55 protein-coding genes and 1 pseudogene (2 of these 56 cut by a window edge) are annotated in these 55531 nt (G+C 71.5%); 38 read left to right on the top strand and 18 right to left on the bottom strand.

The genetic code is table 11. From position 1 onward, the window contains the following. The 4 genes in view from purM to JG616_RS05035 are tightly spaced (at most 10 nt apart) and all read left to right on the top strand, a layout consistent with a single transcriptional unit that may run on beyond the window. A protein-coding gene (purM, locus tag JG616_RS05050; protein WP_343224975.1) for a phosphoribosylformylglycinamidine cyclo-ligase crosses the window boundary here: on the top strand, positions 1 to 224 show its 3' portion. It extends 823 nt beyond the left edge of the window; the window shows 224 of its 1047 coding nt (coding positions 824-1047); its start codon lies off the left edge, out of view; it ends in the stop codon at positions 222 to 224. A gap of 5 nt (positions 225 to 229) precedes the next feature. After that, entirely contained in the window at positions 230 to 895 is a 666-nt protein-coding gene (gene purN, locus JG616_RS05045; RefSeq protein WP_199391856.1) for a phosphoribosylglycinamide formyltransferase, read from the top strand. Positions 896 to 905: 10 nt separating this feature from the next. Next, positions 906 to 1724, top strand: a complete 819-nt coding sequence (locus tag JG616_RS05040; RefSeq protein WP_199391855.1) for a DUF3108 domain-containing protein — start codon at positions 906 to 908, stop codon at positions 1722 to 1724. Continuing rightward, positions 1725 to 2441, top strand: coding sequence for a DUF3108 domain-containing protein (locus JG616_RS05035; RefSeq protein WP_199391854.1), 717 nt, complete (start codon positions 1725 to 1727; stop codon positions 2439 to 2441). It begins immediately after the preceding gene. A 31-nt stretch (positions 2442 to 2472) separates the two neighbouring features. On the opposite strand, the gene murA is transcribed toward JG616_RS05035, so the two are convergent. Beyond that, a complete protein-coding gene (murA, locus tag JG616_RS05030; protein WP_199360425.1) occupies positions 2473 to 3732 on the bottom strand; it encodes a UDP-N-acetylglucosamine 1-carboxyvinyltransferase in 1260 nt (419 codons plus the stop codon). Next, the gene (locus JG616_RS05025) at positions 3732 to 3968 is read right to left on the bottom strand and encodes a BolA/IbaG family iron-sulfur metabolism protein (RefSeq protein ID WP_199360423.1); all 237 of its coding nucleotides are present in this window, start codon (positions 3966 to 3968) and stop codon (positions 3732 to 3734) included. The genes murA and JG616_RS05025 overlap by 1 nt, the downstream gene beginning before the upstream one ends. A 126-nt stretch (positions 3969 to 4094) precedes the next feature. Here JG616_RS05025 and JG616_RS05020 point away from each other — a divergent pair, with 126 nt between their 5' ends. From JG616_RS05020 to mgtE, 15 genes are all read left to right on the top strand, one after another. Continuing rightward, positions 4095 to 5090 carry a KpsF/GutQ family sugar-phosphate isomerase gene (locus JG616_RS05020; RefSeq protein WP_199391853.1) on the top strand — a complete coding sequence of 332 codons (996 nt, stop codon included), beginning with the start codon at positions 4095 to 4097 and terminating at the stop codon, positions 5088 to 5090. Between the two features lie 10 nt (positions 5091 to 5100). Next, complete coding sequence (locus JG616_RS05015; RefSeq protein WP_199391852.1) at positions 5101 to 5655, top strand: phenylphosphate carboxylase subunit delta; 555 nt, start codon at positions 5101 to 5103, stop codon at positions 5653 to 5655. Then, positions 5652 to 6215, top strand: a complete 564-nt coding sequence (lptC, locus tag JG616_RS05010; RefSeq protein ID WP_199360417.1) for an LPS export ABC transporter periplasmic protein LptC — start codon at positions 5652 to 5654, stop codon at positions 6213 to 6215. The genes JG616_RS05015 and lptC overlap by 4 nt, the downstream gene beginning before the upstream one ends. Beyond that, on the top strand, positions 6196 to 6726 hold the full coding sequence (gene lptA / locus JG616_RS05005; RefSeq protein ID WP_199360415.1) for a lipopolysaccharide transport periplasmic protein LptA: 531 nt from the start codon (positions 6196 to 6198) through the stop codon (positions 6724 to 6726). Before lptC ends, lptA begins: the two co-directional genes overlap by 20 nt. Then, positions 6726 to 7445 (top strand): LPS export ABC transporter ATP-binding protein, encoded by a 720-nt coding sequence (lptB, locus tag JG616_RS05000; protein ID WP_199360413.1) that lies wholly within the window; start codon positions 6726 to 6728, stop codon positions 7443 to 7445. The genes lptA and lptB overlap by 1 nt, the downstream gene beginning before the upstream one ends. A 34-nt stretch (positions 7446 to 7479) precedes the next feature. Next, the gene (locus tag JG616_RS04995) at positions 7480 to 8907 is read left to right on the top strand and encodes an RNA polymerase factor sigma-54 (protein ID WP_199391851.1); all 1428 of its coding nucleotides are present in this window, start codon (positions 7480 to 7482) and stop codon (positions 8905 to 8907) included. A 108-nt stretch (positions 8908 to 9015) separates the two neighbouring features. Continuing rightward, the gene (gene raiA / locus JG616_RS04990) at positions 9016 to 9345 is read left to right on the top strand and encodes a ribosome-associated translation inhibitor RaiA (protein WP_199360408.1); all 330 of its coding nucleotides are present in this window, start codon (positions 9016 to 9018) and stop codon (positions 9343 to 9345) included. A 28-nt stretch (positions 9346 to 9373) separates the two neighbouring features. Further along, entirely contained in the window at positions 9374 to 9832 is a 459-nt protein-coding gene (locus JG616_RS04985) for a PTS sugar transporter subunit IIA (protein WP_199360406.1), read from the top strand. Further along, a complete protein-coding gene (hprK, locus tag JG616_RS04980; RefSeq protein ID WP_199360404.1) occupies positions 9829 to 10788 on the top strand; it encodes an HPr(Ser) kinase/phosphatase in 960 nt (319 codons plus the stop codon). The genes JG616_RS04985 and hprK overlap by 4 nt, the downstream gene beginning before the upstream one ends. Then, on the top strand, positions 10785 to 11708 hold the full coding sequence (gene rapZ / locus JG616_RS04975; RefSeq protein ID WP_199360402.1) for an RNase adapter RapZ: 924 nt from the start codon (positions 10785 to 10787) through the stop codon (positions 11706 to 11708). Before hprK ends, rapZ begins: the two co-directional genes overlap by 4 nt. Before the next feature lie 82 nt (positions 11709 to 11790). Then, positions 11791 to 12183, top strand: a complete 393-nt coding sequence (locus JG616_RS04970; protein WP_199391850.1) for a PTS fructose IIA subunit family protein — start codon at positions 11791 to 11793, stop codon at positions 12181 to 12183. 12 nt (positions 12184 to 12195) lie between these two features. Then, positions 12196 to 12465, top strand: coding sequence for an HPr family phosphocarrier protein (locus tag JG616_RS04965; RefSeq protein WP_199360397.1), 270 nt, complete (start codon positions 12196 to 12198; stop codon positions 12463 to 12465). Continuing rightward, positions 12465 to 14189 carry a phosphoenolpyruvate--protein phosphotransferase gene (gene ptsP / locus JG616_RS04960; RefSeq protein ID WP_199391849.1) on the top strand — a complete coding sequence of 575 codons (1725 nt, stop codon included), beginning with the start codon at positions 12465 to 12467 and terminating at the stop codon, positions 14187 to 14189. The genes JG616_RS04965 and ptsP overlap by 1 nt, the downstream gene beginning before the upstream one ends. Next, positions 14186 to 15118: a 2OG-Fe(II) oxygenase gene (locus JG616_RS04955; RefSeq protein WP_199391848.1), complete on the top strand. Its 933-nt coding sequence runs from the start codon at positions 14186 to 14188 to the stop codon at positions 15116 to 15118. The genes ptsP and JG616_RS04955 overlap by 4 nt, the downstream gene beginning before the upstream one ends. 104 nt (positions 15119 to 15222) lie before the next feature. Continuing rightward, positions 15223 to 16584, top strand: coding sequence for a magnesium transporter (gene mgtE / locus JG616_RS04950; RefSeq protein ID WP_199360391.1), 1362 nt, complete (start codon positions 15223 to 15225; stop codon positions 16582 to 16584). Between the two features lie 220 nt (positions 16585 to 16804). Here the strand turns inward: mgtE and JG616_RS04945 are convergent, their stop codons facing one another. The 3 genes from JG616_RS04945 to JG616_RS04935 are packed head-to-tail and all read right to left on the bottom strand — an operon-like array spanning position 16805 to position 18797. Continuing rightward, positions 16805 to 17746 (bottom strand): aspartate carbamoyltransferase catalytic subunit, encoded by a 942-nt coding sequence (locus JG616_RS04945; RefSeq protein ID WP_199391847.1) that lies wholly within the window; start codon positions 17744 to 17746, stop codon positions 16805 to 16807. Beyond that, a complete protein-coding gene (ruvX, locus tag JG616_RS04940; protein ID WP_199360387.1) occupies positions 17743 to 18231 on the bottom strand; it encodes a Holliday junction resolvase RuvX in 489 nt (162 codons plus the stop codon). The genes JG616_RS04945 and ruvX overlap by 4 nt, the downstream gene beginning before the upstream one ends. Next, on the bottom strand, positions 18231 to 18797 hold the full coding sequence (locus JG616_RS04935) for a YqgE/AlgH family protein (protein WP_199391846.1): 567 nt from the start codon (positions 18795 to 18797) through the stop codon (positions 18231 to 18233). Before JG616_RS04935 ends, ruvX begins: the two co-directional genes overlap by 1 nt. Before the next feature lie 79 nt (positions 18798 to 18876). Between JG616_RS04935 and JG616_RS04930 the strand changes: the two genes are divergently transcribed. After that, positions 18877 to 20676, top strand: coding sequence for a DUF4153 domain-containing protein (locus tag JG616_RS04930; protein ID WP_199391845.1), 1800 nt, complete (start codon positions 18877 to 18879; stop codon positions 20674 to 20676). A gap of 6 nt (positions 20677 to 20682) precedes the next feature. On the opposite strand, the gene JG616_RS04925 is transcribed toward JG616_RS04930, so the two are convergent. The 4 genes from JG616_RS04925 to JG616_RS04910 form a co-directional block, all read right to left on the bottom strand. After that, positions 20683 to 21144: a peptidylprolyl isomerase gene (locus JG616_RS04925; RefSeq protein WP_199391844.1), complete on the bottom strand. Its 462-nt coding sequence runs from the start codon at positions 21142 to 21144 to the stop codon at positions 20683 to 20685. 206 nt (positions 21145 to 21350) lie between these two features. Continuing rightward, the gene (locus tag JG616_RS04920) at positions 21351 to 21977 is read right to left on the bottom strand and encodes a superoxide dismutase (protein WP_199391843.1); all 627 of its coding nucleotides are present in this window, start codon (positions 21975 to 21977) and stop codon (positions 21351 to 21353) included. A gap of 115 nt (positions 21978 to 22092) precedes the next feature. Beyond that, positions 22093 to 23223 carry a PilT/PilU family type 4a pilus ATPase gene (locus JG616_RS04915; RefSeq protein ID WP_199360375.1) on the bottom strand — a complete coding sequence of 377 codons (1131 nt, stop codon included), beginning with the start codon at positions 23221 to 23223 and terminating at the stop codon, positions 22093 to 22095. Positions 23224 to 23235: 12 nt separating this feature from the next. After that, positions 23236 to 24273, bottom strand: coding sequence for a type IV pilus twitching motility protein PilT (locus JG616_RS04910; RefSeq protein ID WP_199391842.1), 1038 nt, complete (start codon positions 24271 to 24273; stop codon positions 23236 to 23238). Positions 24274 to 24407: 134 nt separating this feature from the next. Between JG616_RS04910 and JG616_RS04905 the strand changes: the two genes are divergently transcribed. Next, positions 24408 to 25106, top strand: coding sequence for a YggS family pyridoxal phosphate-dependent enzyme (locus JG616_RS04905; RefSeq protein ID WP_199391841.1), 699 nt, complete (start codon positions 24408 to 24410; stop codon positions 25104 to 25106). Positions 25107 to 25219: 113 nt separating this feature from the next. Then, positions 25220 to 26059, top strand: coding sequence for a pyrroline-5-carboxylate reductase (gene proC, locus JG616_RS04900; RefSeq protein WP_199391840.1), 840 nt, complete (start codon positions 25220 to 25222; stop codon positions 26057 to 26059). A gap of 21 nt (positions 26060 to 26080) precedes the next feature. Here the strand turns inward: proC and JG616_RS04895 are convergent, their stop codons facing one another. From JG616_RS04895 to pdxH, 3 genes and pseudogenes are all read right to left on the bottom strand, one after another. Beyond that, positions 26081 to 26476, bottom strand: coding sequence for a DoxX family protein (locus JG616_RS04895; RefSeq protein WP_199391839.1), 396 nt, complete (start codon positions 26474 to 26476; stop codon positions 26081 to 26083). 81 nt (positions 26477 to 26557) lie between these two features. Further along, positions 26558 to 27375: pseudogene (locus tag JG616_RS04890) on the bottom strand (ABC transporter substrate-binding protein). After that, positions 27372 to 27968: a pyridoxamine 5'-phosphate oxidase gene (gene pdxH / locus JG616_RS04885; RefSeq protein WP_199391838.1), complete on the bottom strand. Its 597-nt coding sequence runs from the start codon at positions 27966 to 27968 to the stop codon at positions 27372 to 27374. Before pdxH ends, JG616_RS04890 begins: the two are co-directional and overlap by 4 nt. A 65-nt stretch (positions 27969 to 28033) precedes the next feature. Here pdxH and JG616_RS04880 point away from each other — a divergent pair, with 65 nt between their 5' ends. Genes JG616_RS04880 through hemE form a run of 5 tightly spaced genes read left to right on the top strand, consistent with a single transcriptional unit; the run spans position 28034 to position 31964 of the window. Further along, the gene (locus tag JG616_RS04880; RefSeq protein ID WP_199391837.1) at positions 28034 to 28852 is read left to right on the top strand and encodes a kinase; all 819 of its coding nucleotides are present in this window, start codon (positions 28034 to 28036) and stop codon (positions 28850 to 28852) included. Positions 28853 to 28906: 54 nt separating this feature from the next. Then, the gene (locus JG616_RS04875; protein ID WP_199391836.1) at positions 28907 to 29470 is read left to right on the top strand and encodes a shikimate kinase; all 564 of its coding nucleotides are present in this window, start codon (positions 28907 to 28909) and stop codon (positions 29468 to 29470) included. Next, positions 29467 to 30558 carry a 3-dehydroquinate synthase gene (gene aroB, locus JG616_RS04870; protein WP_199391835.1) on the top strand — a complete coding sequence of 364 codons (1092 nt, stop codon included), beginning with the start codon at positions 29467 to 29469 and terminating at the stop codon, positions 30556 to 30558. The genes JG616_RS04875 and aroB overlap by 4 nt, the downstream gene beginning before the upstream one ends. Before the next feature lie 36 nt (positions 30559 to 30594). Continuing rightward, positions 30595 to 30852, top strand: a complete 258-nt coding sequence (locus JG616_RS04865) for a WGR domain-containing protein (RefSeq protein WP_199391834.1) — start codon at positions 30595 to 30597, stop codon at positions 30850 to 30852. Positions 30853 to 30890: 38 nt separating this feature from the next. Further along, positions 30891 to 31964 carry a uroporphyrinogen decarboxylase gene (gene hemE, locus JG616_RS04860; protein ID WP_199391833.1) on the top strand — a complete coding sequence of 358 codons (1074 nt, stop codon included), beginning with the start codon at positions 30891 to 30893 and terminating at the stop codon, positions 31962 to 31964. Between the two features lie 81 nt (positions 31965 to 32045). On the opposite strand, the gene JG616_RS04855 is transcribed toward hemE, so the two are convergent. Next, positions 32046 to 35600 carry a hybrid sensor histidine kinase/response regulator gene (locus JG616_RS04855; RefSeq protein WP_199391832.1) on the bottom strand — a complete coding sequence of 1185 codons (3555 nt, stop codon included), beginning with the start codon at positions 35598 to 35600 and terminating at the stop codon, positions 32046 to 32048. 149 nt (positions 35601 to 35749) lie between these two features. On the opposite strand from JG616_RS04855, the gene JG616_RS04850 reads away from it, so the two are divergent. Further along, a complete protein-coding gene (locus tag JG616_RS04850; RefSeq protein ID WP_235972876.1) occupies positions 35750 to 36436 on the top strand; it encodes a YceI family protein in 687 nt (228 codons plus the stop codon). Between the two features lie 8 nt (positions 36437 to 36444). Here JG616_RS04850 and JG616_RS04845 read toward each other — a convergent pair whose 3' ends face one another. Beyond that, a complete protein-coding gene (locus tag JG616_RS04845; RefSeq protein ID WP_199391831.1) occupies positions 36445 to 36666 on the bottom strand; it encodes a glutaredoxin family protein in 222 nt (73 codons plus the stop codon). A 90-nt stretch (positions 36667 to 36756) separates the two neighbouring features. Here JG616_RS04845 and JG616_RS04840 point away from each other — a divergent pair, with 90 nt between their 5' ends. The 6 genes from JG616_RS04840 (at position 36757) to JG616_RS04815 (ending at position 44796) form a co-directional block, all read left to right on the top strand. Next, complete coding sequence (locus JG616_RS04840) at positions 36757 to 38139, top strand: L-serine ammonia-lyase (protein WP_199391830.1); 1383 nt, start codon at positions 36757 to 36759, stop codon at positions 38137 to 38139. Positions 38140 to 38186: 47 nt separating this feature from the next. Continuing rightward, positions 38187 to 39287 carry a phytase gene (locus JG616_RS04835; protein WP_199391829.1) on the top strand — a complete coding sequence of 367 codons (1101 nt, stop codon included), beginning with the start codon at positions 38187 to 38189 and terminating at the stop codon, positions 39285 to 39287. 3 nt (positions 39288 to 39290) lie between these two features. Next, a complete protein-coding gene (locus tag JG616_RS04830; protein ID WP_235972875.1) occupies positions 39291 to 40175 on the top strand; it encodes a M23 family metallopeptidase in 885 nt (294 codons plus the stop codon). Positions 40176 to 40276: 101 nt separating this feature from the next. Continuing rightward, the gene (locus JG616_RS04825) at positions 40277 to 41881 is read left to right on the top strand and encodes a peptide chain release factor 3 (protein ID WP_199391828.1); all 1605 of its coding nucleotides are present in this window, start codon (positions 40277 to 40279) and stop codon (positions 41879 to 41881) included. Positions 41882 to 42117: 236 nt separating this feature from the next. Further along, positions 42118 to 42765, top strand: a complete 648-nt coding sequence (locus JG616_RS04820) for a hemolysin III family protein (RefSeq protein WP_199391827.1) — start codon at positions 42118 to 42120, stop codon at positions 42763 to 42765. 75 nt (positions 42766 to 42840) lie between these two features. Further along, entirely contained in the window at positions 42841 to 44796 is a 1956-nt protein-coding gene (locus JG616_RS04815; protein ID WP_199391826.1) for an AsmA family protein, read from the top strand. Between the two features lie 38 nt (positions 44797 to 44834). Here JG616_RS04815 and JG616_RS04810 read toward each other — a convergent pair whose 3' ends face one another. From JG616_RS04810 to mtgA, 3 genes are read right to left on the bottom strand one after another with little or no spacing between them, the layout of a single operon-like run. Continuing rightward, the gene (locus JG616_RS04810; protein WP_199360335.1) at positions 44835 to 45266 is read right to left on the bottom strand and encodes a CBS domain-containing protein; all 432 of its coding nucleotides are present in this window, start codon (positions 45264 to 45266) and stop codon (positions 44835 to 44837) included. Beyond that, positions 45226 to 46254: a glycosyltransferase family 2 protein gene (locus JG616_RS04805; protein WP_199360333.1), complete on the bottom strand. Its 1029-nt coding sequence runs from the start codon at positions 46252 to 46254 to the stop codon at positions 45226 to 45228. The genes JG616_RS04810 and JG616_RS04805 overlap by 41 nt, the downstream gene beginning before the upstream one ends. Positions 46255 to 46279: 25 nt before the next feature. Beyond that, positions 46280 to 47038: a monofunctional biosynthetic peptidoglycan transglycosylase gene (gene mtgA / locus JG616_RS04800; RefSeq protein ID WP_199360331.1), complete on the bottom strand. Its 759-nt coding sequence runs from the start codon at positions 47036 to 47038 to the stop codon at positions 46280 to 46282. Positions 47039 to 47112: 74 nt separating this feature from the next. Between mtgA and JG616_RS04795 the strand changes: the two genes are divergently transcribed. The 4 genes from JG616_RS04795 (at position 47113) to JG616_RS04780 (ending at position 53768) form a co-directional block, all read left to right on the top strand. Then, entirely contained in the window at positions 47113 to 48012 is a 900-nt protein-coding gene (locus JG616_RS04795; RefSeq protein ID WP_199391825.1) for an Hsp33 family molecular chaperone HslO, read from the top strand. A 97-nt stretch (positions 48013 to 48109) separates the two neighbouring features. Then, on the top strand, positions 48110 to 48964 hold the full coding sequence (locus JG616_RS04790; RefSeq protein WP_199391824.1) for a hypothetical protein: 855 nt from the start codon (positions 48110 to 48112) through the stop codon (positions 48962 to 48964). A gap of 172 nt (positions 48965 to 49136) precedes the next feature. Beyond that, complete coding sequence (locus JG616_RS04785) at positions 49137 to 51998, top strand: TonB-dependent receptor (protein WP_199391823.1); 2862 nt, start codon at positions 49137 to 49139, stop codon at positions 51996 to 51998. A gap of 183 nt (positions 51999 to 52181) precedes the next feature. Next, positions 52182 to 53768 (top strand): sulfotransferase, encoded by a 1587-nt coding sequence (locus JG616_RS04780; protein WP_199391822.1) that lies wholly within the window; start codon positions 52182 to 52184, stop codon positions 53766 to 53768. Positions 53769 to 53808: 40 nt separating this feature from the next. On the opposite strand, the gene JG616_RS04775 is transcribed toward JG616_RS04780, so the two are convergent. Further along, positions 53809 to 55531, bottom strand: the 3' portion of a protein-coding gene (locus tag JG616_RS04775) for a phosphoenolpyruvate carboxykinase (GTP) (protein ID WP_199391821.1). 62 nt of this gene lie beyond the right edge of the window; only the last 1723 of its 1785 coding nucleotides appear in the window; its start codon lies beyond the right edge, outside the window — the gene reads right to left on this strand; it ends in the stop codon at positions 53809 to 53811.

Raw genomic sequence — 55531 nt, 5'->3', positions numbered from 1 at the left:
CGTGGGCGCTGCCCGCGGTGTTCGACTGGCTGCAGCGCGAAGGCGCGGTGGCCCCCGAGGAAATGTGGCGCACCTTCAACTGCGGCCTCGGCTTCGTGCTGGTGGTCGACCCGGCGCGCGCCGGCGCTGTGGCCGCGGCACTGGACGCGCTTTCGCTCGCGCACCGGACGATCGGCACCGTGGTGCCCGCGCGCGACGCTGGCGCCCGCGTGCGCATCGGCTGATCGCCATGGCGGAGCGCACGCCGCGGCTGGCCGTGCTGGCCTCCGGCCGCGGCAGCAACCTGCAGGCGATGCTCGACGCGATCGCCGACGGCCGCCTGGACGCACGCGTGGCTGGCGTGTTCGGCGATCGTGCGAAAGCCCACGCGCTGCAGCGTGCGCGCGATGCCGGCATCGAGGCCGGGGCGCTGCGTCCGCGCGACTACGCCGGCCGCGACGAGTTCGACGCCGCGCTGTTCGCACGGGTGGCGGCGGTACAGCCGGACCTCGTGGTCTGCGCGGGCTATATGCGCCTGCTCGGCGCGGCGGCGCTGGCGCCCTGGGCGGGCCGCATCATCAACATCCACCCGTCCCTGTTGCCCGACTTCAAGGGCCTGGACACGCATGCGCGCGCGCTGGCCGCCGGCGTCGCTGAACACGGGGCCAGCGTCCATTACGTCACCGCCGACCTCGATGGGGGGCCGGTCATCGCCCAGGCGCGGGTGCCGGTGCACGACGGCGATGACGCGGAGGCGCTGGCGGCGCGCGTGCTCGACACCGAACATCCGCTGCTCGTGGGCAGCCTGCAGCTGCTCTGCGCCGGTCGCATCACCCTGCGCGACGATGCCGTCGAGCTCGACGGCAGGCCACTGGGCGCACCTCTTCAGCTGGCAGCCAACCGCCTGTTGTCATGATCCCGGCGGTATGAACACCGCCCCCCGCCTCCTGTCCACGGCGCTCGTTGCCGCGCTCACCGTCCTGCCCGCGCTGGCCGCCGGCGGGACGATGTCGGCCGTGCAGCAGCCGGCGCAAGCGGGCGGCAGCGTGCCCGGCGCCCCGGCGGCGGCTGCCAGCGAGGCCGCGGATCCGCAGCCCGTGCTGACACCGTTCGTCGCCACCTACGACGCATGGAACGGTGGAAAGCAGGCAGGCACCGCGACCATGCGGCTGGCACGCGAAGGCAGGCTGTGGCGGATCGACCTCGACGTCACCGGCAACCGGGGCCTGGCGCGCTGGGTCCGGCTGGACATCGACCAGGGCACCGTTTTCGACGAGGCCGGCGGCGACTACCGGCCGCTGCGCCAGGACACGCGCCGCAAGGCGCTGTTCATGGGCCGGCACATCGAGGGCGTGTACGACTGGACGTCCAGCGTCGCGCAGTGGAGCGGCGACCTCAAGGACGCACGCCGCCAGCCGGTCGCGCTGCGCGCAGGCGACAAGAGCGGACTGCTGATCAACCTTGCCATCGTGCGCGACGCCGCGCCGGGACGCGCGCTCCGCTATCGCTTCGTCGATGGTGGCCGCGTGCGCGACCACCAGTACGCCGTGGCCGACGCCACCGAGTACGTCGAGGTCGACGGCCTCTCGTACGACGCCATGCGTGTTTCACGGACCAATGGCGGCAATGATGAAACCATCTTCTGGGTGGCGCGTGGCGTGCCCACGCCCATCCGGATCCTGCAGCGCGAGAACGGCGAAGACGCCATCGACCTGCGCCTGGTCGCATACGAAGGAGCTCACTAGATGTTGGACACCACGTTGTTCCGCCGCCGCGTCGCGGCTACCGCCGCGATCGCCCTGCTCGCGCTGGCCTCCGCGCCGGCGCTTGCGATCAAGCCCTTCAGCGCCGACTACCAGGCGAACTACATGGGCATGCAGGCGACGGCGAAGATGAGCCTGGCCAGCGCCGGCAAGGACCGCTGGGAATACCGCATCGACATCGGCGGCATGGGCGCGGAGCTGGCCCAGAGCACGGTGTTCGAGGTCGAAGGCGACCAGTGGCGCCCGCTGAAGAGCGTGGACAGCCAGCGGGGCACGAGCGGGCTGGCCGCGATGCTGGTCAAGCGCAAGAGCGTCACCGCCGACTACGACTGGCAGCAGGGCGAAGCGCGCTGGACCGGTGACGTCAAGGAAGATCGCGCGGGTCCGGTCAAGCTGCGCACCGGCGACCTGGACGGCATGCTGATGAACCTCGTGCTGGTGCGGGACGTCGCCGCAGGCAAGCCGCTCGACTACCGCCTCGTGGAGGACGGGCGCGTCAAGCGCCAGCGCTTCCAGGTCGAAGGGACCGAACAGATCCAGGTCGGCGACAAGTCGCATGCCGCCACCCGCGTGGTGCGTCGCGACGGCAAGCGCGAAATCATCGCCTGGGTGGTGGATGGCCTGCCGGTGCCGGCGCGCGTGCTGCAGCGTCGCGACGGCAAGGACCACATCGACCTGAAGCTCACCGCGGTCAACTGACCGCGGTCGACCGCGGGCGACCGGCCCGCGGTCAGTCGATCCGGCTGATCCTGGCGCCGAGCCCGGACAGCTTGCGCTCGATGTGCTCGTAGCCGCGGTCGAGGTGGTAGATGCGGTCGATGACCGTCTCGCCCTCGGCCACCAGCCCGGCCAGGATCAGCGAGGCCGAGGCCCGCAGGTCGGTGGCCATGACCGGCGCGCCGCTCAGGCGCTCGACGCCGGTGACCGTTGCGCGGTGTCCCTCGATGTGGATGTCCGCACCCAGCCGCATCAGCTCGTTGACGTGCATGAAGCGGTTTTCGAAGATCGTCTCGTCGATGGTCGCCACGCCCTCGGCGATGCAGTTCATCGCCATGAACTGCGCCTGCATGTCGGTGGGGAACGCCGGATGCGGTGCGGTGCTGATGTCCACCGCGCGCGGACGGCGGCCACGCATGTCGACGGTGATGCGGTCGCCTTCGATGCCGATGTCGGCGCCAGCCGCGGTTAGCCGCTCGAGCACCGCGTCCATGGTGTCCGGACGCGCGTGGGTGATGGTCACGCGGCCACCGGTGATGGCGCCGGCCACCAGAAAGGTCCCGGCCTCGATGCGATCGGCCACCACCTCGTGGCGCGCGCCATGCAGCCGGTCGACGCCGTGCACGACGATGCGCGAACTGCCCGCGCCCTCGATGTCGGCGCCCATCGCCAGCAGGCAGTCGGCGAGGTCGACGATTTCCGGCTCGCGCGCGGCGTTGTCGATCACCGTGGTGCCCTGGGCCAGGGTCGCGGCCATCAGCACGTTCTCGGTCGCGCCCACGCTCACCATGTCGAAGACGACATGGCCGCCGCGCAGGCGACCCGCGCGGGCGTTGATGAAGCCGTGCTCGACGGTGATGCGCGCGCCGAGCGCCTCGAGCGCGCGGATGTGCAGGTCGACCGGGCGCGACCCGATCGCACAGCCACCCGGCAGCGCGACCTCGGCCGCACCGTGCCTGGCGACCAGCGGACCGAGCACCAGCACCGACGCGCGCATCGTGCGCACCAGTTCGTAGGGGGCGACGTGGCTGTCGACGCCGCGCGGATCGACGAGCACGTGGCTCCCGTCCGCGTCATGCGTGACCGCGGCACCGAGGCCGTCCAGCACCCGCGCCGTGGTCACCACGTCATGCAGGTGCGGGACGTTGCCGATCTCCACCGGCTCGTCGGCCAGCAGGGTCGCGCACAGGATGGGCAGGACGGCGTTCTTGGCGCCGGAGACGCGGACGTCGCCCTCGAGGGCCACGCCGCCAACCACCGCGATCTTCTGCATCAGGCGGGCCGGTGCTCGTCGGGGGTCAGGGTGCGCAGCGCGAGCGCGTGGATCTCGTTGCCCATCAGCGCGCCCAGGGTGGCGTAAACCATGCGGTGGCGCGCCAGCGGCAGCCGGCCGGCGAAGTCCGGGTGGACCACGACGGCCTCGAAGTGCACGCCGTCGTCGCCACGCACGTCGACCTCGGCGCCAGGCAGCCCCTGCTCGATGAGTTTACGGATGGTGTCTGCGTCCAAGGCGGCTCGTCCAGGTCATGAAGGGCACATGAGGCGGCCTCCCGGCCGCCCTGGAAAACCGGGGGAGCGGGGAGAAATCCGCGTAAGATGAACCGGTTAGCCTAACGGAAAAGGGTCCGGCCCGGTATGCCCGGAAGCAACGACCACCCCGCCAGCGCGCCCGACTTCGCGGCCAGCGGCCAGCGGGTCTTCGAGATCGAATGCCAGGGCCTGGCCGCCGTCGCGGCCCGCATCGACGGCGACTTCTCGCGCGCCTGCGCCCTGCTCCTGGCCTGCGGCGGCCGGGTGGTCTGCACCGGCATGGGCAAGTCCGGCCATGTCGCGCGCAAGATCGCCGCCACCCTCGCCTCCACCGGCACGCCGGCGTTCTACGTCCATCCGGGCGAGGCCGGGCACGGCGACCTGGGCATGGTCACCGACGCCGACGTGGTCCTCGCGCTCTCCTACTCGGGCGAATCCGACGAGGTGCTGCAGCTGCTCCCGGTGCTCAAGCGCCAGGGCAACGCGCTGGTGTCGATGACCGGCCGCCCCGGCTCCACGCTGGCGCGCGCGGCCGCCGTGCACCTCGACGTCAGCGTGCCGGCGGAGGCCTGCCCGCTGCACCTGGCACCGACCGCGAGCACCACGGCCTCGCTCGCCATGGGCGACGCGCTGGCGGTGGCCCTGCTCGAGGCGCGCGGCTTCACCGCCGACGACTTCGCGCGCTCGCACCCGGCCGGCGCGCTCGGACGCCGCCTGCTGCTGCACATCGCCGACGTCATGCACACCGGCGATGCCGTGCCGCGCGTGCCGGCCAGCGCGACCGTGAGCGAGGCCCTGGCCGAGATCAGCCGCAAGATGCTCGGCATGACCGCCGTCGTCGACGACGACGGCCGCCTGCTGGGCCTCTACACCGACGGCGACCTGCGCCGCAGCCTGGACGCGGGCATCGACGTGCGCACCGCGCCGATCGCCGACGTGATGACGCGCAGCCCGCGCACCATCGGCGCCGACGCGCTTGCGGTCGAGGCGGCGCAGCTGATGGAGGCGCACAAGATCGGCGGCCTCGTGGTCGTGGACGACGGGGGCCGCGTGGTTGGCGCCCTGAACATTCACGACCTGTTGCGCGCACGCGTGGTGTGATCCCGCGTTCATGCGCCCCGCCTACCCGCCCTCCCCGCCTCCCGAACTGCGCGCGCGCGCCGCGCGCATCCGCCTGGCCTGCTTCGACGTCGACGGCACCCTGACCGACGGGCGCCTGCATATCGCCAGCGACGGCACCGAGAGCAAGTCCTTCCATGTCCACGACGGCCTCGGCATCTCGCTGCTGCGCCGCGCCGGCATCGCGGTGGCCTTCATCACCGCGCGCAGCAGCGCGGCGGCCGAGATCCGCGCGCGCGACCTCGGCGTCGAGGTGCATACCGGCGTCAAGGACAAGCTCGCCTTCGTCGAAGGGCTGCGCACGCGCCTGGGCCTGGACGCCGACGCGGTGTCGTTCATGGGCGACGACCTGACCGACCTCGCGGTGCTTGCCGCCGCCGGCCTGGCCGCGGCGCCCGCCGATGCGCATCCTGCGATCCTGGCCAGCGTCCACTGGCAGTCGTCGCTTGGCGGCGGCGCGGGCGCGGCGCGCGAATTCTGCGACCTCGTGCTGGCGGCACGCGGCGACGCCGGCATCGCTGCCGACGCGGCCGGAGCAGGCCAGTGAACTGGCGCGGTGCGCTGATCCTGGTGTTGCTGGTGGCCGCCATCGCCAGCGGCTGGTCGGCCTGGCGCCAGGGCGCCGACGAGCCGGACGCCCTGGCCACCAGCGACCGCTCCGACTACGTGCTCGAGGACTTCGAACTGGTGTCGCTCGACAGCCGCGGGCAGGAAGCCTTCACCCTCCGCGCGCCCTGGCTGCAGCGCGACCCCGCCGATGAAACCCTGTCGCTGCGCGAACCCGTGTTCCTGCTGCCCGAGGAAGGCGGCGAGTACTACTGGGACCTGCGCGGCGACGCCGGCTGGATCAGCGCCGACAGCAGCGAGATGCGGCTCGACGGCAGCGTCGTCGCCGTCTCCGACCCGGCCGGCGGCCGGGCCATGCGCATGGAAACCGACGCCCTGCAGGTCTTCCCGGAGCAGCGTCGCGCACGCACCGATGCCGCCGTGACCATCACCCAGCCCGGCACTACAATGCAGGGCACGGGCATGGAAGCCGACCTGGCCGGCAAGCGCTTCCAGCTCACTTCCAAGGTCCAGACCCGCTATGTCCCCACGCGCCGCTAGCCTCACGACGCTCCTCGCCCTGGCCGCGGCCCTGGCCGCCCCGTCCGCGTGGGCGAAGTCGAGCGACCGCAACCAGCCGATGGACCTGACGTCCAACACCCAGGACTGCATGCTCGCCGACGACGGCGGCCCCTGCGTGTTCGCCGGCAACGTGCGCATCGTCCAGGGCACGCTCGACGTGCGCGCGGCCAAGGCCGACGTCCGCCGCGGCGGCGGCGACATCCAGCGCGTGATCCTCACCGGCGCGCCCGTGCGCCTGACCCAGGAGCTCGACGACGGCGGCTCGATCGACGCCAGCGCCAGCAACGTCGACTACGACCTGCAGACCGAGACCGTGGTCTTTACCGGCAATGCCGAGCTCAACCAGCCCGGCCGCGGCACCATGGCCGGCGGCCGCATCGTCTACAACATGGCCACCGGCCGCGTGCAGGGCGGCGGCCAGGACGGCCAGCAGATCCGCACCCGCATCCTGCCCAAGGGGGCCAGCACCGGCGGCCAGGGCGGCAACTGATGCTGGTCGCCGAGGGGCTGCGCAAGAGCTACCGGCAGCGCGAGGTCGTGCGCGAGTTCGGGCTGACCCTCGACGCCGGCGAGGTCGTCGGCCTGCTCGGCCCCAACGGCGCGGGCAAGACCACCTGCTTCTACATGATCGTCGGCCTGGTGCCGGCCGACGCCGGCCGCATCGTGCTCGACGGCCGCGACATCACCGGCGAGCCGATGTATCGCCGCGCGCGCCTCGGCGTCGGCTACCTGCCGCAGGAACCGTCGGTGTTCCGCAAGCTGAGCGTGGCCGACAACATCATGCTGGTGCTCGAGCTGCGCGAGGACCTGGACCGCAAGGGGCGCGAGACCGAACTCGCGTCGCTGATGGACGAGCTGCAGGTGGCGCACGTCGCCGGCCAGGCCGGTGCCAGCCTCTCCGGCGGCGAGCGCCGCCGGGTCGAGATCGCGCGCGCGCTGGCCGCGCGCCCGCGGCTGATCCTGCTCGACGAACCCTTCGCCGGCGTCGATCCGATCTCGGTCGGCGAGATCCAGCGCATCGTGCGCCACCTCAAGAACCGCGGCATCGGCGTGCTGATCACCGACCACAACGTGCGCGAGACCTTGGGCATTTGCGACCGCGCGTATATCCTCAGTGATGGTGGCGTGCTCGCGCAGGGGGCTCCGGACGCGCTGCTGGCCAATCCGGACGTGCGCCGGGTCTACCTCGGGGATTCCTTCCGGCTGTGAGCCGGGGGCACGTCCCCGTCGACAGGGGAACGTCGTGAAGCCTCGCCTTCAGACATCGCTGGGACAGCAACTGGTACTGACGCCACAGCTGCGCCAGGCCCTGCACATGCTCCAGCTGTCGATGCCCGAGCTCGAGGCCGAGATCAGCGACGCGGTCGAGAGCAACCCCCTGCTGGAGTGGGACGACTCGGCGCCGGTTCCGACGCCTGGCGATCCGCCGGGCACGGATGGCGAATCCGCGGAGACGCGACACGAGGAACGCACCGGGGCCCACGAGGACCCGTGGGACGACCACCGCGACGTGGCCTGGGCCGAGAGCGGGCGCGGCGGCGGCGAGGATCCCGATGGCGACGCGTCCGAACGCATCGCCCAGTCGGAAACCCTGCGCGACCACCTCACCTGGCAGCTCAACCTCAGCCATCTTTCCCCGCGCGAACTTGCCATCGGCGAAACGCTGGTCGATGCCATCGACGACGACGGCTACCTGCGCGAGCCGCTGGCGGCCATCGCCGAAGCGCTGGCGCCGGAACTGGACTGCAGCGAGGCCGAGATCGCGCTGGTCCTGCGCCGCGTCCAGGGCCTGGACCCGACCGGCGTCGGCGCGCGCGACCTCGGCGAGTGCCTGCTGCTGCAGCTCGACGCGCTGCCCGGCGACACGCCCGGGCGCGGCATCGCGCGGCGCGCGGTGTCGACGCTGATCGAACGGCTTGCGCGGCTGGGCGAAGCCGGAATGGCCGACGCGCTTGGCTGCAGCCTGGAAGACGCGGTCACCGCCCTGCACCTGATCCGCGGACTCGACCCGCGCCCCGGCGCACGCATCGGCGGCATGCCGCAGGACACCTACGTCGTGCCCGACTGCGTCATCACCCGCCAGGGCGGCATGTGGAAGGTGGCGCTGGCCGGCGGCCGCCATTCCAGCCTGACCATCCACCGCGGCTACGAGCAGATGCTGCAGCACGCGGCCGGGGCCGACGCCGGCTACCTGCGCGGCCGGCTGCAGGAGGCGCGCTGGCTGCTGAAGAACATCGAGGCGCGCGGCGAGACCCTGCTCAAGGTGGTGCACTGCCTGGTGCGCGAGCAGTCGGGCTTCCTCGAGTTCGGCGACAAGGCGCTGCGCCCGCTGACCCTGCGCGAGGTGGCTGCGCAGATCGGCATGCACGAGTCCACCGTCTCGCGCGCGGTGGCGCGCAAGTACGTGCACACGCCGCGCGGCACGATGCCGCTGCGCGCGTTCTTCGCCTCGGGCATCGACACCGGCGGCGGCGGCGAGGCCTCGAGCACCGCGATCCAGGACATGATCCGCCGCCTGGTCGAGGCCGAGGACCCGCGCAAGCCGCTGTCCGACGCGCGCCTGGCCGAACGCCTCAAGGACGGCGGCGTGCCGGTCGCGAGGCGCACCGTGGCGAAATACCGCGAAGCCCTGAACATCCCTTCATCGCACGACCGCGTGCGCATCGCCTGAGCACCGCCCCGCCGCTTCCCGGCCTCCGGGGGCTGGGTTAACCTGTCCGTGACAACCGCGACATCGCCATGGGCGATGCTGTGGACCCCACGAGAGAGGAGGTTTGCGATGCTCATCGAGACCCACGGCCAGCAGATGGATGTCACGCCCGCGCTGCGCGACTACGTCGAGACCAAGCTTGGCCGGCTTTCGCGGCTCTACGATCCGCCGCTGCAGGTCCGCACCCAGCTGAGCCTGGACAAGCCCGACCATGTCGCCGAGGCCACGCTCAGCGTGGGCGGCAAGACCCTGCACGCCGATGCGCGCGCGGTCGACATGTACGCGGCGATCGATCTCCTGGCCGACAAGCTCGACCGGATGCTGGTGAAGGAGAAGAAGAAGATGATCGACCAGCACCGCCGCGGCGGGAACCCGGTGCGCGACGGCGAGTTCGGCTGACCCGCGGCCGCGACGGAAGCACGACGTCATGCCGTATACCGACCTGCTCACGGCCGCGCGCATCGTGCAGGTCGTGGAGCCGGGCGGGCGCGACCAGGTGCTGGACGCGGCCGCCCGCCTGCTCAGCGGCGGCTCGCCGGACTGGACCCAGGCGATCGCCGACGGCCTGCGCGCACGCGAGGCCATCGGCAGCACCTCCATCGGCCGTGGGGTGGCCATCCCGCACTGCCATACCGCCGCCTGCCGCGTTCCGGTGGCGGCCTTCCTGCGGCTGGCCGCGCCGGTCGACTTCCGCGCCCACGACGGCCAGCCGGTCGACCTGGTGTTCGCGATGGCGGTGCCGCAGGGCCATGCGCAGCAGCACCTGGACACGCTGTCCGAGCTCGCCGGCCAGTTCGCCGACCCCGGCTTCCGCGACGCGGTCCGCGCCGCCCGCGACATCACCGCGCTGCGCGCGCTGCTGCTGCGCCTCGACGTGAGCGCATGAACGCCGCGATCACCGCCCGCGAACTCTACGAACAGCTGCGCGAGCGCCTCGCGCTGCGCTGGGTCGCCGGCCAGTCCGGTGCCGCCCGCCAGCTCGAGGCGGTCGATACCGTGGCCCGCCGGCCCTCGCTGGCCGGCTACCTCAACATCATCTATCCCAACAAGGTGCAGATCCTCGGGACCGAGGAGCTGGCCTGGCTGGACGGCCTGGAGCCGCGGCAGCGCTGGGAGACGCTGGAGAAGATCCTGCAGTTCGGGCCGCTGGCGCTGGTGGTGAGCAAAGGCCAGTCCTGCCCCGAGGACCTGATCGAGATGGCCGAGGAATCGGGCATCGCGCTGTGGTCCTCGCCGCGCCGCGGCCACGAGCTCTACAGCGTGCTGCAGTACCACCTGGCCGGCGCCCTCGCACGTCGCACCACCCTGCACGGGGTGTTCATGGAGATCTACTCCATCGGCGTGCTGATCACCGGCGAATCCGGCACCGGCAAGAGCGAGCTCGCGTTGGAGCTGGTGACCCGCGGACACCGGCTGGTCGCCGACGATGCGCCGGAGTTCGCGCAGATCGCGCCGGACGTGCTCGATGGCACCTGTCCCGAGCTGCTGCAGGACCTGCTCGAACTGCGCGGCCTCGGCGTGCTCAACATCCGCGAGATGTTCGGTGACACCGCGGTGAAGCGGAACAAGTACCTGCGCCTGATCGTGCACCTGGCGCGCCCCGAGGACAGCCGCGAATCGAGCGATGCCAGCGGCATGGTGCGGCTGACCGGCGACCTCGGCTCGCGGCGCGTGCTCGAACTCGACGTGCCGATGATCACCTTGCCGGTGATGCCCGGCCGCAACCTGGCGGTCCTGACCGAAGCCGCCACCCGCGTGCACATGCTGCGCGCCAAGGGCGTCGATCCCGCCGCGGCCTTTCTCGCGCGCCACTCGCACTTCCTCGAACGGGGCACGGCATGAGCACGCCCGCGAACACGGACGCGCCCGCGGACGCGACCGCGACCGCGACCGCCGCCAGTAATGCGCTGGTCATCGTCAGCGGCATGTCGGGCAGTGGCAAGACCGTCGCGCTCAACACCTTCGAGGACCTCGACTTCTACTGCGTCGACAACCTGCCGGCGGAGCTGCTGCCCGACTTCGTGCGCAGCGCCACCCATCCCGAGCGCGCCTCGCAGAAGCTCGCCGTGGGCATCGACGTGCGCAGCCGCGGCGACCTCGCCAACCTGCCCGAGTGGCTGTCGGCGGTGGGCGCCCTGGGCTTCGACCCGAAGCTGGTCTTCTTCGACACCGCCGACAACGTCCTGCTCAAGCGCTATGCCGACACCCGCCGCCGCCATCCGCTGACGCGGCTGGGCCTGGCGCTCTCGGACGCCATCGCGCTGGAGCGCCAGGTGCTGCGTCCGCTGCGCCAGCTGGCCGACGTCACCATCGACACCAGCGAGCTCAACGTCCACCAGCTGCGCCACCGGGTGCTGACCGAACTGGGCCTGGCGATGGACTCGTCGCTGTCGCTGCTGTTCGAATCCTTCGCCTACCGGCGCGGACTGCCGCCGGACGCGGACTTCGTGTTCGATGCGCGCGCCCTGCCCAATCCGCACTGGGACCCACGGCTGCGCCCGCTGTCGGGCCGCGACGGCCCCGTGCGCGACTACTTCGAAGCGCCCGAACAGGCCGACGTCGGCGAGTTCCTGCGCCAGGTGAACGCATTCCTCGATGCCTGGCTGCCGCGCATGGACTCGTCCACGCGCAGCTACGTGACCGTCGCCTTCGGCTGCACCGGCGGCCGCCACCGCTCGGTCTACCTCGCCGAAGCCGCGGCCGCCCACGCGCGCCGGCAGGGCTGGAACGAGGTCGCCACGCACCACCGCGAACTCGACTGAGAACTCGACTGAAGTCCGGAAACGTTGCCGCGCGCGCACGCGGTGCTTCCGGACCGTCATGCGGCTCTGTTAATTTGTCCCGATGGCCGTCGGAATCCTGCTCGTCACGCACCTGGGTATCGGCACCGCGCTCGCCGCGGTGGCGGGCCGGCTGCTGGGCACGCTGCCGCTCCGCGTCGAGGTGTTCGAGATGTCCTACGACGCCGACCCCGCCGCCGCCCTGCCCGCCGCCAGCGCCGCGCTGCGCCGCGCCGACGGCGGCGAAGGCGTGCTGGTGCTGACCGACCTCTATGGCGCCACGCCGGCGAACCTCGCCGCGCGCCTGGCGCAGCTCGGCACCCCGGTCCGGCGCGTGTCTGCGCTCAGCCTGCCGATGCTGCTGAGGGTCCTGAACTATCCCGAGCTTCCGCTCGACGCGCTGCCGGCGGTGGCTGCCGCTGGCGCGCGCAACGGAGTCCTGCACGATGACGCATGAGGCACGCCGGCCATGATCGAACGCGAACTCGTCGTCTCCAACCGGCTGGGCCTGCACGCGCGCGCCACCGCGAAGCTCGTGCAGCTGCTGTCGGGCCATGACGTCAACGCGACCCTGACCGCCAAGGGACGCGAGGTCAACGCCAAGAGCATCATGGGCGTGATGCTTCTGGCCGCCGGCGCCGGCACCGCGGTGACCCTGCGTGTCGAGGGCGCCGACGAGGCCGCGGCCGCCGAGGCCGTCAGCGCGCTGTTCGAGCGGCGATTCGACGAGGACAGCTGATGCGCCGGCAGTTCCCCGGCCACGGTGCCTCGCGGGGCAACGCGCTCGGGCGCGCGCGCGTGCGCCAGCCGCACGCGCTGGAGGTGGCCGAGGAGCGCATCGCGCCCGGGCAGGCCGCGGCCGAGGTCGCGCGCCTGCACGAGGCCATCGACATGGTGCGCGAGGAACTGCGCGACCTGCGCTCGCGCCTGCACGGCGCGCTGGCGCACGAGGTCGGCGAGTTCCTCGACCTGCACGCGCTGCTGCTTGACGACCCGGAACTTCTGCAGGGCCTCGACGGCCTTATCGCGAACGAGCTGCACGGCGCCGACTTCGCGCTGCGCGTGCAACGCGACCGCCTGGCGGCGGTGTTCGAAAGCATGGACGACCCCTACTTCCGCAGCCGCGTGGAGGACATCGACCACGTCATCGGCCGCATCCACTCGGCGCTGCACCGCCACGATGCGCAGGTCACCGGCGTGGCCGGCGAGATCCTGGTCTCGGACAGCCTGGCGCCGTCCGAGGTCGCACGCCTGCACGCGCGCGGCGTGCTCGGCATCGTGACCGCGGGCGGCAGCATGCTTTCGCATACCGCGATCCTGGCGCGCAGCCTGCACCTGCCGCTGGTGGTCGGTTCGCCGCAGGCGCTGTCGCTGGTCAACGACGGCGACGTGGTGATGATCGACGGTGCCACCGGCCTGGTGATCGTCGATCCGGACGCCGACGACCTGCGCGCGCACCGCGAGCGCGTGCGCGAGGGCAAGCGCGAGCGCCGCCAGCTGCACCGCCTGCGGCGCGAACCCTCGCGCACCCTCGACGGCGTCGACATCCGCCTGTACGCGAACGCCGAGACGCGAGAGGACGTCGCCGAGGCGCACGCGCTCGGCGCCGCGGGCGTCGGGCTGTACCGCACCGAGTTCCTGTTCCTGCAGCGCAACGAGCTGCCGTCGGAGGAGGAGCAGTTCGTCGCCTACCGCGACCTGGTGCTGGGCATGACCGGGCGCACTGCGACCATCCGCACGCTCGACGTCGGCGCCGACAAGTCCGACGGCAGCGGCCTGGCCCTGCCCTACGAGCCCAATCCCGCGCTCGGCGTGCGCGGCGTGCGCCTGGCGCTGCGCCGGCGCGACGTGTTCACCACCCAGCTGCGCGCGATCCTGCGCGCGTCCGGCTACGGGCCGATCCGCATCCTGCTGCCGATGGTGGCGCAGCGCGAGGAGGTGCTGGCGGCGCGCCGCCTGCTGCGCACGGTCGCCGCGCGCCTGCGCCGGGAAGGCCATGCGGTCGCCGAGGGCATCCCGCTCGGCGCGATGATCGAGGTCCCGGCCGCGGCGATCGCATTGCCGGCGATGATCGACCTGCTCGACTTCATGTCGATCGGCACCAACGACCTCGTGCAGTACCTGCTGGCCGCGGACCGCGGCAACGATGCCCTGGTCGACCTGCACAGCCCCCTGCATCCGGCGGTCGTGCTGCTGCTGCACCAGGTCATCGGCACCGCCCGCGCGCACGGCAAGCCGGTGGCGGTCTGCGGCGAGATGGCCGGCGATGCCGTGTTCACCCCGCTGCTGCTCGCGCTCGGGCTCGAGGAGTTCAGCCTGCATCCGGGCACGCTGCTCGAAGTGCGCCAGGCGGTGCGGGCGCAGGACCTGGCCGGCCTGCGCGCGCGCCTCACGGAACTGCTGCGCGCACGCGACCACGCCGGCATCGCCCGCTGGCTTGCCCGGAGCACCGGAGAACCATGAGCCGCACAGACGCCCTGCGCGACGTGGTCGCCCCGCACGTGGTGGCCGACGCGGATGCGATCCGCGTCGGGTTCATCGGCGCGCGCCCGTTCCGCCACTGCGTGGTCGAGGACTTCTTCGCGCCTGCGTTCGTGCACGACCTGCTCGCGCGCTTCCCGGGTTTCGATCGCGGCAACGCCCTCAACGAGGACGGCGTCGCCGGCGGGAAGTCGACGGTGGAGCGCATCCGCGGCCTTGGCGGCGCGTATGCGGCGCTCGACGCCTGCATCCAGACGCCGGCCTTCCTCGGCCTGATCGAACGGCTGACCGGCATCGACGGGCTGCTCTACGACCCCGACTACTTCGGCGGCGGCACGCACGACAACCGCGATGGCCAGGCGCTCGACACCCACATCGACTTCAACCACCACCCCGCCACCGGCTGGCATCGACGGCTGAACCTGATCGTCTACCTCAACCCGGAGTGGGACGCGGCCTGGGGCGGTGCGCTGGAACTGCGGCGCGACCCGCATGATCCGGAGAACGACGAGGTGGTCGCGATCGCGCCGGCGTACAACCGCTGCGTGATCTTCGAGACCACCGAGCACAGCTGGCACGGTTTTCCGACGATCCGGCTGCCCGCGGGCAGGGAGTCGCTCAGCCGCCGGTCGGTGGCCCTGTACTTCTACACGCGCGAGCGGCCCGCCGACGAAGCCGCACCCGCGCATTCGACGGTCTACGTCGACCGCCCGCTGCCGCCCCACCTCGCGGCCGGACACGAGCTGGACGCGTCCGACATGGCCACGCTGCACGAGCTGCTCGCGCGCCGCGACGGCCACGTGCGCCGCTTGTATGGCGAACTGCACGCGCTGCAGGCGCAGCTCGACGCGACGCCCGCCAGCCGCGTGCTCGGCGCGGCACGCCGCATGCTCGCGCGACTGCGCCGCTGAACGAGCGCACGGGCTGGGCAGCGCCGGGCGCGCGGGCGATAATGCGCGCATGAACGCCTGACCCTGTCGCGCATCCGTCGCGCGACGCGCCCACCGGAAGATCCATGGCCGAAGCCGTCCGCCACGACAAGACCGCGCGCCAGCTGCGACTGCTGTCGGATGCGCTCGACAGCGGCCGCCTGGGCCCCGTCCGCCGGCTGATCAACACGCTGGCGCCGGCCGAGATCGGCAACCTGCTGGAATCGCTGCCGCCCGACCGCCGGATGGTGGTCTGGGGCCTGGTCGATGCCGAGGACGACGGCGAGGTGCTGGTGCACGTCGGCGACGAGGTGCGCGAAAGCCTGATCGCCGACATGGATCCCGACGAGATCGTCGCCGCGGTCGAAGACCTCGACATCGACGACCTCGCCGACCTGGTCGAGGACCTGCCCGAGGCCGTCACCGGGCAGATCCTGCGCTCGATGGACCGCGAGAACCGCGAGCGCCTGGAGCAGGCGCTGTCCTATGAGGAAGACACCGCCGGCCGCCTGATGAACCCCGACGTGGTGACCGTGCGCGCGGACACCACGGTCGACGTGGTGCTGCGCTTCCTGCGCCTGCGCGGCGAGCTGCCCGAGAACACCGACCACCTGTACGTGGTCAACCGCCGCCACCAGCTGCTGGGCTGGGTCGCGCTGCAGAAGCTGGTCACCAGCGAACCGGGCGCCCCGGTCAACAAGCTGATCGACGACGAACTCACCGCGATCCACGCCGGCGAGTCGGCGGAGTCCGTCGCGCGGCAGTTCTCCGACCACGACTGGGTCTCCGCGCCCGTGGTCGACGAGGGCAACGTGCTGCTCGGCCGCATCACCATCGACGACGTGGTCGACATCATCCGCGAGCAGGCCGAGCACCAGGCGCTGGGCGCCGCCGGCCTGGACGAGGACGAGGACCTGTTCTCGCCGGTGAAGCGCGCCGTGCGCGGACGCATCGTCTGGCTGGGCGTGAACCTCGCCACGGCCTTCCTCGCCGCCGCGGTGATCGGGCGTTTCGAGGCGACGATCGAGCAGATCGTGGCGCTGGCGGTGCTGATGCCGATCGTGGCCGGCATCGGCGGCAATGCCGGCATGCAGGTGCTGACCCTGATGGTGCGCGGCCTGGCGCTGGGCCAGGTGGGCGCGAGCAACGCGCGCCTGCTGCTGTGGAAGGAAGTGCGCGTGGCGCTGATCAACGGCCTGCTGATCGGCGGCTTCGTCGGGCTGGTCGCCTTCGCCTGGTTCCGCGACTGGATGCTGGGCCTGGTGATCACCGCGGCGCTGGTGATCAACTTCGCCTCGGCCGCGCTCGCCGGCGTGCTGGTGCCGCTGGCGATGAAGCGCGCCGACGTCGATCCCGCGGTGGCCGGCGGCGTGGTGGTGACCGCGGTGACCGACGTGGTCGGCTTCTTCAGCTTCCTCGGCCTGGCCACCGTCATCCTGCTGCACTGAGGCCGCACCTTCCCTGCGGCAACCGCGGCGACTGCGGCGACTGCGGCGACTGCGGCAACTGCGGCAACGCTCGGGACTGCAGGAGCGGCTATAGCCGCGATCCGGGGCCGCGGTGCGTTCCCGAAATCCGTTCCTGCGGTCCATTCCCGGTGATCCGCGGCAATCGCAGCTGTGGCTGCTCCTGCAGGAGCCGTGAGCCTGCAGGCGGCGGGCGGCCGGGTCAGGCCAAGAGGGCTTCGAGCACCGCCATGCGCACGGCGACGCCGTTGGCGACCTGCCGCAGCACCAGCGACTGCGGGCCGTCGGCCACCTCGTCGCTGATCTCGACGCCGCGGTTCATCGGTCCCGGATGCAGCACCACGGCGTCCGGCGCGGCGCGGCGCAGGCGGGCCGCGGTCAGCCCGTAGTCGCGGTGGTAGGCCTCGAGCGACGGCACCAAGCCTTCCTCCATCCGCTCGCGCTGCAGGCGCAGCATGAACACCGCATCCACGCCGTCGAGCGCGGCGTCCAGGTCGCTGCCGACGCGGCAACCGGACAGCGTGGCGTCGTCGGGCAGCAGGCTCGCCGGACCGCAGGCGCGGACCTCGCCGATGCCCAGGGTGCGCAGCGCATGCAGCTCGGACCGCGCCACCCGCGAATGGCGGATGTCGCCGACCACCGCGACCTTCAGCCGCGCGAAATCCGCCCCCTTGGCCTGGCGCAGGCTCAGCACGTCGAGCAGGCCCTGCGTGGGGTGCGCGCTGCGGCCGTCGCCGGCGTTGATGACCGCCGTGCCCGGCTGCGCGGACGAGGCCAGCATGGCCGCGGCGCCGTCCTCGCGGTGGCGGACGATGAAGCCGCGCACGCCCATCGCCTCGATGTTGCGCAGCGTGTCGAGCGGGGTCTCGCCCTTGCTGGTCGACGAGGTGGACGCGTCGAAGGCCAGCACGTCGGCGCCGAGGCGCTGCGCGGCGCGCTGGAACGACAGCCGCGTGCGCGTCGACGGCTCGAAGAACAGGGTGCAGGTGGCGATGCCCGCGAGCGCCCCGCGCGGATCGGCGGCGCCCTGGCCGTCGAGGAAGGCCTGGGCGCGGTCGAGCAGGGCCACCAGCGTCGCGCGCGGCAGGCCTTCGAGGGTGAGCAGGTGGCGCAGGCGCCCGTCGTCGGTGGTCTGCAGGGTCATGCCGGGGCGTCCGGGGACGTGGAATCGGGATCGATGGCGACCGCGTCGCCGGGCGAGGCCAGCCAGCGTTCGACGATGATCGCGGCGGCCACGGCGTCGAGCGCGGCGGCGTCGCGGCGACGGCGCCGGCCCTCGGCACGGTCAACGGCGAAGCGCTGGGCCGCTTCGATCGAGCTGGAGCGCTCGTCCACCATCACCACCGGCAGGCGGTAACGCCGGCCCAGCTCGCGTGCGAAGGCCCGGGCGCGCGCGCGGATCGGCTGGTCGCCACCGTCGAGCGTCATCGGATCACCGACCACGCAGCCATCCGGCCCCCATTCCTTCAGCAGGCGCTCGACCGCCGGCCAGTCGACGTGGTCGGCGTGCACGTCGACCACGGCCAACGCACGCGCACCGTGGCCGAAGGCGCTGCCCACGGCCACGCCGATGCGGCGCGCGCCGACGTCGAACCCGAGCACGGTGCCGTCGGCGCGGATCGTGGCCATCAGGCGTGCCCGGCGTAGTCCGGCATGTGCGCCATGTCGACGCCGATGCGGCCGGCGGCGGCCTGCCAGCGTGCCTCCAGCGGCAGTGCGAACAGGATCTCCCCGTCGGACGGCACGGTCAGCCAACTGTTCTCACCCAGTTCGGCCTCGAGCTGGCCCGCGCCCCAGCCGGCGCAGCCCAGCGCGACCACGGCACGCGCGGGACCTTCGCCGCGCGCCATCGCCTCGAGCACGTCGCGCGAGGTGGTCACGCGCAGGTCGTCGGCCACGCTCAGGCTCGAGTCCCAGCCGTGCGCACCGTCGTGGATGACGAAACCGCGCTCGGGATGCACGGGGCCGCCGGCAAGCACCGGCGTGGCGCACAGCGCCGCGTCGCCGCAGGGAATGCCCATCTGCGAGAAGACCTCGCCCAGGGTGTAGTCGGAGCGGCGGTTGACGACCACGCCCATCGCGCCGTCGGCGTCGTGCTGGCACAGCAGCGACACCGTGCGCTCGAAGTTCGGATCGGCCAGCGACGGCAGCGCGACCAGCAGCTGGTTGGCGAGCGGGGTGGGCTGGGTGGACATGGGGTCATTCTAGCCAGTGCCGCGGCCTCGCGCCCGGCCGCGGCTACCATGGCCGCCACGCCACCGCCGCGGATCCACCATGCCCACAGCCGCCCCGCTCCCGCGCGACGAACGCGCCTTCATCGTGCTGCTGGCCGTGCTGCAGGGCGGCCTGATGTACCTGGCGCAGAAGGGCCACGCCGGCGGCTGGTGGCCCTTCGCCGCGCTCTCGGGCCGGGTCTGCTGGTACACCCTGGTGCTGGCGGTGCCGACGATGATGGCGCTGAGCGTGGTGCGCCTGCGCGACGCGCGCTTCTGGCAGCAGGCCGCCGGAGCCACCGTGGTGGTCGGCGCGCTGGCCGCATGGGCCGCGCGGCAGGCCACCGGCGGCCCCGGCGTGCAGGCCGGCAGCGTGCTCGCCCCCTTCGGCGCATCGGTCGCGGTCGGGCTGTTCGTCGCCCTGCCCTGGCTGCAGTGCCGCCTCGCGCACGGCCACTGGCGCGCGCCCTATGCCTGCCTGTTCGGACACGCCTGGCAGAACACGCTGACGCTGGCGCTGGCGGCGCTGTTCACCGGCATCTGCTGGCTGGTGCTGTGGCTGTGGGGCGCGCTGTTCGCGCTGGTGAAGATCGACTTCTTCCGCGAGCTGTTCCGCGAGGACGCCTTCGTCTACCTCGCCACGGGCGCGATGGCCGGGCTGGGGGTGCTGATCGGCCGGACCCAGGACCGCGCGGTGATGGTCGCCCGCCAGGTGCTGTTCGCGATCTTCACCGGCCTGCTGCCGCTGCTGGCCTTCATCGCCGTGCTGTTCGTGGCCAGCCTGCCGTTCACCGGCCTCGAACCGCTGTGGGACATGCGGTCCGCGGCCGCCACCCTGGTGACCGTGGTGGCGCTGCTGGTCGCGTTCGCCAACTCCGTGCTGCAGGACGGCACCGGCGCGCGGCCCTACCCCGCCTGGCTGTGCCGCCTGGTCGATGCCGGGCTGGCCCTGCTGCCGGTGTACGCGCTGCTGGCGCTGTATGCCCTGTGGCTGCGCATCGACCAGCACGGGTGGACGGCCGACCGCGTCTGGGCGGTGCTGCTGGCCGTCGTCGTGGCCGGCTATGCATCCGGCTACGCCTGGGCGGTGCTGCGCAGGCGCGACGGCTGGCTGGGACCCATCCGGCCGGTGAACCGGGTGATGTCGCTGGTGGTGGTGGCGCTTGCGGTGCTGGCCAACACGCCCGTGCTGGATCCGCACCGGATCGGCGTGTCCAGCCAGCTGCAGCGGCTGGCCGACGGACGCACCAGCCCCGAGGATTTCGATCTCGAGTGGCTGCGCCATGACAGCGGCCGCGCCGGCTGGGAGGCGACGCTGGCCCTGCGCGGGCACCCGGCCTGGGCCGGCGACCGGGAGCGGCTGGCCGAACTCGAACGCGTCATCGCAAGGGAGAACCGCTGGGGCGAGCCGGCGGCCGTCGACGGCGGCAAGCCCACCGCGCGCGATGCCGAGGCGCTCCGCGTGCAGGTCCAGCTGGCGGAAGGCGCGCTGTCGCCCGACGAGGACTGGTGGGTCGCCCTGGCCGATGGACTGGGCGACCGCAACTGCAGGCGCGCGTCCGACGACTGCATCCTGCTCACGCCCGACCTCGACGGTGACGGCGCGCGCGATCCGCTGCTGTGCACGCTCGGCAACGGCCATGGCGCGCACTGCGTGATCCACGCGCGGGACGCGGACGGCGCCTGGGCGGCGGTCGCGACCCTGGACCTGTGGCCGCAAGGCACCTCCGAGCAGGCGTGGCGGCGCACGCTGCGCCGCGACCTGCTCGATGGCCGCGTGCAGGCCGTTCCGCGGAGCTGGCCCGACCTCAGGATCGGCGACGGTGAGCCACGCCGGCTCGAACGCCCCGGCCAGCCCTGAGCCCGCTCAGCCCAGGCCGAACTGGACCTCGTCCGGCGTCGGGACGCGCACCGCGAGCACCTCGAGCTCCGCCCGGACGCGACGCCCGGCCAGCGGATGGTTGCCGTCGACGGTGATCGTGTCGGCTTCGACCGCCGTCACCACCACGTCGAGCGGTCCCTTGGCGGTCGTGGTTTCCAGCCGGTCGCCCACCTTCGGCTGGGCGGGCGCGCGCCACATCGTGCGCGGCAGGGTCTGCACCAGGGCTTCGTGCCGCGGGCCGAAGCCGTCCGCGGGCGCCACCACCACCTCGACCCGGTCGCCCGCCCTGCGGCCTTCCAGCGCCTGCTCCAGCCCGCGCACGATGCCGCCGGTCCCGTGCATGTAGGTCAGCGGTTCGTGCCCGCGGGTGCTGGTGATCGGCGCGCCGCTGTCGGCGTCGGTCAGCGTGAAGTGCACGGTGGCGATGCGGCGGTCTGCGATGTCCATCGTCGGCGGGATCCTTGGCGGGTATCGCCGCATCCTCGCCAGCGCGTCGCGTGCGTGCAAGCCCGCTGGCGCGCCGGCGTGACCGGATGCGCACCCGCGGCACGGCGCGAGCCTCCAGGGGCGGACGAGACGGGCCGCGCGCCGCCTGGAAACAGGAAGCCCCGCGTGTGCGGGGCTTCGTGCATGGACCGGATGCGCCGCGCGGATCAGCCCGCGACGGCTTCCTGGTAGCGACGCTCGACTTCGTTCCAGTCGACGACGTTGTAGAACGCGCCGATGTAGTCCGGGCGGCGGTTCTGGTACTTCAGGTAGTACGCGTGCTCCCACACGTCCAGGCCCAGGATCGGGGTGTTGCCCGAGCCGACGCCCTTCATGAGCGGGTTGTCCTGGTTGGCGCTGGACTCCACCGAGAGCTTGCCCGAGGCATCGGTGACCAGCCACGCCCAGCCCGAGCCGAAGCGGCTAATGGCGGCCTTGGTGAAGGCCTCCTTGAAGGCTTCGAAGCCGCCGAGGTCGCTTTCGATGCGCTCCGCCACCTTGCCCTTCGGCTGGCCGCCGCCCTCGGGCGACATCACGGTCCAGAACAGCGAGTGGTTGGCGTGGCCGCCGGCGTTGTTGCGCAGCGGGCCGCGCTTGTCCTCGGGCAGCGCGTCGAGGTTGGCGATGATCTCCTCGGCGCTCTTGTCGGCCCACTCCGTGCCTTCCAGCGCGGCGTTGGCGTTGTTGATGTAGGTCTGGTGGTGCTTGGTGTGGTGGATCTCCATCGTCTGCGCGTCGATGTGCGGCTCGAGCGCGTCGTACGCGTAGGGAAGCTTGGGCAGGGTGAACGCCATGGCGGGTCTCCAGTGGTGTATTGGCCAGCCATTGTCTCCCGCGACAGGTAAAAAGTACGCATATGGAAAGGGCGCCCCGCGGGCGCCCTTTCACGGAGACACGCAACGCCGCGTCTCAGGTGACTTCGGCCACCTCGACGCCATCGAGCCCCTGCGACAGCGTGCGCGCGTCGCCACCCTGCGCCAGCTTGATGCGCAGGCGCACCTCGTTGGCCGAGTCGGCATAGCGCAGCGCGTCCTCGTAGGAGATCTCGCCGGCCTGGTAAAGCTCGAACAGGCTCTGGTCGAAGGTCTTCATGCCGAGGTTGGTCGACTCCTTCATGATCTCCTTGAGCTTGTGGATCTCGCCGTCGCGGATGTAGTCCTGGACCAGCGGCGTGCCGAGCATGATCTCCATCGCGACGCGACGGCCCTTGCCGTCCGGGGTCGGGATCAGCTGCTGCGCGACCACGCCCTTGAGGTTGAGCGACAGGTCCATCAGCAGCTGGCCGCGCCGGTCCTCGGGGAAGAAGTTGATGATGCGGTCCATCGCCTGGTTGGCGTTGTTGGCATGCAGCGTGCACAGCACCAGGTGCCCGGTTTCGGCGAAGGCGATCGCATGGTCCATGCCCTCGCGCGTGCGCACCTCGCCGATCATGATCACGTCCGGCGCCTGGCGCAGGGTGTTCTTCAGCGCGTTTTCCCAGCTGTCGGTGTCGATGCCGACCTCGCGCTGGGTGATGATGCAGCCGTCGTGCTTGTGCACGAACTCGATCGGGTCCTCGATGGTGATGATATGCCCGGTGGAGTTCGCGTTCCGGTAGCCGATCATCGACGCCAGCGACGTCGACTTGCCGGTGCCGGTGGCGCCGACGAAGATGATGATGCCGCGCTTGGTCATCGCCAGCGTCTTGATGATTGGCGGGAGGTTGAGCTCCTCGATCGTCGGGATGCGGGTCTCGATCCGGCGCAGCACCATGCCGACCTGGTTGCGCTGGTAGAAGCACGACACGCGGAAGCGGCCCACGCCGGACACGCCGATGGCGAAGTTGCACTCGTGGGTGCGTTCGAACTCCTCGCGCTGCGGCGGCGTCATCACGTTGAGCACCAGGTCGCGCGCCTGCTGCGGGGTCAACGGGTTCTGGGTGATCGGCGAGATCTTGCCGTGCACCTTCATCGACGGCGGCATGCCGGCGGTGATGAACAGGTCCGAGGCCTTCTGGTGGGCCATCAGCTTGAGATACGAGGTGAAGTCGATGGCGCTCATGTGGTGCTCCGGTTACTCGAACAGCCGCTTGTCCTTGGCATAGTCCTTCGCCTGCTGGCGCGTGATCATCGCGCGCTTCACCAGGTCCTGCAGGTGCTGGTCGAGCGTCATCATCCCGTGCTGCTGGCCGGTCTGGATCGCCGAGTACATCTGCGCCACCTTGTCCTCGCGGATCAGGTTGCGGATGGCCGGTACGCCGACCATGATTTCCCAGGCCGCGGTGCGCCCGCCGCCGACCTTCTTCAGCAGCGCCTGCGAAATCACCGCGCGCAGCGACTCCGACAGCATCGAGCGCACCATCGGCTTCTCGCCGGCGGGGAACACGTCGATGATGCGGTCGATGGTCTTGGCGGCCGACGAGGTGTGCAGGGTGCCGAACACCAGGTGGCCGGTTTCCGCAGCGGTCAGCGCCAGGCGGATGGTCTCGAGGTCGCGCAGCTCGCCGACCAGGATGTAGTCGGGATCCTCGCGCAGCGCCGAGCGCAGCGCCTCGTTGAAGCCGTGCGTGTCGCGGTGCACTTCGCGCTGGTTGATCAGGCACTTCTGCGCGGTGTGCACGAACTCGATCGGGTCCTCGATGGTGAGGATGTGCCCGTACTCGGTCTTGTTGATGTGGTCGACCATCGCCGCCAGCGTGGTCGACTTGCCGGAGCCGGTCGGTCCGGTGACCAGGATCAGGCCCTGCGGCTGGTCGATCAGCTCCTTGAAGATCCGCGGCGTGCCGAGGTCTTCGAGCGTCAACACCTCGGAGGGAATGGTGCGGAACACCGCACCCGCGCCGCGGTTCTGGTTGAAGGCGTTGACGCGGAAGCGCGCCAGGCCCGCGATCTCGAACGAGAAGTCGACCTCGAGGAATTCCTCGTAATCGCGCCGCTGCTTGTCCGACATGATGTCGTAGACCAGCGCGTGGACCTGCTTGTGGTCGAGCGCCGGGATGTTGATCCGGCGGACGTCGCCGTCGACGCGGATCATCGGCGGCAGGCCTGCGGACAGGTGCAGGTCCGACGCCTTGTTCTTGACCGAAAACGCCAGAAGTTCGGCGATATCCATGCATGCTCCCCAGCGGCAGTGCAAGTTGGTGTTGGAGCGCCGGACCGGGTCGCGGCTGGCGCCAGAGTACTCCCCGCGGGCAGTATAGCCCCGTATCCGCGTCACATATCCAGCCCTGCTGGAGGAGCCGGCAGATGCCGACAGGACCCCTCGCACGCGTCCTCGATTCGATGGAAAACGCAGCCGCGGCCGCCTCGCGGCCGGCCCCGCGCCTGGTGGCGGTGGGCAAGACCCGCAGCGCCGGCGAGATCGCCGCGCTGGCCGCCGACTGGTTCGCGCTGCGCCCCGACGCGACGCTGGCGTTCGGCGAGAACTACGTCCAGGAAGCCGCGGGCAAGATCGCGGCGCTGGACGGCAGCGGCATCGAATGGCACCTGATCGGCCACCTGCAGTCGAACAAGGCCGCGCAGACGGCGGCGCTGTTCGACTGGGTGCAGTCGGTCGACCGCCCGAAGCTGGTCGCCGCGCTGGCCGCGGCGCGCGATCCGGGCCGTCCGCCGCTCAACGTGCTCATCCAGGTCAACGTCGAGGGCGAGGCCGGCAAGCACGGCTGCGCACCCGGCGACGTGCCGGCGCTGGCCGCGGCCATCGCCGCGCAGCCCCGCCTGTCGCTGCGCGGGCTGATGGCGATCCCCGAGCCGCATCCGGACCTCGACCGACGCCGCGAAGCCTTCGCGGCCATGCGTGCGCTGCATGCGTCGCTGCGCGACGGGCATCCGCGCGCCGACACGCTGTCGATGGGCATGAGCGAGGACTACGCGTTGGCGATCGCCGAGGGCGCGACCATGGTGCGCATCGGCACCGCGCTGTTCGGGGCACGACCGGAGGCGTGACCCCGCGGGGCGCCACGGCTGCATGGCCGCCCGCGCGAACGGAGGCGGATCCGGTCGCGGCCATCCGCCGGCTCGGCGACAATGCCGGACCCGCCGTTCCAGGAAGTCCCGCCATGTCCGGATCCGCCTCCAGCATCGACGACACCATCGCCTTCATCGGCGGCGGCAACATGGCGCGCAGCCTGATCGGCGGCATGGTCGGGCGCGGCGCCGACCCGGCGCGCATCCACGTGGCCGAGCCGGTCGAGGCGCTGCGCGAGGCGCTGGTGCGCGACTTCGGCGTCGAGGCGCATGCCGGGGCCGGCGACGCGGTGGCAGGCGCCGGCACCTGGGTATTCGCGGTCAAGCCGCAGGTGATGCGCACGGTCTGCGAGGGCCTCGCCGGGCACGCACGTGGCGTGCACCCGCTGGCGGTGTCGATCGCCGCCGGCATCACCAGCGCGCAGCTGTCGGCCTGGCTCGGCGGCAGCGCCGCGGTGGTCCGCAGCATGCCCAACACCCCTGCCCTGCTCGGTGCCGGCGTGACCGGCCTCTACGCCAACGCCGCGGTCGACGCAGCGGGGCGCGCGCGCGCCGAAGCCTTGCTGTCCGCGGCCGGCGCGACCGTCTGGATCGCGGACGAAGCGCTGATGGATGCGGTCACCGCCGTGTCCGGCAGCGGACCGGCCTATGCCTTCCTGCTGGCCGAGGCCATGGAGGATGCGGCGCGCGCCCAGGGCCTGCCGGCGGACGCCGCGCGCACGCTCGTGCTCCAGACCCTGCTGGGCGCGGCGCGCATGCTCACCGAATCCGGCGAAGCGCCGGCCGAGCTGCGCAGGCGCGTGACCTCGCCCGGCGGCACCACCCAGGCGGCGATCGAGGCCTTCGAGGCCGGCGGCCTGCGCCGGCTGGTCGCCGATGCCGTGGCGGCGGCGACGGTGCGCGGTCGCGAGCTGTCCGCCGCCAACGACTGAGCGCTCGCCGGCCGGCGCGCCTCAGTTCTGGTTGATGCCGTAGCGGCCGGGGCCCAGCAGCGCGATCGCGACGGCGGTGGCCAGGAACATGCCCTGGAGTTCCAGCGCCCAGCCGCCGGTGGCATTGAGCCGGTCGAGCTGGCCCAGGTGCGCCAGCGCGATCGCGAACAGCATGTTCACCGCGACCAGCGCGCCACCCAGGCGCGCGTGGAAGCCGACGATCACCATCAGCGGCGCCAGCACCTCGCCCACCAGCACGCCGTAGGCGAGCACGCCGGGCAGGCCCGCGCCCTCGACCATGCGCTCGATCCCGCCCATGCCGCCGCGCAGCTTGGCGACGCCATGCAACAGCACCAGCAGGCCCAGCGCGATGCGCAGCAGCAGGCGGGCGACGTCGTGGAGGGTGGCCTGGTTCATGGGGATCGGGCTCCGGAACGGGGGGCGGATGATCGCAGAGGACGGCGTGCGGTGGGAGTCGCCCGGGCCGCGCGCCGGGGGTCAGGCGCGGTGCCGGGCCGCCCAGGCGTGGATGATGCCGGCCAGCGCCTGCACGCCGTCGGTCAGCGCCGCCGGCCCCGGCTGCAGGATCAGCGGCGACTTGACCTCGTGCAGCTCGCCGTCGCGCACGGCCGGGATCGCATCCCAGCCGGGCCGCGCGGCGACCCGCTCGGGGCGGAACTTCTTGCCGCACCACGAACCGATGATGATGTCCGGTGCACGCCGCACCACTTCCCCGGCATCCGCGAGGATGCGTTGCCTGGCCAGCGGTTCCGCGGCGCGCTCGGGAAAGACGTCGTCGCCGCCGGCGATGCCGACGAGCTCCGACACCCAGCGGTGCCGGTGATCGGCGGATCGTCCCACTCCTCGAAATAGACGCGCGGGCGAACCGCAAGCGTCGCCGCGCGCGCCGCCACGGCGTCGAGGCCCCGCTGCAGGTCGTCGGCGTAGGCCTCGGCGCGCGTCGTGGCGCCCACCAGCGCGCCCAGCCGGCGCACGTAGTCGACGATGCCTTCGACGCTGCGGTGGTTGCTGATCCACACCTCCACGCCACGGCGCACCAGCTCGGCGGCGATGTCGGCCTGGATGTCGGAGAAGCCGATCGCGAGGTCCGGCGCGAGCTTCAGGATCTCGTCGATCTTCGCGCTGGTGAACGCGCTGACCTTGGGCTTTTCCCGCCGCGCGCGCGGCGGCCGCACGGTGAAGCCGCTGATGCCCACGATGCGATGGTCCTCGCCGAGCGCGTACAGGGTCTCGGTCGGCTCCTCGGTCAGGCAGACGATGCGGCGCGGCCCGCGCGGCGCCGCCGGCGTACTCACGGGTAGAGCATCCGCTTGCTGCAGTCGCCGGCGAGGTCGCGCTCGTACAGCCAGCGCTCGTGCCAGCGGTACTCGGCGGCGTACCAGAACTCGATGCGCTCGGGATCCACGCGCAGCCCGGTCCAGCGCGGCGGGCGCGGCACGTCGCGACCGGCGAACTCCTGCTCGACCTCGGCCAGGCGCTGGTCGAATTCCTCGCGCGACTCCAGCACTTCCGACTGCCGCGAGGCCCATGCGCCGAGCTGGCTTCCACGCGGACGGCTGGCGAAGTAGGCATCGGCCTCGGCCTCGTCGACGATCGCGACGCCGCCTTCGACGCGCACCTGCACGCCCAGGCGCACGCGCGGCCAGTGGAACAGCAGCGCCGCGCGCGGATTGGCCTTCAGCTCCCGGCCCTTGCGGCCATCCAGATGGGTGTAGAACACGAAGCCGCGCGCGTCGTGTGCCTTCAGCAGCACGGTGCGCAGCGACGGCCGGCCATCCGCGGTGGCGGTGGCCAGCTGCATCGCGGTGCGGTCGGGCTCGCCCGCGGCCAGGGCCTCGTCGAACAGGGTGTCGAAGGTCTGCAGGGCTTCGGCGTACAGGTCGTGCATCGGCAGGGGTGCTCCGCTGGATTCCGGCGCGCGGACGGCGCCCGCGCCTGCGCTATCGTGCCCGGATGGCGACGGGCTTGCACACGGGCGGCTTCGATGCGCGCATCGTGTCCGCGGTGCTCGACGATGCGCTCGCGTCCGGTGCGCGGGTGTACGGCATCAGCGGCCTGCAGGGCAGCGGCAAGTCGACCCTGGCCGCGCAGGTGGCCGACGCGGCCGGCAGGCAGCGCCTGCGCTGCGTCGTGCTGTCGCTCGACGATGTCTACCTGCCGAGCGCGGAACGCCTGCGCCTGGCGCGCGACGTGCATCCGCTGCTGACCACGCGCGGCCCACCGGGCACGCACGAAGTCGAGCTGGCGACCGAAGTGCTGGACGCCCTGCGCGCCGGCCACGGCGCCGCGCTTCCGCGCTTCGACAAGCTGGCCGATGACCGCCTGCCGCCTGCCGACTGGCCGCGCGTGGACGGCGCCGACCTGGTGCTGTTCGAAGGCTGGTGCCTGGGCACGCCGGCGGAGGCACCGGCGGCGCTCGAGGCACCTCTGAACGCGCTGGAGCGCGACGAGGACGGCGACGGGTGCTGGCGGCGCTGGTGCAACCAGGCCCTGCAGGACGCGTATCCCGCACTGTGGCGGCGCATCGACCGCCTGCTCCTGCTGCAGGCGCCCGGATTCGAGGTCGTGCCCGGTTGGCGGCGGCAGGCCGAGCGGGCATTGGCCGCCTCGCGGCCCGGCACGCCGGGGATGGACGATGCCGCCATCGACCGGTTCGTGCAGCACTACGAACGCACCAGCCGCCAGGCGCTGCGCACGCTGCCGCGCATCGCCGACCGCGTCGTCGCGCTGGACGCGCAGCGTCGGCCGGCCCTGCCGGCGCCGGGCTGCTAGCGGGCGGCATCGGGCTGCTAGCATCGCCGCGATCCCCGGTCGAACACCTGCCTGATGAATCCAGCCCGCCATCTCGTGCTCGTCGGCCCCATGGGCGCCGGCAAGACCTCGATCGGGCGCTGCCTGGCGCGCCACTTCGGGCTGGCCTTCGTCGACAGCGACCACGCGATCGAGCAGCGCACCGGCACCACCGTCACCACGATCTTCGACTGCACGGGCGAGGCCGGCTTCCGCGCGCGCGAGCGCGACACGCTGGCCGAGCTGCTGGCCGGGCCGGCCGCGGTGCTGGCCACCGGCGGCGGCGCGGTGCTCGATGCCGGCACCCGCCGGCTGCTGGCCGCCAGCGGCTTCGTCGTCCACCTGCGCGCCGACGTGCCGACCCAGCTCGAGCGCCTGGCGCGCGACCGCAGCCGCCCGCTGCTCGCCAGCGGCGACCGCGAGGCGACCCTCAACCGGCTGGCCACCGAGCGCGATCCGCTGTACGCCGAGGTCGCCGACCTGGTCTTCGATACCCGCCACCTCCCGGCCGCCGACGCCGCGCGCCAGCTGGCGCAGCAGCTCGATGCCCGCTGGGAGCGCAGACCCTGCACCGCCCGGCCGACGGAGCCCGCGGCATGAGCGCGCGGCAACGCATCGAGGTCGGCGGCCACGCGCCCTACGCCATCACCATCGGCCCCGGCCTGCTGGCCGACCGCGAGGCGCTGGCCGCGCCGCTGCGCGGCCGCCACGTGCTGCTGGCCAGCGACAGCCATGTGGCGCCGCTGTACGCGGACGGGGTCAGCGATGCCCTGCTCGCGGCACGTCCCGGCGTACGGGTCGACAGCTTCGTGCTTCCCGCGGGCGAGGCCAGCAAGACCCTGGCCGGCTTCGGCGCTGCGATCGATGCCCTCGCCGCGCTCGGCGCCACGCGCGACGCCTGCGTCTACGCGCTCGGAGGCGGCGTGGTCGGCGACCTGGCCGGCTTCGCCGCGGCCTGCTGGATGCGCGGCATCGATTGCGTGCAGCTGCCGACCAGTCTGCTGGCCATGGTGGATTCCTCGGTCGGCGGCAAGACCGCGGTCGACCTGCCGCAGGGCAAGAACCTGGTCGGGGCCTTCCACCCGCCGCGCGCGGTGCTGGCCGACACCTCCACGCTCCGCACCCTGCCCGACCGCGAGCTGCGCGCCGGGCTGGCCGAAGTGGCCAAATACGGGGCGATCGTCGACGCCGGCTTCCTCGACTGGCTGGCCGCGCACGCCAGCGGCCTGCTCGAGCGCGAGGATGCGGCGCTGGCCGAGGCCATCGCGCGCAGCTGCGCGCACAAGGCGGCGATCGTCGAGCGCGATCCCTTCGAGCACGGCGAGCGCGCGCTGCTCAATTTCGGCCACACCTTCGGCCACGCGATCGAGGCCGGGCAGGCCTTCGACGGGCTCAACCACGGCGAGGCCGTGGCCGTCGGCATGGTCCTGGCGGCCCGGCTGTCGGCCAGGCTCGGCCACGCCACCGACGCCGACGCCGACCGGCTGCAGGCGGTGCTGGAACGCTTCGGCCTACCGGTGGCGCTGCCCCGGGGCCTCGCCCCGGACGCCCTGCTCGCACGCATGCGCCTGGACAAGAAGGCCCAGGCCGGCGGGCTGCGCTTCGTGCTGTGGAGCGGCATCGGCCGCGCGCGGGTGGTCGCGGACGTGCCCGAAGCCGAGGTGCTGGCGGTGCTGCGGGCCGCCTGAGCCGGGCCGCGGGCCGTGGCGTAGAATGGCCGGTCCATGCGCCTGCTCCTGCAACAACGCCCCGACGGCCACGAAGCCCCGCGCTTCGTGCAGCTGATGCTGCAGCCGGACCTCCTCGGGGGGTGGACGCTGCTCCGCGAAACCGGCCACATCGGCGGGCGCAGCAGCGTCCGTCGCGAGCAGTTCCTCGACCAGGATTCCGCGATCGCCGCGCTGGAACAGGCGCGCGACCAGCAGCTCAAGCGCGGCTTCCAGCTCATGTTCGCGCAGGGCGCCGACGGCGCGCGCCGCTGAGGCCGCGCCGCCACACACCCCCATACAGGACCAGAGACGTGTCCCAGACCCTTCGCAACGACCGCTTCCTTCGCGCCCTCCGCCGCGAGCCCGTGGACTGCACGCCGGTGTGGCTGATGCGCCAGGCCGGACGCTACCTGCCGGAATACCGCGCCAGCCGCGCAAAGGCGGGCAGCTTCCTGGCGATGGCCAAGAACCCCGAGCTGGCCTGCGAGGTCACCCTGCAGCCGCTGGCGCGCTTCGAGCTGGACGCCGCGATCCTGTTCTCCGACATCCTCACCATCCCCGACGCGATGGGCCTGGGCCTGTACTTCGTCGACGGCGAGGGCCCGAAGTTCGAGCGCCCGCTGCGCGATGCGGCGTCGATCGCGAAGCTCGGCGTGCCCGACATGGAATCCGAGCTCGGCTACGTGATGGACGCGGTGCGCGTGATCCGCCGCGAGCTCGACGGGCGCGTGCCGCTGATCGGGTTCTCCGGCAGCCCGTGGACGCTGGCCTGCTACATGGTGGAAGGCGGCGGCAGCAAGGACTTCGCCCGCATCAAGGCGATGGCGCATACCGATCCGCAGGCGCTGCACGCGCTGCTGGCGGTCAACACCGACGCGGTGATCGCCTACCTGGCGGCCCAGCGCGCGGCCGGCGCGCAGGCGCTGCAGGTGTTCGACACCTGGGGCGGCGTGCTGTCGCCGTCGATGTACCGCGAATTCTCGCTGCCCTACCTCGAGCGCATCGCGCGCGAGCTGGAGCGCGGCGAAGGCGAGGCACGCACCCCGCTGATCGTCTTCGGCAAGGGCAATGCCGCCTACCTCGGCGAGCTGGCCGACTCGGGCGCCGAGGGCGTGGGGGTGGACTGGCTCATCGACCTCGGCGACGCCGCACGACGCACCGGTGGCAAGGTCGCACTGCAGGGCAACCTCGACCCGACCACGCTGTACGGGACGCCCGAGGCGATCCGCGGCGAAGTGCGCCGGGCGCTCGACAGCTACCGCGAGGGCAATGGCGGCTCGCGCGAGGGCCACGTCTTCAACCTCGGCCACGGCATGTCGCCGGGCATGGATCCGGAACACGTGCGCGTGCTGGTCGACGAAGTGCACGCCTACAGCCGGCGCTGACGCTCCGGTACGACGTCCCCGCAGGTCAGCCCAGGCCGCCGCCCGGGGTGGCCTCAGGTGCGCGCGCGAGGGATCCAGCCTTCAAGCGCCGTTCCCGCTGCGCAGGGTGTCGATCGCCGACCCCAGCATCGCGCCGGTCACGGGCTTGCGCAGGAAACCGTCGAAGCCCGCTTCGCGCGCGACCACTTCGGCTTCGGCGTCGGCACGCGCCGTGATCGCGAGCAGCGGCGCCAGGAAACCCTGGGCGCGCAGCTGACTGGCCAGCGCCAGGCCGGTGATGCCTGGCAGGTCGAGGTCGAGCAGGGCCATGTCGAAACGCTCCGAGGCGACCTCGGACAGCGCGGCAAGGCCGTGCGGGACATGCACCACCTCATGGTGGTGCGCGCGCAGCAGGCCGGCGATGACCGCCGCCACCGTGGGATCGTCCTCGACCAGCAGCAGCGAAAGGCCCGGGCGCGTGGCATCGCGGGCCGGCCCACCGTCGGTGGCCGCCGCACCTTCGGGCGGGCGGGCCTCGGGAAGCGGCAGGTCGACGGTAAAATCGGTGCCCTGGCCAGGCGTGCTGTCCAGCTCCACCCGGCCACCCATGGCCATGGCCAGCTCCTGGCAGATCGCAAGCCCAAGCCCGCTGCCGCCATAGCGCGCCGCGGTGCGCGCGCCATCGGCCTGCTCGAAGCGGCGGAACAGGTGCGCCTGCTGCTCCTCGTTGAGGCCCGGCCCGGTGTCGGACACCACCAGGCGCACGCCGCCGGTCGCGATCGGCGCGGCCTGCAGCGTCACGCTGCCGGTCTCGGTGAATTTCACCGCGTTGCCCAGCAGGTTGAGCAGGACCTGGCGCACGCGGCCGGCGTCACCCATCAGCCAGCGCGGCGTCCGTGCATCCACGTGGCGCCGGAACGCGAGACCGCGCCGGCGTGCCAGCGGCTCGACCAGGCCGGCGACCTCGTCCAGCAGCGCGACCAGGTCGAAGGGCTGGACGACCAGCTCCAGCTTGCCGGCCTCGATGCGTGCCAGGTCGAGCGCATCGTTGACCAGGCGCATCAGGTGCTCGCCGGCGTGGCGGATGGCATCGGCATAGCCGCGCTGGCGGGCGTCGAGCGTCGTGCCCAGGAGCAGCTCGCTCATGCCCAGCACCCCGGTCATGGGCGTGCGCACTTCGTGTCCGAGGGTGGCGAGGAAGCGGGTCTTCGCCAGCGAGGCCTGCTCGGCCAGCACGCGCTTCTCCTCGTTGAGCTGCCAGCCGTGGCGGCGCTTGAGCCGCAGGCGGTAGGCATGGGCGCTCCACAGCAAGAGCAGCGCCGCGGCCACCGCGAACAGGGCCAGCGCCCAGGGTGCCTGCCACCACGGCGGCTGCACGTGCAGCTGCAGCAGTTGCACCGGCGTCCACTCGTCGTCTGCGGTGCGCGCCTGCACGTGCAGGCGGTAGGCGCCAGGCTCGAGGCGGGCGAAGACGCGCTCACCGGCCGCGCCGGTGTCGACCCAGCCGGGGTCGTAGCCCTCCAGCCGGAACCGGTAGCGGTGCGCGTGCGCGTCGGTGAACGACAGCAGGCGGGCGACCACGCGCAGGTCGCGGTCGTCATGGCGCAGCGACAGCCGCGACTGCGGCGACAGCGCGATGCGTGCGTCGCCGCGCCGCAGGTCGACCGACTCGATCGCAAGCGTCGGCATGCGCTGGCTCCAGACCACCTGGCGCGGGTGGAACAGCAGCAGCCCGTCGGCCGTGCCGGCGGCGATATAGCCCTGCGCCGACATGGCCATCGGGAATTCGCTGAACTCGTGGCTCGGCAGTCCGTCGCGCACGCCGTAGACGCGCAGCCGGGCGTCCTCGGGGTCGAAGCGCACCAGGCCGCGCACCGTGGTCAGCCAGACCACGCCATCGGCGTCGACCATGACGCCGCCGGGCGCGACCATCGGCAGCCCCTCGGCGCTGCCGACCACGCGCAGCGGCCGCAGCGAAGCCCCGTCCCAGGCCCAGGACGACAGCTCGCCGTAGCCGGCCAGCCATACCGTCCCGTCGCCGGCGATCGCCACGCTGTAGACCGCGGCTTCCGGGGCACCGGGAACCGGCGCGAAGCGACGGGCGCCGGCGTCCCAGGCCAGCAGGCCGCCGGAGGTGGCCACCCACAGTCCGCCATCGGGCGCCAGCATCAGCTGCTCGACGGCGTCGGTGTCGTCCAGGCCGCGGCCGCTGCCACGGTCGATGGTGTCGAGCACGGGTCCGTCCGGCGCACGTGCCTGGACGCTCTGGTGGCTGGCCAGCCAGACCGTGCCGTCGCGCTGCTCCACGAACTGCGCGATGCGCCCCGCGGGCGCGGCGTCGCGCGTGCCGTCGGCCAGCCAGCGTCGCAGCGCGCCGCTGCGCGGATCGAAGCGCACCAGGTGGTCCTGGCAGCCCAGCCAGACGTGGCCGTCGCGCACCTCGATGACCCCGGTGATGAACAGCGTGCCGCACACCGGGCCCAGCCGGTGCCCGATCTCGCCGGTTTCGGGCTCGAGATGATCGAGCGCACCGCCCGTGCCGACCAGCCACAGGCCGCGCCCCTGGCCCTGGGACGCGGGCGCCGCGCTGTAGACGAAGGCGTTGGCCAGCGATGCCGGGTCGCCGAGCCGCCGCTGCAGCACGCTGAAGTTCCGCCAGTTCGCCGGCAGGTGCCACAGGCCGGCATCGGTGCTCGCGAACCACAGGCCGCCCTCGCGGTCCTCGTAGGCGGTGGACCAGGCCGGACGCACCAGGCCGCGGCTGGTGGTGCTGTACAGCGGGACGTTGTCGACGCGGTCGCCACGCACCCAGGCCAGGCCGCTGCGGGTGTCGAGCCAGCGCGCGCCCTGCCCGTCCTCGAGCAGCATGTTGAGCGCGGGCTCGCCGAGCACCGGGTCGAGCCAGGGCAGGGATTCGATGCGTCCATCGGCATGGCGGACCCTGCCGGCGCCATGGATGCCCATCCAGAGGCTGCCGGCCGCGTCCAGCGCCAGTCCATCGACCATCCGCGTGCCCAGCCGCTCCGGCGGCAGGCGCGCGAAGCCATCCCCGGTCCAGCGCGCGACGCCACCCTTGGTGCCGACCCAGAGCGTGCCGTCGCGGTCGTCCACCACCAGGTGGGACACGCCATCGGCCGGCAGGCTGGTGGCGTCATCGGGATCGTGCCGGTAGCGACGCATCCGCCCGTCCGGCGACAGCCGATGCAGGCCGCCGTCGGCGGTGCCGAACCAGACGTCGCCATCCGGCGTGCTGGCCACCGACCAGACATCGTTGCTGGCCATTTCCGGATGGGTGGCGCGGTCGTGCCAGGTGAAGTGCTCGCGGGTGACGTCGAGCATCGCCAGGCCCGACGTCGACGTGCCGATCCAGACCCGGTCCGCCGCATCCACGTGCACCGACCAGACGAAGTTGTCGCGCAGCCCGTCGCCCACGCGCCAGGTGCGGAAGCCGACGCCGTCGTAGCGCGCCAGGCCGTCGCGGGTGGCGATCCACAGGTAGCCGCGGCGGTCTTCCGCGAGCGCGTTGACGCGATTGGAAGGCAGCCCGTCGATGACGCTGATCTGCCGCGGCTGCGGCATCTGCGGCACGGCGGCGCCGGCCGCACCCGCCAGCAGCCAGAGCAGGCACAGCAGCAAACACACCGTCCAGCGCCGCATCCGATTCCCCTTTCGCCCGCGATGCCGTGCGGCATCCCGCGCCCCCGCCGACATCGTCGCAACGCCGCCGTGCTGGCGCAAGTTTCACCAGCGCCGGCCACAGGCCTAGAATCGGCCCGGATGCCCCCACGGGCGCCGCAGGCACTGCCATGAACGCCCCGCGTCACGGTTGCTTCGCACGGATCCTCTGTACCGGCATCGTCTGCGTGCTCGCCGCGGCCTGCGGCACGGCACCGCCGCGCGCGCCGGCGCCGGACGGCGCGGTCGCGGACGGCAGGCCCGCCGACGGCATGGCCGCGCCCACCCTGCCGGCGCCACAGCCGGGCGCCGCGGTCTACGCCGTGGATCCGGTGCACACGCGCATCGCGATCGCGGTCGACCACGCGGGCTTCTCCAAGGCGATCGGGACCGTATCGGGGACCACCGGCACGCTGCACCTCGCGCCGGGAACGTGGGACGGCGCCCAGGTGGCCGTGGCGATCCCGCTCGACCAGCTGGACTTCGGCGACGGCGCCTGGAACCGGGCGGTGGCCGCGGGCGGCCTGCTCGACAGCAACCGGCATCCCCAGGCGCAGTTCCGTTCGCTGCGCGTGGAGCCGGTGGATGCGGCGCGCGCGCGCCTGCACGGCGAGCTGACCCTGCGTGGCATCACCCGCGAGGTCGTGCTCGACGTGGTGCGCAACGGCGAACGCCGCTATCCGCTGCCGCCATTCCGGCAGACCGCGGGCTTCTCGGCGACCACCACGCTGAGCCGCGCCGATTTCGGCATCACGGCCTGGAACTCGATGATCGGCGACGCCGTGGACGTGCGGATCGAGCTCGAAGCCAGCCGCTGAGGGCGGCGTCAGCCGAGGAAGCGTGCCAGCCCGGCGGCGCCGAAGGGCCAGTCCAGCTCGCGCCCTGCCGCGTCGCGCAGCACCGGCACGCGGTGGCCGTAGCGGGCCTCGAGCGTCGCGTCGCCGTCGATGAATACGCTCTCGAACTCGGGTGCGCGCGCCGCGGCCAGCACCTCCAGGGCGAGGTCGCAGAGGTGGCAATCGTCGCGCTGGAACAGGACCAGGGGCATGCGGATGGAACTCTCCGTCGGTGGGGCCGGGCCAGGCCCGGCGCGGGGCGGCGGCTATCATAGGCAATCCACCCGCCCCTCCGGGACGCCATGGCCGTCAGCACGTTCGACCTCTACAAGATCGGCATCGGGCCGAGCTCCTCGCACACCGTGGGGCCCATGCGCGCGGCCGCGCGTTTCGTCGAGCACTGGCTGGACGAGCCCGGGCGGCTGCAGGACGTGGCGCGCGTGCGCGCCGAGGTGTTCGGTTCGCTGGCGCTGACCGGGCGCGGCCATGGCACCGACAAGGCGGTGCTGATGGGACTGGAAGGCCATCATCCGAACGCGATCGATCCGGACATCATCCCGTCCGCGCTGGAGCGGATCCGCGGCGGCCGGCAGGTGATGGTGCTCGGGCGGCATCCGGTGGCCTTCGACGAGAAGCGCGACCTGGTCATGAACAAGCGCCAGAAGCTTCCGCACCACACCAACGGCATGCGCTTCACCGCCTATGACGCCAGCGACGAGGTGATCGCCACGCGTGACTACTACTCGGTCGGCGGCGGCTTCGTGGTCAACCAGGACGAAGCGGCCGAAGACCGCATCGTCGCCGATACCACGCCGGTGCCGTATCCGTTCAACAGCGGCCGCGAACTGCTGGCGCAGTGCGCCGAGCACGGGCTGACGATCGCCCAGCTGATGATGGCCAACGAGAAGTCCTGGCGCAGCGAGGACGAGGTGCGCGCCGGCCTGCGCGAGATCCATGACGCGATGCAGGCCTGCATCCAGCGCGGCATCGCCAATGGCGGCACCCTTCCCGGCGGCCTGCGCGTGTCGCGCCGCGCGCCCGCGCTGTACGCCGAACTGACCGGGCGTCCGGAAGCCGGCATGCGCGATCCGCTGACCACGCTCGACTGGGTCAACCTGTACGCGCTGGCGGTGAACGAGGAGAACGCCGCGGGTGGCCGGGTCGTCACCGCGCCAACCAACGGCGCGGCCGGCATCCTGCCCGCGGTGATGCGTTACTACGAGCGCTTCTGCCAAGGTGCAAACGAGCAGGGCATGTTCGACTACCTGCTCACCGCCTCCGCGGTCGGCATCCTCTACAAGGAAAACGCTTCGATTTCCGGTGCCGAGGTCGGCTGCCAGGGCGAGGTCGGCGTGGCCTGCTCGATGGCCGCGGCCGGCCTGACCGCCGCGCTCGGCGGCACGCCCAGCCAGGTCGAGAACGCGGCCGAGATCGGCATGGAGCACAACCTGGGCCTGACCTGCGATCCGATCGGCGGCCTGGTGCAGATCCCCTGCATCGAGCGCAACGCGATGGGCGCGGTCAAGGCGATCAACGCCTCGCGCATGGCGCTGCGCGGCGACGGCAAGCACAAGGTCACGCTGGACGAGGTCATCAAGACCATGCGCGACACCGGCCGCGACATGCAGGACAAGTACAAGGAAACCTCGCGCGGCGGCCTGGCGGTCAACGTCATCGAGTGCTGAGCCGCGGCCCACTCCCGCGGCGTGCGCCGCGGCCCCATAATCCCCGCATGTCGAAATTCCTCCTTGCCGCGGCGATCGCGCTGTCCGTCGCCGCCTGCGCCACTGCGCCCGCGCCACCCGATTCGCGGCGGTCATCCGCGTCCGACGGCGTCCCCGGTTCGGGCCTCGTGGCGGAAGCCTGGGTCTCGGCGGACCTGCCCGGCGAAGAGCTCGATTCGATCGCCACCTGGGTCGACCGCGACGGCCGCACCCTGCTGATCGCCACCGGCAAATCGACCCATCGCCTGGCGCTGTTCGACGGCGACAGCGGCGAGGCGCTGCGCACGGTCGGCGGCCGGGGCAAGGCGCCGGGCGAGTTCACCCGGCCCAATGGCCTGGCGGTTTCCGGCAACCTGCTGTTCGTGGTCGAGCGCGACACGCCGCGCGTGCAGCTGCTGGGCCTGCCCGATCTCCAGCCGCAGGGCTCCTTCGGCGGCGACGAACTGCGCGCGCCGTACGGCATCTGGCTGCGCGAGTCCGCGCCTGGGGAGCTGGAGGCCTTCGTCACCGACAGCTTCATGTACGGCGAGCGCCACGACGTGGTGCCGCCCGCGGCGGAACTCAGCCAGCGGGTGCGGCGCTACCGGCTGCGCTTCGACGAACAGGGCCACCTGGATGCCGCCTACCTCGGCTCGTTCGGCGAACCCGAGGGTCCCGCGCGGCTCAACATGGTCGAGTCGATCGCCGGCGATCCGGTGCACGGCCGCCTGCTGGTCGCCGAGGAGGACCGAAAGAGTCCCTCGAACCTGCACGTCTACGGTTTCGACGGCCGCTGGAGCGGACGCAGCCTGCCCGAGGGCACCTTCGCCGGCGAGGCCGAAGGCGTGGTGCTCTGGGCCTGCGGCGCCCGTGCCGGCTACTGGCTGGCCGTGGACCAGCAGGCACCGCTGACCTGGTTCCACCTCTTCGACCGCGAGACCCTCGCGACGGTCGGCAGCTTCCACGGCCAGGTGACCGCCAACACCGACGGTATCGCGCTGCATGCGGCGCCGACGCCGCGCTTCCCCGGAGGCGCGCTGTACGCGGTCCATGACGACCGCGCGGTCTCGGCTTTCGACCTGCGCCAGATCGTCGGCCTGCTGGGCCTGGATCCCGCCTGCCTGGGCTGACCGATGCCTGCCCGGCCCACTCCGTCCGGACTTTCCGCGTGGCTGGGCCGCTTCCTGGCGATGGCCGTGGCCATTGCCATCGCCATTGCCGCGCTGCCCGCCGCAGCCGCAGCCGCCAGTGACGGTGCCGGTGCCGGTGCCGGGGAGCGTGACCCTGCCCCGCTCGCACGCCTGGAGATCGTCGACCGCGGCGCGGGGCCGGAGGCCTGGGCGGAGAACCTGCTCTCGGGCCCGATCGAAGTGATGTTGCGCGCGACCGGTGCGGCGCCCCCGGCGGAGCCGGCGCTGCCCGCGCGCGCCACGGTGCCGGCCCGCGCGCGGGTGCTGGTGAGCCGGATCGGACGCGCAGACGCGCAGCTGGTCCTCGAGGTCGTTCCCGGCCATCCGGGCGCGCGGCCGCTGGACGGCGAATATGCCTGGCCGCTCGGGTCTCGTACGCTGCGCGTCAGCCAGGGCTGGGGCGGCACCTTCAGCCACCGCGATGACGAGAACCGCCACGCCGTCGATTTCGCCACGCCCGAGGGAACGCCAGTGCTCGCCGCGCGCGAGGGCGTGGTCATGCAGGTCGAGGACCGCTTCGGCAGCGGCGGCCTGGGTTCCAGCGACGACACCGGCCGCGCCAACTTCGTGCGCATCCTCCACAACGACGGCACCATGGCCCTCTACGCCCACCTGGCCCCCGCCGGCGCCCGGGTGCGCGCCGGCGAACGCGTCCGCCGCGGCCAGCGCATCGCCACCTCGGGCAACACCGGCTACAGCGGCGGCCCGCACCTGCACTTCGCCGTCCAGGCCAACCGGGGCCTGCGCCTGGTCTCCCTGCCCTTCAGGATGTTCGGCCCGGGCGGGATCCTGCGCTTTACCGATGCTGCGGTGGGGGTCGAGGAGTAGAGCAGGCGCTTTTTGCCGCGGATTGCTCTTGGGATCCCCATGGCGGCCGTATAATCGCGGGTTCCCCGCAGACTCCCGGCGCCAGCAAGGCGCGTATCGCCATGCCCGACGTAGCCGCCGAAGCCCGCCGCCGCCGTACCTTCGCGATCATTTCGCATCCCGACGCCGGCAAGACCACGCTGACCGAGAAGCTGCTGCTGTTCGGCGGCGCGATCCAGATGGCCGGCTCGGTCAAGGGCCGCAAGGCCGCGCGCCATGCGACGTCCGACTGGATGAAGCTCGAGCAGGAGCGCGGCATCTCGGTCACCAGCTCGGTGATGCAGTTCCCGTACGAGGGCTGCGTGGTCAACCTGCTGGACACGCCGGGCCACGCCGACTTCGGCGAGGACACCTACCGCGTGCTGACCGCGGTCGACAGCGCGCTGATGGTGATCGACGTCGCCAAGGGCGTCGAGGAGCGCACGATCAAGCTGATGGAGGTGTGCCGCATGCGCGACACGCCGATCATGACCTTCATCAACAAGCTCGACCGCGAAGGCCGCGACCCGATCGAACTGCTCGACGAGGTCGAGACCGTGCTCGGCATCCAGTGCGCCCCGGTCACCTGGCCGATCGGCATGGGCAAGCGCCTCAAGGGCGTCGTGCACCTGGTCACCGGCGAGGTGCACCTGTACGAGCAGGGCCGCAACTTCACCCGCCAGGACTCGACGATCTTCGCCTCCATCGACGACCCGCAGCTCGAGGCGCGCATCGGTACCGACATGCTGGCCAGCCTGCGCGAGGAGCTCGAACTGGTGCAGGGCGCGAGCCATGCCTTCGACCTCGATGCCTACCGCGCCGGGCGCCAGACGCCGGTGTTCTTCGGCTCGGCGGTGAACAATTTCGGCGTGCAGCCGCTGCTCGACTTCTTCGTCCGGCACGCGCCCCCGCCGCAGCCGCGCGAGACCACGGTGCGCGACGTGGCGGCGGACGAGGCCAGGCTCACCGGCTTCGTCTTCAAGATCCAGGCCAACATGGATCCGCAGCACCGCGACCGGGTGGCCTTCATGCGCGTGTGCTCGGGCCGCTTCGAAGCCGGGATGAAGGCCTTCCACGTGCGCGCGGGCAAGGAGATGAAGCTCGCCAACGCGCTGACCTTCATGGCCAGCGATCGCGAGATCGCCGCCGAGGCGTACCCCGGCGACGTGATCGGCATCCACAACCACGGCACCATCTCGATCGGCGACACGTTCACCGAGGGCGAGCAGTTCACCTTCACCGGGATCCCGAACTTCGCGCCGGAGCTGTTCCGCCGCGCGCGCCTGCGCGATCCGCTCAAGCTCAAGCAGCTGCAGAAGGGCCTGGAGCAGCTGTCGGAAGAAGGCGCGACCCAGTTCTTCCGCCCGCTGATGTCCAACGACCTGATCCTGGGCGCAGTCGGCGTGCTGCAGTTCGACGTCGCGGCCTACCGGCTCAAGGCCGAGTACGGCGTCGACGCGATCTTCGAACCCGTCGGCGTGGCGACCACGCGCTGGATTCGCTGCGACAGCGAGAAGAAGCTCGAGGAATTCCGCGAGAAGAACGCCGGCAACCTCGGCATCGACGCCGCCGGCGAACTCGTCTACCTCGCCCCGAGCCGCGTCAACCTGCAGCTCGCCCAGGAACGCTGGCCCGACGTGCGCTTCGATGCCACCCGCGAGGCGGCGCATACGCGGGCCGCGGGTTGATGAACTCAACTGTAGGAGCAGCTACAGCTGCGATCGCAGCACCAGCGTGCTGACCAGGCCCGCCTCGCCAAGACCGCGCGCCGGGATCGCAGCTATAGCTGCTCCTACAGCTGATGTTGGCTTTGCTCCATCCGCGTAGACCGGCTTTGATCCGCGTCCATCCGTGGCAAGGCCTTGGCTCCTGGACACACCCACGCATGGCATGATCGTTCCCGTTCTTTCCCCGGGGTTCCTGCGTGTCGACGATGAGCCTGCGCCAGAAGCGCGAGGAGTTGGCCAGTGCGCTGACGCACGGCCTTGGCGCCACCGCCGCGCTCGCGGGCGGTGCGGTGCTCATCACGCTGGCGGCGATCTTCGGCAATGGCTGGCAGCTGGGCGCGGCGATCGTGTTCGGCGTCACCCTCCTGCTGCTGTACCTGGCCTCGACGCTCTACCACGCGTTCCAGCACCCGGTGCTCAAGGGACGGCTGAAGGTCCTCGACCACTGCGCGATCTACCTGCTGATCGCCGGCACCTATACGCCGTTCACCCTGATCGGGCTGCGCGGGCCCTGGGGCTGGGGCCTGTTTACCGCGATCTGGACGCTGGCGATCGCCGGCGTAGTGTTCAAGCTGTTCCACACCGGGCGCTACCGGCGCCTGTCCACGCTGATCTATGTCGCGATGGGCTGGCTGGTCCTGGTGGCGATCAAGCCCGTGCTGGCCGCGCTCGATGCCTGGACGCTCGGCTGGCTGGTCGCCGGCGGCGTCTTCTACACCCTGGGCACCGTGTTCTACCACCGCGAATCGATCCCCTACGCGCACGCGATCTGGCACCTGTTCTGCATCGCCGGCAGCGTGTGCCACTACGTCTCGGTGATGGCCCAGGTCACCGGTCCCGGCTGAACGGCTTCCATCGCGTTCACCGTTGTTTGACCGCCGGCGCGGGAGGCTGGCCGCTGCATCCCACGGAGCCGGCGCATGCCGACGGAGTCCACGTCCCAGGGCGCCACCCACAGCAGGCCGGTCGAGGCCGTCCTCGCGCATCCGTGGCGCACGGTGGCGGTGGTCGTGGCGGCCGGCCTGCTGGCACTGCTGCTGCTCTGGGACTGGAACTGGTTCAGGGGTCCGGTGGAGCGCATCGTCTCGGCGCGGACCGGGCGCAGCTTCGACATCGGCGGCGACCTGGACGTCGATGTCGGGCGTACCGCGGTGATCCGCGCCGACCGCCTGACGCTGGGCAACGCCGACTGGTCGGACAGCCCGGACATGGCCACGACGGACAGGCTCGAGCTCCACGTCCGCCTGTGGCCGCTGCTGGCAGGCCAGGTGCATATCCCCGAGCTGCGCCTGCGCCAGCCGGACATCCTGCTCGAGGCCGGCGAGGACGGCGGCAACTGGCGCTTCGACGGCATGTCGGGCGAAGGCGAGGGGCCGCGCATCGACCTCCTCCACGTCGAATCGGGCCGGCTGCGCTATGTCGACGCGGCCAGGGAGACCGACGTCGACCTCGGCGTCGCCAGTGAGGATACGGAGGATCCGTCGGTGCGCCCGCTGGCCCTGAGCGGCGACGGCCACTGGCGCGGCGCCCCGTTCGAGCTCACCGGCGCCGTGGCCTCGCCGCTGGCGCTGCGCGAGACCGAGACGCCGTATGCGATCGACCTGCGCGCCTCGGCCGGGGCCACCCGCGCCCACGCACGCGGCGCCATCACCCGCCTGCTCGGCCTGTCCGCCTTCGACCTGCAGATGGCGCTGTCGGGCAAGGACCTCGAAGACCTCTACCCGCTGCTCGGCATCGCGATGCCGCACACCCCGCCCTACGAGCTCGACGGCCGCCTGGTCCGCGACGATGCGGTGTGGCGCTATGAAGGCTTCAGCGGCAAGGTCGGCGACAGCGACCTCGGCGGCACCGCGAAGATCACCACCGGGCGCGAGCGCCTGCTGTTCGAAGGCGACCTGCATTCGAAGCTGCTGGACTTCGACGACCTGGCCGGTTTCGTCGGCGGTGCGCCGGACAGCGGCGCCGGCGAAACCGGCAACGCCGAGCTCGAGGCCGAAGCCGCCAAGCGCGCCGCCGCCGGCCGGCTGCTGCCCGACACACCCTACGACCTGCACAAGCTGCGCAATATGGATGCCGACGTGCGCTGGAAGGCCGCCCGCATCGAGGCGCCGGGCTGGCCGCTGGACGACATGGACGTGCGCATCCTGCTCGAAGCCGGACTGCTGCGCCTGGACCCGCTCGAGTTCGGCGCGGCCGGCGGACGCATCCGCTCCACGGTGCGCATGGATGCCCGGCAGGACGCGATCCAGACCCACGCCGCGATCCGTGCGCGCGGGCTGGAGCTGGGCCGGCTGCTGCCCGACAACGAGCTGGCGCAGGGCGCCGTCGGCCGCGTGAGCGGCGACATCGACCTTTCCGGGACCGGCAATTCGGTCGCGCGCATGCTGGCCACGGCCGACGGCGATGCCACCCTCGGCATGGGCCGCGGACAGGTCAGCAACCTGCTGCTGGAACTTGCCGGCCTCGATATCTACGAGGCGCTCAAGTTCCTGATCGGCAAGGACCGCCAGGTCGCGGTGCGCTGCGCCTTCGGCGACTTTGCGGTCCAGGACGGGGTGATGACCACGCGCGCCCTGGCCTTCGACACCGAGGACACGATCATCATCGGCGAAGGCACGATCGACCTCGGCGAGGAGCAGCTGGACCTGCTGCTCAAGCCGCGGCCCAAGGACCGCAGCATCCTGGCGCTGCGCTCGCCGCTGGTGATCGACGGCAGCTTCCGCGACCCGGGCTTCCGCCCCGACATGGCGCGCCTCGGCCTGCGCGGCGCGATCGCGCTCGCCCTGGGCAGCATCGCGCCGCCGGCCGCGCTGCTGGCGACCCTGGAACTGGGTCCGGGCGAGGACAGCACCTGCGGCGGCCAGTACGCGAAATAGCGCCCCGGCGCCGCCTCGCCGCGATCAGGAGCTGACGCCTAGGAGCTGATGTAGCGCTGCAGGTGCTCGAGCTCGCGCTGCTGCTCCTCGATCACCGCCTTGACCAGGTCGCCGATCGAGACCAATCCCACCACTTCCCCGGCGCTCACCACCGGCAGGTGGCGGACGCGGCGCTCGGTCACCAGCTGCATGCAGGCTTCGGCACCGTCCTCCAGGCGGACGGTGGCGACGTCGGCGGTCATGATGTCGCGCACCGGGGTTTCCTTCGACGACCGGCCTTCGAGCACGATCTTCCGCGCGTAGTCGCGCTCGGACACGATGCCGGCGAGCCGCCCTCCGGGGTCCAGCACCACCAGCGCGCCGATGCCCTGCTCGGCCATCAGCCGGATCGCATCGATCACCGCCGCATCCGGACCGATCGCGTGGACCTCAGCGCCCTTGGATTCCAGCAGTTGCCTCACCGTACGCATCGCAGCCTCGCTCGCTCGTGGGTGGCACGGTCGAGCATACCCCTTCGGCCGGACGCCAGGCGTCGACGAGGTACAGCGGGCGCTGCTTCGATTCCTCGTAGAGGCGGCCGAGGTATTCGCCGATCAGGCCGAGCGCCATCAGCTGCACGCCGCCCAGGAACAGGATCACCGCCATCATCGTCGGCCAGCCGGCCACCGGGTCCCCCCAGAACAGCGCCTTGAGGATGATCCACAGCCCGTAGCCGAAGGCCACCAGCGCGGTGACCACGCCGGCATAGGTCGCCAGGCGCAGCGGAGCGGTCGAGAAGCTGGTGATGCCCTCCAGCGCGAAGTTCCACAGCCGCCAGGCGTTGAACTTGCTGCGGCCCGCCATCCGCGCTTCCCGCCGATAGGGCACCGCCACGCGGTTGAAGCCGATCCAGCCGAACAGGCCCTTCATGAAGCGATGGCGTTCGCGCAGCTCGCGCAGGGCGTCCAGCGCGCGCGGCGACAGCAGGCGGAAGTCACCGGTGTCCGTGGGCACGGGGGTCTTCGACAGGCGCTGCATGACGCGGTAGAAGCCATGCGCCGAAGCGCGCTTGAACCAGCCCTCGCCCTCGCGCGCCAGGCGCGTGCCGTGGACGTCGTCGTAGCCCTCGCGCCAGCGCGCGACGAATTGCGGGATCAGCTCCGGCGGGTCCTGGCCGTCGGCATCGAGGATGAGTGCGGCGCCCTCGCGCACCCGGTCCAGGCCGGCGGTCAGGGCCGCCTCTTTGCCGAAATTGCGCGACAGGCGGAGCAGCGACACGCGCGGATCGTCCGCCGCCAGCGCCTGCAGCACCGCCCATGTCGCGTCGGTGCTGCCGTCGTCGATGTAGAGCACGCCACCCTCGACGCCGTCGCGCGCGGCGAGCGCATCCAGCACGGCGGCCAGGCGGGGGTGCAGCCGGGGCAGCGACTGGGCCTCGTTGAAGGCCGCCACCACCACGGTGAGTCGATCGCGGGTCATGCCGGCATCCTAGCGCGCCGGCGGCTCACTCCAGCTGCTCCAGCCAGGCGTCGCCCCCCAGGTTGCGCATGTTGCGCTGGATCCACTGCGCCCGCTTCCGCACGTAGGGACCCGGGCGATGGGCGCTGTAGCGGCGCGGGCTCGGCAGGACCGCGGCCAGGCGCGCGCTCTCGGCGCCGGACAGCGCCGCCGCGTCCTTGCCCCAGTAGCTGCGCGCAGCCGCCTGCGCGCCGTAGATGCCGTCGCCGAACTCGGCCACGTTGACGTAGACCTCGAGGATCCGCTGCTTCGGCCAGAGGGTCTCGATCAGCAGCGTGTACCAGGCCTCCAGGCCCTTGCGCACCCAGCTGCGCCCGCTCCACAGGAACAGGTTCTTGGCCAGCTGCTGGCTGATCGTGCTGCCGCCACGCACGCGGCCGCCGCGTGCATTGCTCTCCAGCGCGCGCTCGATCGCCTCCAGGTCGAAGCCGCGGTGGCGGGCGAAGTTCTGGTCCTCGGCGGCAACCGCCGCCAGCGGCAGCGAGGGTGCGATCGCATCGAGGTCGCGCCAGTCGTAGGCGATGCGGAACGCGGTATCGCCGGAGCGCAGCGCCTCGAACTGGCGGATGGCCATGAACGTGGTGAACGGCGGATCGACGAAACGCAGGGCCACCACCTGGGCGATGCTCGCCAGCAGGAACAGCAGCGGCAGCTTCCACATCCAGTGCCAGCGGCTGCGCCGTGGCGGTGACGCGGCGGCCACGGCCGCCCCTGCATCCTTGTCCCTGCCGCCCGCCATCCCCATCTCCAACGTTCGCCGATCGGCCGATGCGCGATTATCCCGCCCCGGCGCACCACCACAACGCACACGGATCCCGCATGCCCGACGCCGCCAACGCCCGCGACCACCTCACCCGCTTCCTGCTGCCGCGCGCCGGGGTCCGCGGGGTGCACGTCCACCTGGGCGAAACCTGGCGCGCGATCGCCTCGAGCGACGACTACCCGCCGGGCGTGCGCGCACTGCTGGGCGAAGCGGCCGCCGCGTCGGCGCTGTTCACCGGCCACGTCAAGGTCGACGGGCGCCTGTCGGTGCAGCTGCGGGGCCAGCATGGGCTGCGGACGCTGTTCGCCGAATGCACCTCCGAAGGCACGCTGCGCGGCATCGCGCGGCTGGCGGAGGGCAGCAACGACGTCGACGGCCTCGGAAGCCTCGGCGAGGACGCGCTGCTGGCGATCACCATCGAAGGCGCCGGCATCGGCAACCGCGAGGCGACCCGCTACCAGGGCATGGTGCCGCTGGACGCGCCCGACCTGGGCGGCGCGTTCGAGGACTATTTCACCCGGTCCGAGCAGCTCCCGACGCGGATCCTGCTGACCGCGGGCGCGGACCACGCCGTCGGCCTGGTGCTGCAGAAGCTTCCGGCCGACGCCGGCGACGGCGACGGCTGGGATCGCGCGAGCGCCCTGTTCTCGACCCTGGGCGCGGCCGAACTCGCCACGACGCCGGCGGCGGAGCTGCTGCACCGCCTGTTCCACGAAGAGTCCCCGGAGCTGGTGGGAGGCCGGCCGCTGGCGTTCGGCTGCTCGTGCTCGCAGGGCCGGGTGGAGGCGATGCTCGAGTCGCTCGGCCGCAGCGAGGCCGAGGCCGCGTTGGTCGATGGTGTGGCCACCGTGCGCTGCGAATTCTGCGGCCAGGCCTACCAGTTCGACGCGGCCGGCATCAACGCGCTCTTCACGGCGGACAGGCGCCCAATGGAGGCACCTCCCGGCCTGCAGTGACGGAGGGGCGGGCATTGTTAAAGAAACATAAACGCACTAGAGTCGTGCCCACGACCGGGCGGAACTCCCGCCTGCCAGACAGGTCTATCAGCAGGCCATGAAGCCGCGTCCCGCCAAGCTCGCACTGTCCCTGCTCCTCGCCTTCGGCGTGGCGGCGGGTGCCCATGCGCAGTCGCCGGCGGGCAAGCGGGAACAGGCCGTGCTGCCGGTGTGGAACCAGTCCAGTGGCAAGGTCGAGGCCCTGCTGCTGCTGGAACCCACGGGTTCCGGTTCGGCGTCCGGATTCGACGGCCGCGCGCTCGACGCCGCCTTCGGCATCGATGCCGGCAAGTCGCTCGGCGTGTTCTGCGATCGCAAGACCGGCCTGGCCAGCGCGCTCGGCAACCTCGCCAACAACTGCATGCTGGCCAGCTTCCAGGACGGGGCCGGCAAGCGCACCGGCGGCACCGCGGCCTTCCGTGCCGGCAACAACACCCGCGTCGGCGTCAACGCCGGCAGCGGCAGCGGGACCCTGCCCAGCTGGCTCGCCCCGGGAAACCGCGGCGCGGCCGCCACGGTCGACGTCAACGACCTGACCGTGTTCGCCCAGCACAACATCGGGCGCGAAGGCATGGTGTCGATCGCCGGCACCATGGCCAAGGCCACCCTGGTCACCCCGGCCGAGGCCAGCAACCTCGGCATCGGCGACGCCTGGACCTCTCGCAGCGTGAGCGTTGGCGGCGGCTACGGCCGCTTCAGCGCCAACATCGTCGGCCACGTGGTCGAGACCCCCGGGCAGCCCAAGTGGGAAGGCCTGGGCCTGGGTCTGACCTGGCGCACCCCCTGGAGCGGACAGCTCACCGTGGGCGCCGACAACCTCGTCACCAAGGGCCGCAATCCCTTCGCCCCGGGCACCAGCGCGCGCGACGACGAAGGCACCGTGCCCTACATCCGGTACGAGCAGGACCTCTAAGTCCTTGATGTTTCGCGGTTTCTTCTCTGAAACCGGCGATTATTAACAACACTTTAATTTTTGCTCCGGCAGGGCTACTATCGGCAACGGCCTAACCGGGCTTGGTGTCGATCTTGACTCCACCGGTGGGCTCCCATGGGAATTACCCAAGACTCACTTGGAGAGAGAAGAGATGACCCTTAAGACCACCAAGCTCCGCGACGCGATTTCCTTCGCGCTCGTGTCCGGTGCGACCGTCCTCGCCGGTACCGGCGTCGCGTTCGCGCAGGACAGCTCGGAACAGCAGGCCACGACGCTCGATCGCATCGAGGTCACCGGCTCGCGCATTCGCCAGGTTGACGTGGAGACCGCCCAGCCGGTCACGATGATCAGCCGCGACGAAATCCAGGCCGGCGGCTTCAACAGCGTTGCCGACATCCTGCAGAACATCCCGTCCGCGGGCTCGCCGACGTTCAGCCGCACCTCGCCGCTGACCGCCAACGCGGAAGCCGGTGGCCAGTACATCGACCTGCGCAACCTGGGCGCCCAGCGCACCCTGGTCCTGGTCAACGGCAAGCGCCTGGGCATCAGCCCGGACGGCTTCCAGGACGTGTCGACGATCCCGGCCTCGATGGTCGAGCGCATCGACGTCCTGAAGGACGGCGCGTCGTCGATCTACGGTTCCGACGCCATGGCCGGCGTCATCAACATCATCACCCGCACCAACTTCGAAGGCGCGGAAGTCAACGCGTACTTCGGCCAGTACGGCCAGGGTGACGGCCAGAAGCAGAGCTACGACTTCGTGGTCGGCATGGCCGGCGACCGTGGCTCGGTGACCATCGGTGCCGAGTACCACAATGAAGACGGCGTCTGGGCGCGCAACCGCTTCTTCTCGCGCGACAGCTACCCGGGCTACCCGCAGTACAGCCAGACCGTCGTTGGCCAGTGGGGCAACTGGCGCGTCGGCAGTGCCGGTCCGTGGCAGGTCGCCAATCCTGGCAGCGATGCCCTTGGCCCGGGCGAATGGCACAACCAGGACGGCCTGAGCCCGCTCGACACGAGCCGCGCATCCGACCAGATGCACGTCCTGACCCCGATCGAGCGTCGCTCGCTGTTCGCCAACGTCAACTACGACGTGACCGACAACGTCCGCTTCGTCAGCGACCTCAGCTACACCAAGCGCGAGTCGAACCGCCAGATCGCCGGCTACCCGACCCAGTCGCAGGCTGCCGCGGTCAACGCGCCGATGGCCGCCAACAGCTACTTCAACCCGACCGGCGGCGTGTCCCCGGTGAACTGGCGCCGTCGTGGCTGGGAAGTGCCGCGCACCACCGACACCGTCCAGACCACCTGGCGCTGGACGGCCGCCCTGCAGGGCTCGTTCGACATCGGTGAGCGTTACTTCGACTGGGACGTCGGGTACATGTTCAACGAGAACGACCTGGCGATCACCAACAACGGCAACCTGTACATCCCGAACATCCGCCGCGCGGTGGGCCCGTCGTTCATGAACGCCCAGGGCCAGATCGTCTGCGGTACCCCGGGTGCCGTGATCGTCGGCTGCGTGCCGTGGAACCCCTTCGCGGGCTTCGGTACCGGCGCGGTCGCGAATTCGCTCGAGGATCCGGAGGTGCAGGCTTACCTGTACAAGCAGGAAAACGCGGTCGGCCGTACCGAGACCAACAACTACTTCGCCAACCTGGCGGGTTCGATCGCCACGCTTCCGGCCGGTGACCTCGGCTTCGCGGTGGGCATCGAGCATCGCAAGGAAGAGGGCGGTTTCTCCCCCGACGCCATCGCGCAGTCGGGTGACTCCACCAACCTCGCGTCGGGTCCGACCTACGGTTCGTACTCGCTGGACGAAGTCTACGCCGAGCTCAACATCCCGCTGCTCGCCGACATGGCGTTCGCGCAGGAGCTGTCGCTCAGCGTCGCAAGCCGCTACTCGGACTTCGACACCTTCGGTGACACCACGAACAACAAGTTCGGCCTGAAGTGGCGTCCGATGGACGACCTGCTGGTCCGCGCGACCTGGGCCGAGGGCTTCCGCGCCCCGACCATCGGCGACCTGTACGGCGGCACCTCCGACACCTTCACCACCGGTTTCCGCGATCCCTGCGACACCGTGTACGGTGTGGCGGCCGGTTCGGCGCGCTGCCTCCAGGACGTCCCGGTCGGCTACCGCCAGCTGCAGCAGGGCTTCGTGCCCACGACCGCTGCTGGCCAGCAGACCCCGGTTCCGTTCACCTCGGGCTCCAACCCGCTGACCCAGCCGGAGTTCTCGGAGTCGAAGACCGTTGGTTTCGTGTACAGCCCCAGCGCTGTCGAGGGTCTGTCGGTCGGTCTTGACTGGTGGAACATCCGCATCGACAACACCATCGTGTCGGATACCCCCAACGAGATCATGGAAGACTGCTACGTCGCCCTGATCGAGTCCCGTTGCGCCCTGTTCTCGCGCAACGCGGCACTGGGCTACATCGTCGACAACCTGCAGTACGGCGTGCGCAACTCGGGCTATGCCGAGACCGAAGGTTACGACCTCGACGTCAACTACGCCCTGACCACGGACTACGGCCGCTTCAGCGCGCGCTGGGCCACGACCTACGTCAGCATGTACGAGACCAAGTCGACGAACGATCCGGAAGAGGTCCCGAGCCAGGCGAACGGCTTCGGCGGCACCTTCCGCGTGCGTTCCAACCTCAACCTGAGCTGGAACTACAACGACTTCGGCGTGACCTGGGGCGTGCGTTACAACTCGGGCACCAAGGAATCGTGCGCCGGCTTCGGCGACGGCGCCCACTGCTCGCTGCCCGACTACCAGGCTCCCGATACCCTCGGCGCCGTGGTCCCGCAGAACGAAGTCGGTTCGGCGACGTTCAACGACCTGCAGTTCAGCTGGAATGCTCCGTGGAACGCGCGTATCGCTGTCGGCGCCAACAACGTGCTCGACAAGGATCCGCCGATCTACTACACCCAGCCGAACTCGGGCTTCGCGTTCTACGGCGGTCATGACATCGGTCGCTTCATCTACGCCCGCTACACCCAGAAGTTCTGATCCATCGAACTTCCGTTAGTGCTCTGAACTACAGCCCCGAAAGGGGCTGTAGTTTTTTGTGGCGGGCGCAATGGGCCGGGCCGGCCTGGCGCATGCCGCATAATGTCGATCCTCCGCAGTGCCGACGCCGCCACGCTGCTGGGCCGCGCGCACTCCGACCCAACGACAGGATCACATCCATCCATGGACATTGGCGTCCTCAAGCAGGGGGCGATCGCCGCCCTGCAGCGTCAGCGCTGGGACGAGGCGCAGTCGCTCGCCGCGCGCCTGATCGACCTGGATCCAGGCGACCCCGAGGTGCACTTCATCGCCGGGGTGGCCATGCTCGAGCAGGACCGCGTCCTCGAAGCCCGGGATGTCTTCAGGCAGGCCATCGCGCTCGCGCCCGGCCGCGCCGATTTCCACCTCTATCTCGCGCGCGCCTGCGCGTCGTCGCAGGACTACGACGCGGCGCTCGCCGCCGCCGGCGAGGCCGAGCGGCTCCTGCCGCGCGACAGCGCCGCCGGCTTCGACACGCTCGGGGTGGTGCTGGTGCAGTGCCACGCCTACGAGCGCGCCACCGTCGCCTTCCGCCACGCGGCCGGGCTTGCGCCCGCGAATCCGGGCGTGCGCTTCAACCTGGGCACCGCACTGACCTTCCTCGGCGACATCGACGGCGCCGAGCGCGAGTTCGAAGCCTGCATCGGCCTGGAACCGCAGCACTGGCGGGCCCACCAATCCCTGTCCCAGCTGCGCCGGCAGACGGCGGACGCCAACCACATCGAGCGACTCACGGCGCTGGCGGCGGGCGCCACGGGCAAGGTGACCGCGACCACCTTCCTCAACATGGCGCTCGCCAAGGAGCTCGAGGACCTCGGCGACCACGCGGGGGCCTTCGACCGCATGGTCACCGGCAAGGCGGCGCCCCGCGACATGCTGGGCTACTCGAGGGCGCACGAGCGCGAACTCTTCGACGCGCTGGCATCGGGCTTTCCCGAGCCCTGGTCGCCCGCCACCACCACGGGCAGCGAGGCCCGCGATCCGGTCTTCATCGTCGGCATGCCGCGTACCGGCACCACGCTCGTCGACCGCATCGTGTCCAGCCATCCGCAGGTGCAGTCGGCAGGCGAACTCCACAACTTCGCGTCGGTGTGGAAGCGCGCCATGGGCGGCCCCTCGTTCGAGATGTTCAACCCGGAGCACATCGCGCGCGCCACGGCCAGGCCCATCGACTGGCGCCAGCTCGGCGACGACTACGTGGCCAGCACGCGGGCCTTCACCGGCTCACGGCCGCGGTTCACCGACAAGCTGCCGCACAACTTCCTCTACCTCGGCTACATCGCCTGTGCGCTGCCCGAGGCGAAGCTCGTCTGCGTCCGCAGGCATCCGCTGGACACCTGCCTGAGCAATTTCAGGCAGCTGTTCGCGCCCGAGTCGCCCTACTTCGACTACTCGTACGACCTGCTGGACATCGGCCATTACTACATCCTGTTCGACAGGCTGATGGCCCACTGGAAGGCCGCCTTCCCCGGCCGCATCCACGAGGTGCGGTACGAGTCCCTGGTGGCGGAGCAGGAAGCCGACAGCCGCGCGCTCATCGCCCACTGCGGGCTGGACTGGGACGACGCCTGCCTGTCCTTCGAGAAGAACGCCGCGCCGGTCACCACGGCCAGCGCGGTCCAGGTGCGGGCGAAGATGTACACCACCGCGCTCGGGCGCTGGAAGCGCTACGAGGCGCAGCTGCAGCCGCTGCGGGCGATGCTGGAAGACGCCGGGATCGATTGCGGCTGACGGCACCCGGCGGCCTGGTCGGCCGCCGGGTCCTGCCGACTCAGGCCGCGGCCTGGAGGCTGGTGCGCAGCGGCGAGTCGGCAGGCACGCCGAGCTCGTCCAGGTAAGCCGCGACTTCGGCCGATTCCGCCTGCCAGCCCGCCTCGTCGACGCGCAGCAGCTCCTGCATCACCGCGTCGTCGAGCTCGAGGCCGTCACGGCGCAGGGCATCGTGCGTCGGCAGGTGTCCGATCGGCGTCTCGACCGCCGCCGCCCCGCCCTCGACGCGGCCGATGATCCACTCCAGCACACGCAGGTTGTCGCCGAAGCCCGGCCACATGAAGCGGCCGTCGGCGTCCTTGCGGAACCAGTTGACGTGGAAGATCTTCGGCAGCCGCGCGCCCGGCCTGTCGAAGGACAGCCAGTGCGCGAAGTAGTCGGCGAAGCTGTAGCCGCAGAACGGCTTCATCGCCATCGGGTCCCGGCGCATCACGCCGACGGCGCCGGTGGCCGCAGCCGTGGTTTCCGAACCCATCGCCGCGCCCACGAGCACGCCGTGTGCCCAATCGCGCGACTCGAACACCAGCGGCACCAGGCTCGACCGGCGGCCGCCGAACACGATGGCGCTGATCGGCACGCCCTGCGGATCCTCGGCGCGCGGTGACCAGGTCGGGCACTGCCTGGCGCTCACGGTGAAGCGCGAGTTGGGATGTGCGGCCGGGCCATTCGCAGCGTCGTATGGACGTCCCTGCCAATCGTGCGCCGGAATGCGCTTGTCCAGGCCTTCCCACCACGGCTGGCCGTCGTCGGTCACCGCCACGTTGGTGAAGATGGTGTCGCGCTCGATGCTGTGCAGCGCGTTCGGGTTGGACTTCTCCGAGGTGCCCGGCGCGACGCCGAAGAACCCGGCCTCGGGATTGATCGCCCACAGGCGGCCGTCCTCGCCCGGATGCATCCAGCAGATGTCGTCGCCGACCGTCCACACCTTCCAGCCCTGCTCGCGGTAGGCCTCCGGCGGGATCAGCATGGCCAGGTTGGTCTTGCCGCAGGCGCTCGGGAAGGCGGCGGCCACGTAGTGCACCTCGCCCTGTGGATTCTCGATGCCGACGATCAGCATGTGCTCGGCCAGCCAGCCCTCGTGGCGCGCCTGGTGCGAGGCGATGCGCAGCGCATGGCATTTCTTGCCGAGCAGCGCGTTGCCGCCGTAGCCCGAGCCGTAGGACTTGATCACCAGCTCGTCGGGGAAATGCATGATGTAGCGGCGGCCGGGGTCGAGCTCGCCGGTGGAGTGCAGGCCGCGGACCAGCGGCTTGCCCTCGGCGCCCTCGCGCTCGATGCGCGCCAGCGCGGCGGCGCCCATGCGCGTCATCAGGCGCATGTTGGCCACCACGTACGGCGAATCGGTGATCTCCACGCCGCAGCGCGCCAGCGGCGAGTCGACCGGGCCCATGCAGTAGGGCACGACGTACAGGGTGCGGCCCTGCATGCAGCCGTCGAACAGCGCGTCGATCGTTGCGTGTGCCTCGGCCGGGGCCATCCAGTGGTTGTTCGGACCGGCGTCCTCGCTGTTCTCATGACAGACGAAGGTCAGGTGCTCCACGCGGGCGACGTCGTCGGGATGGGAGCGGTGCAACACGCAGCCGGGATGGGTGTCCTGGTTGAGCGGCAGAAGGGTGCCGTCGGCCATCATGGCCGCCTGCAGGGTGGCGGCTTCGGCGTCGCTTCCGTCGCACCAGACCACGCGGTCGGGGCGGGTCAGCGCGGCGACTTCGTCGACCCACTGC

It is taken from the genome of Luteimonas sp. MC1895 (genome assembly GCF_016457215.1).
Taxonomy (GTDB): Bacteria; Pseudomonadota; Gammaproteobacteria; order Xanthomonadales; family Xanthomonadaceae; genus Luteimonas.
This window is presented reverse-complemented; position numbering and strand designations above follow the sequence as displayed.

Bases quoted from the DNA above. Each gene is read 5' to 3' on its own strand.
- JG616_RS04865 (WP_199391834.1), top strand. From the start codon at position 30,595: ATGCGCCTGCTCCTGCAACAACGCCCCGACGGCCACGAAGCCCCGCGC.
- mtgA (WP_199360331.1), bottom strand. From the start codon at position 47,038: ATGGGGATGGCGGGCGGCAGGGACAAGGATGCAGGGGCGGCCGTGGCC.
- JG616_RS04910 (WP_199391842.1), bottom strand. From the start codon at position 24,273: ATGGATATCGCCGAACTTCTGGCGTTTTCGGTCAAGAACAAGGCGTCG.
- JG616_RS04780 (WP_199391822.1), top strand. From the start codon at position 52,182: ATGGACATTGGCGTCCTCAAGCAGGGGGCGATCGCCGCCCTGCAGCGT.
- JG616_RS04970 (WP_199391850.1), top strand. From the start codon at position 11,791: ATGGCCGTCGGAATCCTGCTCGTCACGCACCTGGGTATCGGCACCGCG.
- JG616_RS05015 (WP_199391852.1), top strand. From the start codon at position 5,101: ATGCGCCCCGCCTACCCGCCCTCCCCGCCTCCCGAACTGCGCGCGCGC.
- lptA (WP_199360415.1), top strand. From the start codon at position 6,196: ATGTCCCCACGCGCCGCTAGCCTCACGACGCTCCTCGCCCTGGCCGCG.
- ptsP (WP_199391849.1), top strand. From the start codon at position 12,465: ATGCGCCGGCAGTTCCCCGGCCACGGTGCCTCGCGGGGCAACGCGCTC.
- JG616_RS04880 (WP_199391837.1), top strand. From the start codon at position 28,034: ATGGCGACGGGCTTGCACACGGGCGGCTTCGATGCGCGCATCGTGTCC.
- JG616_RS04945 (WP_199391847.1), bottom strand. From the start codon at position 17,746: ATGACCCTGCAGACCACCGACGACGGGCGCCTGCGCCACCTGCTCACC.
- JG616_RS04905 (WP_199391841.1), top strand. From the start codon at position 24,408: ATGCCGACAGGACCCCTCGCACGCGTCCTCGATTCGATGGAAAACGCA.
- JG616_RS04840 (WP_199391830.1), top strand. From the start codon at position 36,757: ATGGCCGTCAGCACGTTCGACCTCTACAAGATCGGCATCGGGCCGAGC.
- JG616_RS05040 (WP_199391855.1), top strand. From the start codon at position 906: ATGAACACCGCCCCCCGCCTCCTGTCCACGGCGCTCGTTGCCGCGCTC.
- JG616_RS04795 (WP_199391825.1), top strand. From the start codon at position 47,113: ATGCCCGACGCCGCCAACGCCCGCGACCACCTCACCCGCTTCCTGCTG.
- JG616_RS04925 (WP_199391844.1), bottom strand. From the start codon at position 21,144: ATGGACATCGCAGACCGCCGCATCGCCACCGTGCACTTCACGCTGACC.
- JG616_RS04935 (WP_199391846.1), bottom strand. From the start codon at position 18,797: ATGTCCACCCAGCCCACCCCGCTCGCCAACCAGCTGCTGGTCGCGCTG.
- JG616_RS04915 (WP_199360375.1), bottom strand. From the start codon at position 23,223: ATGAGCGCCATCGACTTCACCTCGTATCTCAAGCTGATGGCCCACCAG.
- JG616_RS04920 (WP_199391843.1), bottom strand. From the start codon at position 21,977: ATGGCGTTCACCCTGCCCAAGCTTCCCTACGCGTACGACGCGCTCGAG.
- purN (WP_199391856.1), top strand. From the start codon at position 230: ATGGCGGAGCGCACGCCGCGGCTGGCCGTGCTGGCCTCCGGCCGCGGC.
- raiA (WP_199360408.1), top strand. From the start codon at position 9,016: ATGCTCATCGAGACCCACGGCCAGCAGATGGATGTCACGCCCGCGCTG.
- JG616_RS04830 (WP_235972875.1), top strand. From the start codon at position 39,291: ATGCCTGCCCGGCCCACTCCGTCCGGACTTTCCGCGTGGCTGGGCCGC.
- JG616_RS04810 (WP_199360335.1), bottom strand. From the start codon at position 45,266: ATGCGTACGGTGAGGCAACTGCTGGAATCCAAGGGCGCTGAGGTCCAC.
- mgtE (WP_199360391.1), top strand. From the start codon at position 15,223: ATGGCCGAAGCCGTCCGCCACGACAAGACCGCGCGCCAGCTGCGACTG.
- JG616_RS04835 (WP_199391829.1), top strand. From the start codon at position 38,187: ATGTCGAAATTCCTCCTTGCCGCGGCGATCGCGCTGTCCGTCGCCGCC.
- aroB (WP_199391835.1), top strand. From the start codon at position 29,467: ATGAGCGCGCGGCAACGCATCGAGGTCGGCGGCCACGCGCCCTACGCC.
- rapZ (WP_199360402.1), top strand. From the start codon at position 10,785: ATGAGCACGCCCGCGAACACGGACGCGCCCGCGGACGCGACCGCGACC.
- JG616_RS04790 (WP_199391824.1), top strand. From the start codon at position 48,110: ATGAAGCCGCGTCCCGCCAAGCTCGCACTGTCCCTGCTCCTCGCCTTC.
- hprK (WP_199360404.1), top strand. From the start codon at position 9,829: ATGAACGCCGCGATCACCGCCCGCGAACTCTACGAACAGCTGCGCGAG.
- JG616_RS04785 (WP_199391823.1), top strand. From the start codon at position 49,137: ATGACCCTTAAGACCACCAAGCTCCGCGACGCGATTTCCTTCGCGCTC.
- JG616_RS04855 (WP_199391832.1), bottom strand. From the start codon at position 35,600: ATGCGGCGCTGGACGGTGTGTTTGCTGCTGTGCCTGCTCTGGCTGCTG.
- JG616_RS04850 (WP_235972876.1), top strand. From the start codon at position 35,750: ATGAACGCCCCGCGTCACGGTTGCTTCGCACGGATCCTCTGTACCGGC.
- JG616_RS04845 (WP_199391831.1), bottom strand. From the start codon at position 36,666: ATGCCCCTGGTCCTGTTCCAGCGCGACGATTGCCACCTCTGCGACCTC.
- JG616_RS04965 (WP_199360397.1), top strand. From the start codon at position 12,196: ATGATCGAACGCGAACTCGTCGTCTCCAACCGGCTGGGCCTGCACGCG.
- JG616_RS05020 (WP_199391853.1), top strand. From the start codon at position 4,095: ATGCCCGGAAGCAACGACCACCCCGCCAGCGCGCCCGACTTCGCGGCC.
- ruvX (WP_199360387.1), bottom strand. From the start codon at position 18,231: ATGGCCACGATCCGCGCCGACGGCACCGTGCTCGGGTTCGACGTCGGC.
- JG616_RS05035 (WP_199391854.1), top strand. From the start codon at position 1,725: ATGTTGGACACCACGTTGTTCCGCCGCCGCGTCGCGGCTACCGCCGCG.
- JG616_RS04805 (WP_199360333.1), bottom strand. From the start codon at position 46,254: ATGACCCGCGATCGACTCACCGTGGTGGTGGCGGCCTTCAACGAGGCC.
- murA (WP_199360425.1), bottom strand. From the start codon at position 3,732: ATGCAGAAGATCGCGGTGGTTGGCGGCGTGGCCCTCGAGGGCGACGTC.
- JG616_RS04955 (WP_199391848.1), top strand. From the start codon at position 14,186: ATGAGCCGCACAGACGCCCTGCGCGACGTGGTCGCCCCGCACGTGGTG.
- JG616_RS04985 (WP_199360406.1), top strand. From the start codon at position 9,374: ATGCCGTATACCGACCTGCTCACGGCCGCGCGCATCGTGCAGGTCGTG.
- pdxH (WP_199391838.1), bottom strand. From the start codon at position 27,968: ATGCACGACCTGTACGCCGAAGCCCTGCAGACCTTCGACACCCTGTTC.
- JG616_RS04815 (WP_199391826.1), top strand. From the start codon at position 42,841: ATGCCGACGGAGTCCACGTCCCAGGGCGCCACCCACAGCAGGCCGGTC.
- JG616_RS04895 (WP_199391839.1), bottom strand. From the start codon at position 26,476: ATGAACCAGGCCACCCTCCACGACGTCGCCCGCCTGCTGCTGCGCATC.
- JG616_RS04875 (WP_199391836.1), top strand. From the start codon at position 28,907: ATGAATCCAGCCCGCCATCTCGTGCTCGTCGGCCCCATGGGCGCCGGC.
- JG616_RS04825 (WP_199391828.1), top strand. From the start codon at position 40,277: ATGCCCGACGTAGCCGCCGAAGCCCGCCGCCGCCGTACCTTCGCGATC.
- lptB (WP_199360413.1), top strand. From the start codon at position 6,726: ATGCTGGTCGCCGAGGGGCTGCGCAAGAGCTACCGGCAGCGCGAGGTC.
- proC (WP_199391840.1), top strand. From the start codon at position 25,220: ATGTCCGGATCCGCCTCCAGCATCGACGACACCATCGCCTTCATCGGC.
- JG616_RS04930 (WP_199391845.1), top strand. From the start codon at position 18,877: ATGCCCACAGCCGCCCCGCTCCCGCGCGACGAACGCGCCTTCATCGTG.